The sequence below is a fragment of the Staphylococcus sp. SA22 genome, from assembly GCF_054165785.1.
Genome location: NZ_JBSZQY010000003.1, coordinates 173014 through 230684 on the forward strand (window position 1 = coordinate 173014; position 57671 = coordinate 230684).

The 57671-nt window shown below is 33.8% G+C and carries 45 protein-coding genes (2 of these 45 only partly in view); 13 read left to right on the plus strand and 32 right to left on the minus strand.

All coding sequences use genetic code 11. The annotated features are described in order from the left end of the window. Both ACXQH5_RS04660 and ACXQH5_RS04665 read right to left on the minus strand, forming a co-directional pair. Positions 1-1078: the 5' portion of an ABC transporter permease gene (locus tag ACXQH5_RS04660; RefSeq protein WP_000240095.1), read on the minus strand. It extends 86 nt beyond the left edge of the window; only the first 1078 of its 1164 coding nucleotides appear in the window; it begins with the start codon at positions 1076-1078; the stop codon falls past the left edge of the window. A gap of 5 nt (positions 1079-1083) precedes the next feature. Next, positions 1084-2562, minus strand: coding sequence for an ABC transporter permease (locus ACXQH5_RS04665; protein ID WP_001824085.1), 1479 nt, complete (start codon positions 2560-2562; stop codon positions 1084-1086). Between ACXQH5_RS04665 and ACXQH5_RS04670 the strand changes: the two genes are divergently transcribed. Next, the gene (locus tag ACXQH5_RS04670) at positions 2519-4111 is read left to right on the plus strand and encodes an ABC transporter ATP-binding protein (RefSeq protein ID WP_000067354.1); all 1593 of its coding nucleotides are present in this window, start codon (positions 2519-2521) and stop codon (positions 4109-4111) included. The two genes, ACXQH5_RS04665 and ACXQH5_RS04670, sit on opposite strands and share 44 nt — an antisense overlap. Positions 4112-4316: 205 nt before the next feature. Here the strand turns inward: ACXQH5_RS04670 and ACXQH5_RS04675 are convergent, their stop codons facing one another. From ACXQH5_RS04675 to mupG, 7 genes are all read right to left on the minus strand, one after another. Next, the gene (locus tag ACXQH5_RS04675; RefSeq protein WP_000370342.1) at positions 4317-5180 is read right to left on the minus strand and encodes a sce7726 family protein; all 864 of its coding nucleotides are present in this window, start codon (positions 5178-5180) and stop codon (positions 4317-4319) included. Positions 5181-5384: 204 nt separating this feature from the next. Then, a complete protein-coding gene (locus ACXQH5_RS04680) occupies positions 5385-8174 on the minus strand; it encodes a type I restriction endonuclease subunit R (protein WP_000331354.1) in 2790 nt (929 codons plus the stop codon). Between the two features lie 178 nt (positions 8175-8352). Next, positions 8353-9207, minus strand: a complete 855-nt coding sequence (locus ACXQH5_RS04685; RefSeq protein WP_000422381.1) for a hypothetical protein — start codon at positions 9205-9207, stop codon at positions 8353-8355. 223 nt (positions 9208-9430) lie between these two features. Then, complete coding sequence (gene rpiRb / locus ACXQH5_RS04690; RefSeq protein WP_000181832.1) at positions 9431-10306, minus strand: pentose phosphate pathway transcriptional regulator RpiRB; 876 nt, start codon at positions 10304-10306, stop codon at positions 9431-9433. Positions 10307-10308: 2 nt separating this feature from the next. Then, the gene (locus ACXQH5_RS04695) at positions 10309-11763 is read right to left on the minus strand and encodes a PTS transporter subunit EIIC (RefSeq protein ID WP_000159765.1); all 1455 of its coding nucleotides are present in this window, start codon (positions 11761-11763) and stop codon (positions 10309-10311) included. A gap of 11 nt (positions 11764-11774) precedes the next feature. After that, complete coding sequence (murQ, locus tag ACXQH5_RS04700) at positions 11775-12671, minus strand: N-acetylmuramic acid 6-phosphate etherase (protein ID WP_000432007.1); 897 nt, start codon at positions 12669-12671, stop codon at positions 11775-11777. Then, a complete protein-coding gene (gene mupG, locus ACXQH5_RS04705) occupies positions 12671-13726 on the minus strand; it encodes a 6-phospho-N-acetylmuramidase (RefSeq protein ID WP_000145574.1) in 1056 nt (351 codons plus the stop codon). The genes murQ and mupG overlap by 1 nt, the downstream gene beginning before the upstream one ends. A gap of 584 nt (positions 13727-14310) precedes the next feature. On the opposite strand from mupG, the gene ptsG reads away from it, so the two are divergent. After that, complete coding sequence (ptsG, locus tag ACXQH5_RS04710) at positions 14311-16356, plus strand: glucose-specific PTS transporter subunit IIBC (RefSeq protein ID WP_001227713.1); 2046 nt, start codon at positions 14311-14313, stop codon at positions 16354-16356. Here the strand turns inward: ptsG and ACXQH5_RS04715 are convergent. Next, the gene (locus tag ACXQH5_RS04715; protein ID WP_000979526.1) at positions 16335-16436 is read right to left on the minus strand and encodes a hypothetical protein; all 102 of its coding nucleotides are present in this window, start codon (positions 16434-16436) and stop codon (positions 16335-16337) included. The genes ptsG and ACXQH5_RS04715 overlap by 22 nt on opposite strands. A 191-nt stretch (positions 16437-16627) precedes the next feature. On the opposite strand from ACXQH5_RS04715, the gene ACXQH5_RS04720 reads away from it, so the two are divergent. The 8 genes from ACXQH5_RS04720 (at position 16628) to ACXQH5_RS04755 (ending at position 25829) form a co-directional block, all read left to right on the plus strand. Further along, positions 16628-18268, plus strand: coding sequence for an alpha-keto acid decarboxylase family protein (locus ACXQH5_RS04720; protein ID WP_000813534.1), 1641 nt, complete (start codon positions 16628-16630; stop codon positions 18266-18268). Between the two features lie 65 nt (positions 18269-18333). Beyond that, complete coding sequence (locus ACXQH5_RS04725) at positions 18334-18891, plus strand: isochorismatase family protein (protein ID WP_000606891.1); 558 nt, start codon at positions 18334-18336, stop codon at positions 18889-18891. Between the two features lie 276 nt (positions 18892-19167). Beyond that, a complete protein-coding gene (brnQ1, locus tag ACXQH5_RS04730; RefSeq protein WP_000728178.1) occupies positions 19168-20523 on the plus strand; it encodes a branched-chain amino acid transport system II carrier protein BrnQ1 in 1356 nt (451 codons plus the stop codon). Between the two features lie 248 nt (positions 20524-20771). Further along, complete coding sequence (rocD, locus tag ACXQH5_RS04735; RefSeq protein WP_001084449.1) at positions 20772-21956, plus strand: ornithine--oxo-acid transaminase; 1185 nt, start codon at positions 20772-20774, stop codon at positions 21954-21956. 38 nt (positions 21957-21994) lie between these two features. Then, positions 21995-23026 carry an N-acetyl-gamma-glutamyl-phosphate reductase gene (gene argC, locus ACXQH5_RS04740; RefSeq protein ID WP_000598492.1) on the plus strand — a complete coding sequence of 344 codons (1032 nt, stop codon included), beginning with the start codon at positions 21995-21997 and terminating at the stop codon, positions 23024-23026. Between the two features lie 11 nt (positions 23027-23037). Continuing rightward, positions 23038-24279 (plus strand): bifunctional glutamate N-acetyltransferase/amino-acid acetyltransferase ArgJ, encoded by a 1242-nt coding sequence (argJ, locus tag ACXQH5_RS04745; protein ID WP_000682598.1) that lies wholly within the window; start codon positions 23038-23040, stop codon positions 24277-24279. A 15-nt stretch (positions 24280-24294) separates the two neighbouring features. Continuing rightward, positions 24295-25065: an acetylglutamate kinase gene (argB, locus tag ACXQH5_RS04750; RefSeq protein ID WP_000668889.1), complete on the plus strand. Its 771-nt coding sequence runs from the start codon at positions 24295-24297 to the stop codon at positions 25063-25065. A gap of 284 nt (positions 25066-25349) precedes the next feature. Then, the gene (locus ACXQH5_RS04755; RefSeq protein ID WP_077446551.1) at positions 25350-25829 is read left to right on the plus strand and encodes a YagU family protein; all 480 of its coding nucleotides are present in this window, start codon (positions 25350-25352) and stop codon (positions 25827-25829) included. 327 nt (positions 25830-26156) lie between these two features. On the opposite strand, the gene ausB is transcribed toward ACXQH5_RS04755, so the two are convergent. From ausB to ACXQH5_RS04795, 8 genes are all read right to left on the minus strand, one after another. Beyond that, positions 26157-26801: an aureusimine biosynthesis 4'-phosphopantetheinyl transferase AusB gene (gene ausB / locus ACXQH5_RS04760; protein ID WP_000215727.1), complete on the minus strand. Its 645-nt coding sequence runs from the start codon at positions 26799-26801 to the stop codon at positions 26157-26159. A 12-nt stretch (positions 26802-26813) separates the two neighbouring features. Next, on the minus strand, positions 26814-33989 hold the full coding sequence (ausA, locus tag ACXQH5_RS04765) for an aureusimine non-ribosomal peptide synthetase AusA (protein WP_000605285.1): 7176 nt from the start codon (positions 33987-33989) through the stop codon (positions 26814-26816). A gap of 446 nt (positions 33990-34435) precedes the next feature. Further along, the gene (locus ACXQH5_RS04770) at positions 34436-35686 is read right to left on the minus strand and encodes an MDR family MFS transporter (protein ID WP_000826848.1); all 1251 of its coding nucleotides are present in this window, start codon (positions 35684-35686) and stop codon (positions 34436-34438) included. A 685-nt stretch (positions 35687-36371) separates the two neighbouring features. Next, entirely contained in the window at positions 36372-37403 is a 1032-nt protein-coding gene (locus ACXQH5_RS04775; RefSeq protein WP_000171652.1) for an acyl-CoA/acyl-ACP dehydrogenase, read from the minus strand. 12 nt (positions 37404-37415) lie between these two features. Continuing rightward, positions 37416-38177: an ABC transporter permease gene (locus ACXQH5_RS04780; protein WP_000197556.1), complete on the minus strand. Its 762-nt coding sequence runs from the start codon at positions 38175-38177 to the stop codon at positions 37416-37418. Continuing rightward, positions 38174-39148: an ABC transporter substrate-binding protein gene (locus ACXQH5_RS04785; RefSeq protein WP_000826679.1), complete on the minus strand. Its 975-nt coding sequence runs from the start codon at positions 39146-39148 to the stop codon at positions 38174-38176. Before ACXQH5_RS04785 ends, ACXQH5_RS04780 begins: the two co-directional genes overlap by 4 nt. Positions 39149-39161: 13 nt before the next feature. Next, the gene (locus ACXQH5_RS04790; RefSeq protein ID WP_000590858.1) at positions 39162-39902 is read right to left on the minus strand and encodes an ABC transporter ATP-binding protein; all 741 of its coding nucleotides are present in this window, start codon (positions 39900-39902) and stop codon (positions 39162-39164) included. A 341-nt stretch (positions 39903-40243) separates the two neighbouring features. Then, positions 40244-40756: a DUF4242 domain-containing protein gene (locus ACXQH5_RS04795; RefSeq protein ID WP_000171922.1), complete on the minus strand. Its 513-nt coding sequence runs from the start codon at positions 40754-40756 to the stop codon at positions 40244-40246. A 178-nt stretch (positions 40757-40934) separates the two neighbouring features. Between ACXQH5_RS04795 and ACXQH5_RS04800 the strand changes: the two genes are divergently transcribed. Then, positions 40935-41138, plus strand: a complete 204-nt coding sequence (locus ACXQH5_RS04800) for a hypothetical protein (RefSeq protein ID WP_000356963.1) — start codon at positions 40935-40937, stop codon at positions 41136-41138. A gap of 60 nt (positions 41139-41198) precedes the next feature. Here the strand turns inward: ACXQH5_RS04800 and ACXQH5_RS04805 are convergent, their stop codons facing one another. Further along, entirely contained in the window at positions 41199-42158 is a 960-nt protein-coding gene (locus ACXQH5_RS04805) for a cation diffusion facilitator family transporter (RefSeq protein WP_001013483.1), read from the minus strand. A 644-nt stretch (positions 42159-42802) separates the two neighbouring features. Further along, positions 42803-44290: an aldehyde dehydrogenase family protein gene (locus ACXQH5_RS04810; protein WP_000290392.1), complete on the minus strand. Its 1488-nt coding sequence runs from the start codon at positions 44288-44290 to the stop codon at positions 42803-42805. Positions 44291-44716: 426 nt separating this feature from the next. Here ACXQH5_RS04810 and ACXQH5_RS04815 point away from each other — a divergent pair, with 426 nt between their 5' ends. Further along, on the plus strand, positions 44717-45100 hold the full coding sequence (locus tag ACXQH5_RS04815; RefSeq protein WP_001237005.1) for a YbaN family protein: 384 nt from the start codon (positions 44717-44719) through the stop codon (positions 45098-45100). A 6-nt stretch (positions 45101-45106) separates the two neighbouring features. Continuing rightward, positions 45107-45433, plus strand: a complete 327-nt coding sequence (gene isdI / locus ACXQH5_RS04820; RefSeq protein ID WP_000480603.1) for a staphylobilin-forming heme oxygenase IsdI — start codon at positions 45107-45109, stop codon at positions 45431-45433. A 64-nt stretch (positions 45434-45497) separates the two neighbouring features. On the opposite strand, the gene cap8P is transcribed toward isdI, so the two are convergent. From cap8P to cap8E, 12 genes are all read right to left on the minus strand, one after another. Next, positions 45498-46643, minus strand: coding sequence for a type 8 capsular polysaccharide synthesis protein Cap8P (gene cap8P / locus ACXQH5_RS04825; protein ID WP_000723443.1), 1146 nt, complete (start codon positions 46641-46643; stop codon positions 45498-45500). A 76-nt stretch (positions 46644-46719) separates the two neighbouring features. Beyond that, on the minus strand, positions 46720-47982 hold the full coding sequence (gene cap8O, locus ACXQH5_RS04830; RefSeq protein WP_000779512.1) for a type 8 capsular polysaccharide synthesis protein Cap8O: 1263 nt from the start codon (positions 47980-47982) through the stop codon (positions 46720-46722). 53 nt (positions 47983-48035) lie between these two features. Beyond that, on the minus strand, positions 48036-48923 hold the full coding sequence (gene capN, locus ACXQH5_RS04835; RefSeq protein WP_001230666.1) for a capsular polysaccharide type 5/8 biosynthesis epimerase CapN: 888 nt from the start codon (positions 48921-48923) through the stop codon (positions 48036-48038). Further along, on the minus strand, positions 48923-49480 hold the full coding sequence (gene cap8M / locus ACXQH5_RS04840) for a type 8 capsular polysaccharide synthesis protein Cap8M (RefSeq protein ID WP_000825102.1): 558 nt from the start codon (positions 49478-49480) through the stop codon (positions 48923-48925). The genes capN and cap8M overlap by 1 nt, the downstream gene beginning before the upstream one ends. Positions 49481-49490: 10 nt before the next feature. After that, positions 49491-50696: a type 8 capsular polysaccharide synthesis protein Cap8L gene (gene cap8L / locus ACXQH5_RS04845; protein WP_001291009.1), complete on the minus strand. Its 1206-nt coding sequence runs from the start codon at positions 50694-50696 to the stop codon at positions 49491-49493. Positions 50697-50729: 33 nt separating this feature from the next. Continuing rightward, positions 50730-51968: a type 8 capsular polysaccharide synthesis protein Cap8K gene (gene cap8K, locus ACXQH5_RS04850; protein WP_001238811.1), complete on the minus strand. Its 1239-nt coding sequence runs from the start codon at positions 51966-51968 to the stop codon at positions 50730-50732. A gap of 8 nt (positions 51969-51976) precedes the next feature. Continuing rightward, positions 51977-52534, minus strand: a complete 558-nt coding sequence (gene cap8J / locus ACXQH5_RS04855; protein WP_000636151.1) for a type 8 capsular polysaccharide synthesis protein Cap8J — start codon at positions 52532-52534, stop codon at positions 51977-51979. Beyond that, positions 52531-53925, minus strand: a complete 1395-nt coding sequence (gene cap8I, locus ACXQH5_RS04860; protein WP_001034054.1) for a type 8 capsular polysaccharide synthesis protein Cap8I — start codon at positions 53923-53925, stop codon at positions 52531-52533. Before cap8I ends, cap8J begins: the two co-directional genes overlap by 4 nt. After that, positions 53918-54997, minus strand: coding sequence for a type 8 capsular polysaccharide synthesis protein Cap8H (gene cap8H / locus ACXQH5_RS04865; RefSeq protein ID WP_001216931.1), 1080 nt, complete (start codon positions 54995-54997; stop codon positions 53918-53920). The genes cap8I and cap8H overlap by 8 nt, the downstream gene beginning before the upstream one ends. Positions 54998-54999: 2 nt before the next feature. Next, positions 55000-56124 carry a type 8 capsular polysaccharide synthesis protein Cap8G gene (gene cap8G / locus ACXQH5_RS04870; RefSeq protein WP_000413171.1) on the minus strand — a complete coding sequence of 375 codons (1125 nt, stop codon included), beginning with the start codon at positions 56122-56124 and terminating at the stop codon, positions 55000-55002. Between the two features lie 3 nt (positions 56125-56127). Further along, positions 56128-57237 (minus strand): type 8 capsular polysaccharide synthesis protein Cap8F, encoded by a 1110-nt coding sequence (cap8F, locus tag ACXQH5_RS04875; protein WP_001028285.1) that lies wholly within the window; start codon positions 57235-57237, stop codon positions 56128-56130. Between the two features lie 12 nt (positions 57238-57249). Then, positions 57250-57671, minus strand: the final stretch of a protein-coding gene (gene cap8E / locus ACXQH5_RS04880) for a type 8 capsular polysaccharide synthesis protein Cap8E (RefSeq protein WP_000459065.1). It continues 607 nt past the right edge of the window; only the last 422 of its 1029 coding nucleotides appear in the window; the start codon falls outside the window, past its right edge; it ends in the stop codon at positions 57250-57252.

Below are 57671 nucleotides of genomic sequence, written 5' to 3' on the forward strand. Positions count from 1 at the left end.
GTACAATAGCTAAATTACTGTGCGTTTCCAAGTAGTTACTACCGGTACGTAAAATGTTGCCCCATTCAGCTACATCAGGTGCAACACCAAGTCCTAGGAAACTTAAACTACTTGTTGTTAATACAACCACACCTATATTTAATGAAAAACGTACAATCATAGGCGCAATCGCATTCGGTAAAATATAACGCCATATGATATTCCAAGTGTTTTCACCAGTGATACGTGCTGCATCTACATATTCCATGCGTTTAATTTCTAAAACACTGGCACGCATTGTCCGTGCAAATGATGGTATATTACCGATACTTAAAGCAATAATTAAATTTGGAATACTTGCTCCAAATGATGCAATAATTGCCACCGCTAACAATAATGATGGAATTGCAAACACTACATCTAAAATTCGCATTATTAAATTATCAATATGATTAAAATAACCTGCGATAGTGCCTAGTAACACACCAAAAATAACTGCAATAACTACTGAAATAATTGAAATTGAAAATGTCAGTTTCGTTCCGACAACTACGCGTGTAAATAAGTCTCTACCGAAATCATCAGTACCAAACGGATAGGCTAGACTCGGTCCATGTAACAGTGCATTGAACTGATTTTTAGTAGCTAATGTCGTATCAAATGTAAATTGTGACACAATTGATAATGTCAGCATGTAGACTAAAATAAGTAAACCGATAATCGCAATACGATGTCTAGTAGTTTTTCGTATAAACGATTCCCACCCGTTATAACTATGTATTTGCGATGTACGTTGGTAACGTCTAATACTTACAAACATTAATAATGTAAATACGTTGCCTGTTAATGCCATCAACAATAACAACACTTCGACGATACGTCGCCATAGGTCATGATGCTTCCATGTTTGTTCCGTTGTTAAAATGATAATTAAAATGATGGTTAAAACGATTAGCAATGTTTCAGCAATATAGAACGTATCGGCCACATAACCTTTAAAAAGATTTAATGCACTCGTTAATATAACTAAAATATAAGTTGCAATAGCATAACTTGCGAATAGTTTTAAGGAAGCTATCTTTGTTGTAAGTTTTACCATATGCCTCACTTCCTTTCGTTAATTTCACTACGTAATTTTGGATCGATTAAAGCATAAAATATATCAATAATTAAGTTTGCTAAAGATATTACAATTGATATATATACGACCCCACCCATGACTGCTGGAATATCAGGTATTAGTTGTTTTTGGACGATATAACGACCGATACCATTAATGTTAAATACTTGTTCCGTCACTGCTGAACCGCCTAGTAACTCTGCCACTAGAAGACCAACTAGCGTTACAATTGGAATAATGGCATTTTTCATAATATGTTTAATAACTACTTGTGTCGTCGATAATCCTTTTGCATAAGCAGTTAAAACATAATCACTGCGCATTACTTCAAGTACAGAAGACCTTGTCATACGCGTAATAGAAGCAGCAATACTTGTTCCAATGACAAGTACAGGTAAAATCAACGATATTGGATGTTCTGGCATATAAGATGGTGGCAAAATATCCAATTTCAATGAGAACGCTAAAATGAATAATAACCCTTGCCAGAAACTTGGAATAGATAAACCAATTAATGCAATTATCATTAACGTGATATCAAGCCAACTATTTCGCTTCATCGCACTGATAATTCCAATTGGTATTGCAATAATTAATGCCACAATTAGCGCTAATACTGCGACAATTATTGTAATTGGAATTCTTTCGCCAACTGCTTTAGTCACAACCTCATTCCCTTTGTAAGTCGTACCTAAGTCAAAAGTAAAAACACCCTTGATGGTATCCCACAATTGAATAAAATAAGGTTCGTTAAGATGATGTAATACATTGAATTGATGTATCTGTGCCTTTGTTGCATTTTGTCCCAGTATGCTATAAGCCGCATCAAGCGGTGAAAAATACAGAATGGTAAACACACTGACAATAACACCAATGATGACAATCACAGCCATGACAATTCGCTCAAAAATATATCTAACTAATGGCTGTAAATAAATAGTCAATAAGATGAACATCGGCAAGGCCAATATCACTTTGATCATGATGAACTTAAGAAATAATACATTTTCAAAGTATGTTGAAAAATGTGCTTGTTCAATATTCTTTGAATTCGTATTAGAACTTTGTGCCTTGAATATTTTTAATGCTTCTTTATGTATTTGTGTGGATGACTTTTGTTGCGATAAATATTTATATTTTTGATGTAACGCCTGTTCAATTTCTGAAATTTCAGAATTATTAGCGTAAAAATTTTTTCTCTTAGCAGAAAAGAAAAACTTTATCACTGCATATAAAAATATTGGCAAGCTTAATACCGATAATACAAACTTGTAAAATGCCTTGTGATACAACGACTTAAAAGATTCTAAATAAGTAATTATGATAATCACTCCTTGTAAAATAATCTTGAGTAGATTACTATGATATACAAAAGTATAGAATAAATTTACACATTTGTGAATAGGGAGGCACAACATCATGTCAAATTTATTAGAAGTCAACAGTCTGAATGTACAATTCAATTATGATGAAACTACAGTTCAAGCGGTAAAAAACGTCTCTTTCGAATTACGAAAAAAACATATCCTAGGTATTGTTGGTGAATCAGGATCAGGAAAAAGTATTACCGCTAAATCTATTTTAGGGCTACTACCAGATTATCCGGATCACACGTTAACAGGAGAAATTATTTTTAATGGGCAATCGTTAACTAATTTATCAACTTCAGCGTTACAACAAATTCGAGGTAAGGATATTTCAATGATTTTTCAAGATCCACTCTCTTCGTTGAATCCAAGATTAACGATTGGCAAACAAATTACAGAAGTACTATTTCAACATAAACGTGTATCTAAATCTGAAGCAAAGTCTATGACAATAGACATTTTAGAAAAAGTAGGTATAAAACATGCAACTCAACAATTTGATGCTTATCCACATGAACTTTCTGGTGGTATGCGTCAACGTGTCATGATAGCAATGGCATTGATTTTAAAGCCACAAATTTTAATTGCAGATGAACCAACAACGGCATTAGATGCGAGTACACAAAATCAATTACTGCAGTTAATGAAGTCCCTTTATGAGTACACAGAAACGTCTATTATTTTTATCACTCACGATTTAGGTGCTGTGTATCAATTTTGCAACGATGTGATTGTAATGAAAGATGGAAGTGTCGTTGAAAGTGGCACGGTTGAAAGTATTTTTAAATCGCCACAACATACCTATACGAAACGCTTAATAGATGCGATTCCTGATATTCATCAAACGCGCCCGCCAAGACCGTTAAACAATGATATTTTATTAAAATTCGATCACGTGAGCGTGGATTACACTTCACCGAGTGGCAGCCTATACCGAGCAGTTAGTGATATTAACTTGGCTATTAGAAAAGGCGAAACATTAGGCATTGTCGGTGAATCAGGGTCAGGGAAATCGACATTAGCTAAGACGGTCGTCGGTCTAAAGGAAGTGTCAGAAGGTTTTATTTGGTATAACGAATTACCATTAAGTTTGTTTAAAGATGATGAATTGAAATCTTTACGACAAGAGATACAAATGATTTTCCAAGATCCATTCGCATCTATTAATCCAAGATTTAAAGTCATTGATGTGATTAAACGACCACTTATCATTCATGGGAAAGTCAAAGATAATGATGACATTATTAAAACTGTCGTATCGTTGTTAGAAAAAGTTGGCCTAGATCAAAGTTTCTTATATCGCTATCCACACGAATTATCTGGTGGGCAACGCCAGCGTGTAAGTATCGCGAGAGCACTTGCTGTAGAACCTAAAGTGATTGTTTGCGACGAGGCAGTGTCAGCTTTAGACGTTTCAATTCAAAAAGATATCATCGAGTTATTAAAACAATTACAGTTAGACTTCGGCATCACTTATTTATTCATCACACATGACATGGGTGTTATCAATGAAATATGTGATCGAATTGCAGTTATGAAAAATGGCGAAATCGTTGAACTGAATAACACAGAAGATATTATCAAACATCCGCAATCAGACTATGCAAAGCAACTTATTTCAGAAGTACCAGTTATTGCTAAATAAAAGTCATGCGTTGTGCAACTTTATCTCTGTATGGTCTGGAATAAATCGGGCAACTTCTGATGTGTTATGTTAGATGACTTTGTCATACTAACTATATTGTGCTATGTTAGGGCTCGGCACCATATCAAGTGTTAGATGCTTTGCCATGATTTAAGGGTCACACCCATACTCTGGGCATTTTGACGCCAGTATAAATCCCCCGCCACTATGTGAAGTGCGGGGGATTATTTGCATCCTTAAGAAAATGATATAGTTTATTTTTATCTTTCTTTGTCATTTTTGCGAAATATAACAAGAACTTAATTTCAGTCGGAGCTGCTAAAAATTCATCTTTGTATTCTTTCATGTTGCCTCTTTTTTTCAACTCAGAAATCATATTGTTATGCAGTTTCGTCATTGGTATTTCTTTAAACACGTCAAATAACACATCATACTCTGTGAAATCATTATAAGTTGGCACATCCATATGATTTTGTGCAATAACTCTTTTTCTTTCTTCTTTTCGTAAAAAGTTGTACATCGCTTTTGTGTTTAAGAGACTATTGTTTTCTTTAGGTTTTTGAACTTCACTCAGTGTATTTCTAGAAGTTAACACTAAAATTCCAACTGTTGTATCTTTGTATCTAGCCATAACTTTATTCAGATGTTTGTCATTTGTAATGACTACGACATAATTAAACACTTCATAATAATCATTAATTTGATTATCTAATCTATCCAACTTATCTAATTCTGTTTTAATCTCATAGACAACACCTTTGCCGTTTAACAATATAAAATCAGCAATACTTTCCCCTATGGGCATCTCAGAAAGTGCAGTAGTTGTATTAACAGAATGTCGTCCTAGAAGGAGTTTATTAAGCATTGTGTTTTTGTAAAAATATTCGTTACGATAAGACTTTTTAAGATAATTATATAAAGATTTCATCTTCTGTATTACATTGATATTTTTAGGTCCCTGTATATAAAAATCATATGCCTCATCAACAACATCACTTTTATTTTTGATTGCAATTTGATGTAATATCTTTTGACTAAAAACACGATTAATCATATTTCTATTATCCATAGCTACGCACCTCCTTCAACATACATTTAATACTTATCCTGTTAATATTATAAACTATTTTAAATGCCTATAGACATTATTTCTATACACATACGATGATAAAATTGTATTGAAACCAAATGACGATTGCCAAACACATGGTAACTTACAAAAGATAGAAAATAATAATGCCCCCTACACTAATCTAGCGAGGGGGCTGAATCATTACACACCGTATTTTTCAGTTGTTTCTGCCACGAAAGATTCAATGGCTTTTCTTGCTTTACGTTTTTCTTTCAATGGCAAATCACCAATCATTTTTTTAAGGTGATGTGGGTTTACAACACCACTATACTGGTAGTCATTTGAAATTGTTTTTAGGGCTTGTTCATCGATAGATCTCTCTCCAGCAAATCCTTTGAACTCCGCTTCTTTCTTAATACTTTCGAAATTAACATATTCTTGATCGATATCATCATCCTTATTTAAAGAAGGTACAACATTATCGATGAATTCTCTAATTAGATCTCGTTTTAACCTCAATGTCGGATCATCTGCATGATCTAAAATGCGTCTAATTTGTTCTTGGTTACGACGTTGTTCCGCTTTGTCTTCAAGATCAATTTGTCTCAATATATTCATAATATAATTCACATTAATCGTATCATTACGCATCATTTCTATTTCGAAATCAATATCATTTAAAATGGATACTTTATTTTTCTCAGCCGTCGCTCTTTTTACTTGATCGTACACAGCTAAATATTTACTTTTATAGTCTTCATTCTCTTGTTCATCCATTCCAATTTCATCAATTGTAAACTCAAACTCGTCAAATGCTTTTAAACGTAATATTATTTTAGCTAATAAACGATAAGCTTCAACAAAGCGCTTTAGCTCTTCTTCATCTTGAATGTCATCAACCATGTGTGGTGTCGGCACAATCATTTTAAGCTCACGATAAGCGTCCATAAATTCTTTTTTATACTCTTCATAACTACGCATTAAAATTGTATCCGTATCATTTGTTTGTGAGAATACTCTCAGTGCATCGTCTGTCTCTTTTTTCAAGTCACGATAGTTTACAATTTTACCAAATGGCTTTGATTCTTTTTCAACCCTATTTGTACGTGAATACGCTTGAATTAAATCATGATACATTAAATTCTTATCAACATATAAAGTGTTCAGTACTTTACTATCAAAACCAGTTAAGAACATATTAACAACGATTAAGATATCAATTTTACTATCTTTAACGCCCTTTTTAACATTTTTTGAAATATGATTAAAATACTCATTAGTTGTGTCTGTTGAAAAATTCGTCTCGAACTTTTTATTATAATCGCTAATCATTATCTCTAATTTTTCACGTGAATGATATGGCACTTCACCATCACGATCATCTTCATTAGGTTTAAACGTAAATATACCAGCTACCGTTAATGGTTGTTCCAACTTTTTGTTAAGTCGCTTAAATGTCTCATAATATTTAATAAGCGCGTGAATACTTTGAACTGTAAATATACTTGAATATTGACGATTACGTGTATATTTATCATGATTATTGATGATATGTCGTGTTACTAATTCCACACGTTTATCCGCTAACCAGACTTCTTCCGTATCAATTGCTTCAACCATGCTGTTATCTTCTGCTTTTAAAGCTTTATTTTTAAAAGTATTAATATAGTCAACTGAGAAACCAAGTACATTACCATCATGAATGGCATCTCTAATTAAATACGTATGTAAACATCTACCGAAAATATCTGCAGTTGTTCTACCATCTTGACTACTATTTTCTGGGAAACGTGGCGTACCAGTGAACCCAAAATATTGGGCATTTTTGAAATGTTGTTTAACTAGGCGATGCATGTCACCAAATTGACTGCGATGACACTCATCAATAATAAATACAACTTTATTCGTTTTATACTGTTCTAATAAATGGGCATTACCTTGAATCGCTTTAGCCATTTTTTGAATCGTCGTTACAATAAGTGGCAAACTTTTATCATTTAGTTGGCGTACCAGTTGCGAGGTATTAAAAGTTTTGTCTACAGCACCCTTAGCAAATTTATTAAATTCCTCTTCTGTTTGACTATCCAAGTCTTTACGGTCAACCAAAAAGATAACTTTCTTAATGTCATCTTGCTGTGATAAAATCTGACTCGCTTTAAAAGAAGTCAACGTCTTACCACTTCCAGTTGTATGCCATACATATCCATTATTCCCTGTCTCAGTCGCTTGTTGAATAAGTGATTCTACCGCATACACTTGATACGGACGCATTGCCATCAGTATTCTATCTGTTTCATTAATAATCATATAGCGCGATATCATCTTAGCTAATTGACAAGGTCTCATAAATGACTCAGCAAACGATTGCAATGTATTGATTCGGTTATTCTGTTTATCACTCCAATAAAACATGTGACTCTTCAATAGTTCGCTATCATTATTAGAAAAGTATCGCGTTTCAACACCATTACTAATGATAAACATTTGTATGTAGCGGAATAAGCCTGTGTAATTTTGTTTACGGTAACGTTTTACTTGGTTAAACGCCTCATTAATATCAATGCCTCGACGTTTTAATTCAACTTGGACAAGGGGTAGTCCATTGATTAATATCGTTACATCATAACGTGCTTTATATGTATCCTCGACAGATACTTGATTCGTCACTTGAAACTTATTTTTACACCAACTTTTCGTATCTAAAAACGACAAATAAACCTCAGACTCATCATCACGTCTAAGTGGTAATTTATCACGTAAAATACGGGCACTCTCGAAAATACTTTTCCCATCAATCATCGTTAACAGACGTTGAAATTCTTTATCTGTTAAGGGATTGCCTTCTAATTTGTCCGCATGACGCTCATTTAAAATCGTTCTAAAATTATCAAGCAATTGCTTATTATCACGTATCGTTACTCTTTCGTAACCCAATTGTTCAAGTTGATTCATCATTTCATTTTCTAATGCGTATTCACTTTGGTATGCCATTCATATCCCCTTCCGTACACTTTCTATTGCTCTAAATATATCATAAACTTTAATGAAAAATGTTTGTTTTTTATCTTCAAACGTAAATTTATTCTAATTTTATTGTCTTATATTTTAATATTTGTGTTTGAGGTAAGTGGCATCCTAAAAACACCAACACACACTATTCTTTATATTTTTATACTTCTATGCCAGAGTTCAACTTTTGAATATATTGTGTCCTCAATTGTTTGTTCTCTGTATATATTTTATTGAATATAATTGATTGAAAAACAAAAGTGAAAATGTATATCACAATTGGAATAAAAGCATTATAAATGCCATTATCAAAATAGGATAAAGAAAAAATAAATAAAGTGAACACTATCGGCATTGTAAAACGACATAAAATAATAGACCAATTATTTATAAAAAGCCAACTTCTTATTAAGTTTTTTCTATTTAGCGTAATGATATGGAATATTTTGTCGTTTTTATTTTGATAAAAACTTTCAACTTTTTCATAGTGTCCATATATGGTTTGATTTAGGTTAATTATTTTGTAGTTTGATCCAGGTTCGTAAAGGTCATTATTGCCAACTTTAAAACAATCTTTAATTAATGTACTTTCTTTATTTACAACAAACCTATAGGGATGTATGTAATCACAATTTCCACACATTTTATATAATTGAAATCTATTAACAATCGCTAAATAATTTCGGTAAGTTGAAATAGCTATAAATAAGATTAATCCATAACTTATGCCTATTAATGAAAACCATATTGTATTAATAAATTCACTATGAGGTCTTTCTAGCAGTTTAATATATATTTTATAATTCAAAAATCCTAAAAGAAAATACATTGGTAACACTGTGCCAATCATAATAATTGCCCTATCGAATATTCTATATTTGTTTTCAGTATTAATGATTTTTGAATACCAACTTTTTAACTCAGGAAATATTACAGACGTGAAAATTGTTAGCGATAAAGTAACAATTATCTTATTGTTTTCTTTTACAAAATTAATCATCTCGTTAAGTTCCAAATTAATTCCCCCTTAATAACAGCATTTAATTTCTATACTATGAAAAAAGCAAAGCTCAAATCTGAACTTTGCTTTAATTTGTCACGCCTTTATCATTTTCAAAATAGCCTCTATGCCAGTTTTACAAACTTGTATCAACAATTTTTCATCAAGCAACTGAATCACATCAAAAACTTCAATTGTTTACGCTGCAACTAACTTTATATTAGAACGCACACAATATCTAATGTTTAAAATCTATCGTCGCAAGATGCTTCCTGTAATTATCAAGTGCCATTTTCGATTGGGTTATACAATCTAGAATCGCATGATAATTTAATGCTACAAATCGATAGTACAATATATCTACCGTGAATAACTGTGCAAATAGTGACGTTGTAGCCGCCATACGCATTTCATTTTCATCAGTTCTGCCATAAATCAATGCATAGTCTGCAATTTGAGCCACTGGATTATTAGCTGTACTAGATATAGTTATGATGGGAATACTGTAATGTGTGGCCACCTGTGCAATTGACTGCAATTCACTATGACTACCTTGATTCGTCACAAAAATCATGCAATCTCTATCATCATGCGTCGCAAACGTTGACACAAGTAAATGCGTTTCATGTAATAACCTGACATTTAAGCCAATACGAGATAACTTTTGAAAAAGATCACCAATAGTCAAACTCGATGCGCCAAACCCAAATAAAAATATTGTCCTGGCATTTTTCAACACATCACAAATTGCATCAATTTGCGCATCCATAATATTAGTAGCTACAAATCGCATCGTATTCGTTGCTCTAGCAATCATTTTATTTTTCAAAGTTTCTACAGATTCATTTTCAATCAATTCTAAATGTGGATTGGTTGCAATATCTTCGGGTAAGTATCGAGATATCGCAATCTTTAGCTCTTGAAAACCTTGATGTGTCATTTTCCGACTAAATCTAACAATTGATGCTGTACTAACATTCGTAACATCTGCCAAATCATTCACAGTCATATCAATGATTTTATGTGGATTCTTTAAAATGTAATCAGCGATTATCTTTTCTGTCTTCGTAAAATCACTCAACTGCTTATCAATGCGATATAAAATATTTGTCATCATTAATCACCCAACAAATCTGTCTGTCGCATCGCCTTTGTCGTTCCAAATAAATATGTACAAACGAATCCACCAGCATACGCAGCAAGTAACCCTACAATATAACCTAAATACATATTATCTGCGATTAATGGTAATAGTGACACACCACTTGGGCCTATTGCTTTGGCACCAATATGTCCAATTCCACCTATTACAGCGCCACCAATACCACCGCCAATACAAGCAGTTAAGAAAGGTCGACCTAATGGCAAAGTCACACCATAGATTAATGGTTCTCCAATACCTAGGAAACCAACTGGCAATGCACCTTTTAAAGTATTACGTAATGTTGTGTTGCGTTTACATCTTACCCAAAGTGCTAATGCGGCACCTACTTGTCCAGCACCAGCCATCGCTGCTATTGGCAATAAGTAAGTAGCACCAGATTGGTTAATCATTTCTATATGAATTGGCGTAAAAATATGATGAAGTCCTAACGTAACTAACGGTAGGAAGCTTGCACCAATGATAAATCCACTAAATACGCCACCAATACTAATAATTCCGTTAACTACTGAAACTAAACTGTCTGAAACAAAACCTGCTAATGGCATAAAGATAAAGATAGTTAATAGTCCTACAATCAACAATGCAATAGTCGGCGTTACAATAATATCAATCGCATTTGGCACAATTTTATGCAATCTCTTTTCGACAATACTTAAAATCCAAACGGCAAAAATAACGCCAATAATTCCACCTTGTCCAGGTTGCAATGGTTCTCCAGTGAAGACATTCATTAAAATATTTTTACCAGCAATACCCGTTAATAACGTTGTACCACCAATCACGCCACCAAGTCCTGGTGTCGCACCAAATTCTTTAGCCGCATTAATACCAGTGAAAATAGCTAAGTATGCTAACATACCGTCTTTAATGACATTAAATACTGTTATAAGTTGCGTAATCCAAGCACCTGAAATATAGCCTGCCACCATTAAGTTACTCAGTACTGCTGCAATACCACCAATTAATCCAGCTCCAATAAATGCAGGAATCAACGGTATAAAGATATTGGCAATTGATTTCAATACTTTATTCAACTTACCATTCTTTTGTTTTGCTTTATGTGCTTCTTTATTCGCCTTTGCTTTATCAGCTGCATATGATTTATAGTCCATTTTTTCACTATCATTGTGATTGTGTGGTATTGGGTCACCTAGTTTAACACCACTTAATTCCGCCATATGATTAGCCACTTTATTGACTGTACCAGGTCCAACCACAACTTGAATGCGTTCATCGTGTATAACACCCATGACACCATCAATCTGCCTTAGTTCTTGGTCATCTACTTTATTTTCATCTAATACTTTAATACGCACACGTGTCATACAGTTCATGACACTATCTATATTATCCATACCACCTACTGCAGCAATAATTCTTTCTGCAAGTTGTTGTTCTTTGGTCATTTAAATCCCTCCTAAGGTTGTCTATCTCTGATTGCTCGTTTAACAATGTCACCATTGTTTAATAACCGTCTTGTTGCTTCTTCCTTAGAAATGCCACACATACCCATAACTGTCGCAACTTTCACATCATGCTCAGATACCTGATATAACGCCATTGCTTCATCATATGTGATAGCACATATTTCTTGAATAATACGCACTGAACGGTCGATCAGTTTTTGATTGGTTGCTTTAACATCAATCATGAGGTTATCGTAAACTTTTCCGACACCAACCATTGTGATGGTTGAAATCATATTTAAAATTAATTTTTGTGCTGTACCAGACTTTAAACGCGTTGAACCAGTTAATACTTCTGGACCAACTTTAACTTCTACTGGATACTGCGCAATTTCACTTATAACTGCATGTTCATTGCATGAAATAGATACTGTTGTAGCACCGATTGTGTTAGCAAATGTTAAACCGCCTATAACATATGGCGTTTTGCCACTCGCGGCAATTCCTATAACGACATCTTTTGATGTTAAATCTATATTTTTCAAATCTTCTTCCGCTAATTTTTTGTGATCTTCCGCACCTTCTACAGCCATCGTCATAGCATGTTGTCCACCAGCAATAATACCTATAATTTCATGAGGGTCAGTATTGAATGTAGGTACACACTCCGCTGCATCTAAGACACCCAATCTTCCACTTGTACCTGCACCGATATAGATCAATCGTCCACCCTTTTTATACTGTGCAATTGTTTTTTTAATTACTTTTGTCAATTGTGGTATTGCCTTTTGAACTGCTAACGGGACTTGCTGATCTTCTTTATTCATCGTAATTAAAGCCTCTTCCACAGTCATTTCATCAAGATGCATCGTCGCTTCATTACGCGCTTCGGTCGTACTATTTTCCATCACTTCTTACACTCCCTAGTTTTTTGAAAATCAAATGTATCATTCGGCTCGATACAACTTAACAGTGGTAAGTCTTCTTTAATAATTTGTGCAACAACATTCACATTGTCATGTGCACTAAGCGTTTGTCTCACAATTTGCATTTCACCTTGATAACGACCGTTATTCAAATTATCAACGGTTACTGAACCAATGCGTCGTTGCGTCGTAAACTGTGGTTGAATCGAATGTGGACATATTTGTCTTGACGTTTCCGAACGAATGACATTTTCCGGATTATCCGGACGTACTTTATGACACATATCGAAAAGGTAAGTCACTGTCGTATCAAACACTTCTTCAATACATAACGTGAAATGCCTATGCTTGCAAAAATCTATAAGTTGTTTTGCCTGCCTCATTTCAATCAATGAGTCTCCAACTAACACTTCAGATACACCAGTTTCTTGTAATAATTTAGCTGCAACGACAGGATGACTATGTCTCGTTGCTTCAATTGTTGGCAAGCCTTTATGCAAAGGACCTCGCAAACCACTCCCTACAATAAAACCATATATTTGTGCCTTTGGATTAAATTGATAAATGAGTTCATTTTTCTTATTGACCAAGTCAACAGATAATCCCGTATCTGGTCTTGGATAATAGTTATGACAAAATGAAAGTAATGTAAAATCATTCAATTGTTGATGTAAGCTTGTTAACAATTCCCGGGAAATAATACTTGCATTCAAACAGCACTTTAAACCCTGTGCCATTATCGCTTCGATTGCCTCAATTGATGTACTATGATCGATACGAATCATAAATTGCGCATCATATTGTCGAAGATGCTTATAAAAAGATGGTGTTAATATAGATGGATTAGCATCTATGAGGTAAGTCACTTGTTCATGTTTTAATAAATTGAGTAGTTTTGTGAAATAATGATATTTTGTCTCGTCATCTTCTTCTGGTATTTGTACAGATGTAAAAATCATTTGGTAACCTTGTTTAATCATTCGCTTAATATACGCTTCATCTAAAGGTTGTCCTAAATACACTGAAAAGCCTGTCAAAGTAGCCCTCCTTAACAATATAATTATTAGGAAAATATAGTTGAGTTGTGTAATCGCTTACATTTTACTATAAGAGAAATCACATTACAATATTAATCAGTTAAAGCCTGTTCATTGTAATAATCTTACATATTTTTGTCACAAGTTAATTATTACACCATTAAAGATTATCCTTTCTTTTAAGTGCTGATAATAGCTGCTACTACTGGATTATTACAACAACTTTTATACATTTTATTCAGGATTATCTTATATTATGTTTTAATAATAATCTGTGAACAATTAAGATATTTGAAATTGAATTTAATAATTGTATTGAAAACGCATACTTCACCATGCTAAAATAGGAGTCGCAAACAAATAAGATTCAATAAGATGTGATGGTAAGCTAGATAAACTAACGTATCAGTTTTATATACTACTTAGTCAATTGCTTCTTTTACATTAATTACATACACCAACGTGTTACTAAGTAAGATTAGGCATGAGTTAAATTAAGCTGTGATGGTTACCAACACAGTCTATTTGCTCGTGTCTTTTTTATTGAATCTTAAATAATAAATACAACTTTGGAGGTTGGACAAGTGAGGAAAAAACTTTTCGGTCAATTGCAACGTATTGGTAAGGCACTAATGTTACCTGTTGCAATTTTACCAGCAGCGGGTCTGTTATTAGCTATCGGTACAGCTATACAAGGCGAAGCATTACAACACTACTTGCCTTTTATACAAAATGGTGGCGTTCAAAATGTCGCTAAATTAATGACAGCTGCCGGTAGTATTATTTTTGAAAACTTACCTATGATTTTCGCATTAGGTGTCGCAATCGGATTAGCTGGCGGTGATGGCGTAGCAGCTATCGCAGCATTTGTCGGTTACATAATCATGAACAAAACAATGGGTGACTTTTTACAAGTTACACCTAAAAATGTTACTGATCCAGCGAGTGGTTACGCTAGCATTTTAGGTATTCCAACATTACAAACAGGTGTGTTCGGCGGTATTATTATCGGGGCCCTGGCAGCTTGGTGTTATAACAAGTTCTATAACATTAACTTACCATCTTATTTAGGTTTCTTCGCTGGTAAGCGTTTCGTACCTATTATGATGGCTACAACATCATTTATTTTAGCATTCCCAATGGCATTAATCTGGCCAACAATCCAAACAGGATTAAATGCATTCAGTACAGGATTATTAGACTCAAATACTGGTGTTGCCGTATTCTTATTTGGTTTTATTAAGCGTTTATTAATTCCATTCGGTCTACATCACATTTTCCACGCACCGTTCTGGTTCGAGTTTGGTTCATGGAAAAATGCAGCTGGTGAAATTATTCACGGTGACCAACGTATCTTTATCGAACAAATTCGTGAAGGCGCACATTTGACAGCTGGTAAATTCATGCAAGGTGAATTCCCTGTTATGATGTTCGGTTTACCTGCAGCAGCTTTAGCAATTTATCACTCAGCTAAACCTGAAAACAAGAAAGTAGTAGCAGGTTTAATGGGTTCTGCTGCTTTAACATCATTCTTAACTGGTATTACAGAACCTTTAGAATTCTCATTCTTATTCGTAGCACCATTATTATTCTTTATTCACGCAGTACTTGATGGTTTATCATTCTTAACATTGTACTTATTGGATGTTCACTTAGGTTATACATTCTCAGGTGGTTTCATCGACTACGTTTTACTTGGCGTACTACCTAATAAGACACAATGGTGGTTAGTTATTCCTGTAGGTCTTGTATACGCAGTCATTTACTACTTCGTATTCCGATTCTTAATTGTAAAATTAAAATACAAAACACCAGGTCGTGAAGATAAGCAATCACAAGCTGTTACTGCTTCAGCAACTGAATTACCATATGCAGTATTAGAAGCTATGGGTGGCAAAGCAAACATTAAACATTTAGACGCTTGTATCACACGTCTACGTGTTGAAGTCAACGATAAATCTAAAGTTGATGTTCCTGGTTTGAAAGATTTAGGTGCATCTGGTGTATTAGAAGTCGGCAACAATATGCAAGCAATTTTTGGGCCAAAATCTGACCAAATCAAGCATGAAATGCAGCAGATTATGAATGGTCAAGTAGTAGAAAACCCTACTACTATGGAAGACGATAAAGACGAAACTGTTGTTGTTGCAGAAGATAAATCTGCAACAAGCGAATTGAGCCATATCGTTCATGCACCATTAACTGGTGAAGTAACACCATTATCAGAAGTGCCTGATCAAGTGTTCAGCGAAAAAATGATGGGTGACGGTATCGCTATCAAACCTTCACAAGGTGAAGTTCGTGCACCATTCAACGGTAAAGTACAAATGATTTTCCCAACAAAACATGCAATTGGTCTTGTATCAGATAGTGGTTTAGAACTATTAATCCACATCGGTTTAGACACTGTTAAATTAAACGGAGAAGGCTTTACTTTACATGTTGAGGAAGGTCAAGAAGTTAAACAAGGTGATTTATTAATCAACTTTGATTTAGACTACATCCGCAATCATGCAAAGAGTGATATTACGCCTATTATCGTTACACAAGGAAACATTACAAACCTTGATTTTAAACAAGGTGAACATGGCAACATTTCATTTGGCGATCAATTATTTGAAGCTAAATAATGCTTACTATAAACAGGTGCGTATACCTTCATAAGGTGACGCGCCTGTTTTTTCTTTGCTATTGTGTTTTGCAGCATCATTGATAGTTCGCTCTCCCTTTAAATTTTGAATTTTAAGATCATCAATTAAAGCCCCCTTCATACTCATTTCCTAAAAAATATTAATTGCTCACTATTGTTAGCGTTTTCACAACAAAGTCAACTTCCTTGACCTTACACTATATTCGAGGCTATCATTTTAAGTGTAAATATAGAGAAAAGGTGGTTTTTTTATGAAACAACGCATTGGAGCTTACTTAATTGACGCTATTCATCGAGCAGGCGTCGATAAAATTTTTGGTGTTCCTGGTGATTTTAATCTCGCTTTTCTAGACGATATTATCAGTAATCCCAATGTAGATTGGGTAGGAAATACAAATGAATTAAACGCAAGTTACGCAGCGGACGGTTATGCCCGTCTTAATGGACTCGCTGCATTAGTTACTACATTTGGTGTTGGCGAATTAAGTGCCGTCAACGGTATCGCAGGTTCATATGCTGAACGCATACCTGTCATTGCGATTACAGGTGCGCCGACACGTGCTGTTGAACAAGCCGGTAAATATGTACATCACTCACTTGGTGAAGGTACATTTGACGACTACCGAAAAATGTTTGCACATATAATCGTTGCACAAGGTTATATCACACCTGAAAATGCAACAACCGAAATACCACGTTTAATTAATACAGCAATCGCCGAAAGACGCCCAGTTCATTTACATTTACCAATCGATGTCGCAATCTCTGAAATTGAGATACCGACACCATTCGAAGTAACGGCAGCCAAAGATACTGATGCATCAACATATATAGAGTTATTAGCATCTAAATTGCATCAATCGAAGCAGCCTATCATTATTACTGGACATGAAATTAACAGTTTTCACCTCCATCAAGAATTAGAAGATTTTGTAAATCAAACACAGATACCAGTAGCACAACTTTCATTAGGAAAAGGTGCTTTTAATGAGGAAAATCCATATTATATGGGTATTTACGATGGGAAAATTGCCGAAGATAAAATACGAGATTATGTGGACAACAGCGATTTAATTTTAAATATTGGAGCCAAATTAACAGATTCAGCAACAGCAGGATTTTCATACCAATTCAATATCGATGATGTCGTTATGTTAAATCATCACAATATCAAAATTGATGATGTTACAAATGATGAAATATCTCTACCATCATTACTACAACAATTGACCGATATATCATATACGAATAACGCATCGTTCCCTGCTTATCATCGTCCAACATCACCTGATTATACTGTTGGCACAGAGCCATTAACACAACAAACTTATTTTAAAATGATGCAAAATTTCTTAAAACCAAATGATGTCATTATTGCTGAACAAGGTACATCATTCTTTGGTGCTTATGATTTAGCATTATACAAAAACAATACTTTTATAGGGCAACCGTTATGGGGTTCTATCGGCTATACATTACCTGCAACATTAGGTTCACAATTAGCAGACAAAGATCGTCGTAACTTATTGTTAATTGGTGATGGCTCATTGCAACTAACTGTTCAAGCTATTTCAACTATGATTAGACAGCATATTAAACCGGTATTATTTGTGATTAATAATGACGGCTATACGGTAGAACGACTTATTCACGGCATGTATGAACCTTATAATGAAATTCACATGTGGGATTATAAAGCTTTACCAGCTGTATTTGGTGGTAAAAATGTTGAAATTCATGACGTTGAATCATCAAAAGATTTACAAGAGGTGTTTAATGTAATTAATGACCATCCCGATGTGATGCATTTTGTCGAAGTCAAAATGTCTGTCGAAGATGCACCAAAGAAACTGATCGATATCGCTAAAGCTTTTTCGCAACAAAATAAATAATTTCATCACGTTAGGGTATAAGTTTAAGCGAATACTTTATTAAACGAAAAGGACTCTGATATAAGATGATTAATTTTAATAAAACCGCTTTAGTGTTAATCGACCTGCAAGAAGGTATTCTTAAAATGGATTATGCCCCATATACAGCTGAAAATGTCGTTCAAAACGCTAATAAATTAATAGATGTTTTCAGAAAAAACAATAGTTTTATCGTATTCGTTCGTGTTAAATTCTATGATGGTAAAGATGCATTGAAACCAAATTCGATGGTATCATTACCACCAAAAGAAGGCGACGACTACAGTCGTTTCCATCATTTATTAGACAAGAGAGATGGCGATTTTGTCATAGACAAGCGACAATTTAGTGCATTTGTAGGAACGGATTTAGACTTACAGTTGAGACGTCGAGGAATTGATACGATTGTTCTTGGCGGTGTAGCAACACATGTTGGTGTAGATACGACCGCACGAGACGCCTATCAATTAAACTACGATCAGTATTTTGTTACTGACATGATGAGCGCTCAAAACGAAACGCTACATCAATTCCCAATAGATAATTTATTCCCTATAATGGGGCAAACAGTAACCACAAGCGAATTACTAAATATATTGAACTAAGCATACACTTTCCCCCCTTCGATTATGTTGAAGGGGGGCTTTATTTTACAAAGTATTAATACGTCGGGTTGTCTAACCTTCTATATTTAACATATTCTATATCTGTTAAACCGTTCTTAACCTAATCCCTTACTACATAAAAAACAGTATTTATTCCGGAATTTTCAAAAAATTTAGTATTTATTACAAAATTATGTATCACTTTAGGTTTAATTTTTGATATTATCTTAATTAAGTAGATTTTTATAAGTTCTAAAAAGGAGAACAAATACATATATGAAGAAGAAACTAACATTTAAAGAAAACATGTTTATAGGTTCTATGTTATTTGGTTTATTCTTTGGTGCCGGCAATCTTATCTTCCCAATACACTTGGGTCAAGCTGCTGGTTCTAACGTTTTTATCGCTAACTTAGGATTTTTAATTACAGCAATTGGCTTACCATTTCTAGGTATCATTGCTATTGGCATTTCAAAGACATCTGGTTTATTTGAAATTGCATCGCGTGTTAATAAAACATATGCTTATATTTTCACGATTGCCCTATATCTAGTTATCGGACCATTTTTCGCCTTACCTAGACTGGCAACTACATCATTTGAAATTGCATTTTCGCCATTTTTATCACCAAAGCAAATCACTTTATATTTATTTATTTTTAGCTTCGTCTTCTTTGTGATTGCATGGTTTTTTGCGAGAAAGCCATCAAGAATTTTAGAATATATCGGTAAATTTTTAAATCCGGTATTCTTAGTATTATTAGCAATTATTTTATTATTTGCTTTTATCCATCCATTAGGTGGCATATCTGATGCACCTATTAGTAAACAATATCAATCAAACGCCTTATTTAACGGCTTTTTAGATGGATACAATACCTTAGATGCGCTAGCGTCATTGGCATTTGGTATCATCATTGTTGCAACGATTAAAAAGTTAGGTATCGAAAATCCAACTGATATCGCTAAAGAAACAATTAAGTCTGGTACTATCAGTATCATTATGATGGGGATCATTTATACCCTACTAGCAATCATGGGTACATTAAGTATTGGTCATTTCAAACTTAGTGAAAATGGTGGTATTGCCTTAGCGCAAATTACGCAATACTACTTAGGTAACTACGGTATCGTCTTGTTATCACTCATAGTTATGGTTGCTTGTTTAAAAACAGCTATCGGTTTAATTACGGCATTTTCAGAAACATTTGAACACCTTTTCCCTAAAATGAATTACCTAGCGATTGCAACAGTTGTGAGCTTTATCTCATTCTTATTCGCGAATGTTGGCTTAACTAAAATTATTATGTACTCAGTCCCAGTGTTAATGTTCTTATATCCATTAGCAATTGCCTTGATTGTACTAACATTATTTAGTAGCAAATTCCATCATTCAAAAATTATTTATCAATGTACCATTTTCTTTACAATGATTGCTGCATTAGTAGATGGATTAAAAGCTAGTCCAGAGTTCATTTCAAGCACATCATTCTCACAAACTTTGATTAATTTCAGCCAAAAATATTTACCATTATCAGATATTGGTATGGGCTGGGTTGTTCTCAGTTTGATTGGTTTCATTATCGGCTTCATTATTTATAAAATTAAGCATCGTAAAATTCCACAAGCATAATACTATGCCACAGTCATATGTTAAACATATGCTTGTGGCATTTTTTATTCATACTACATTAAACTGCACTCGTATACATATCAATGATTATCCATGAAAAATATTAGTACTTTCATTTTACGAATCACATTAATACATACACAACTTTATCTTTATATTATTAAATTTACATTTGACACTTATATTGAACAACTGTAATATATTAATATTAATTTTTTAAATTGTATAAATATAAAGGAGGGAGACCGATGAATTCAATCATTGAATTAACTGATTATTATAGCTCTAATAATTATGCACCACTTAAGCTTGTAATTACTAAAGGTAAAGGTGTCAAAGTTTGGGATACTGATGGCAAACAATATATAGATTGCATCTCGGGTTTTTCAGTTGCAAACCAAGGCCATTGCCATCCAACAATTGTTAAAGCGATGACAGAACAAGCTTCAAAGTTGTCTATCATTTCACGTGTCCTTTATAGTGACAATCTCGGGAAATGGGAAGAAAAAATTTGTCATCTTGCTAAGAAAGACAAAGTACTCCCCCTTAACTCTGGTACTGAAGCTGTTGAAGCAGCCATTAAAATTGCTAGAAAATGGGGCTCTGAAGTTAAAGGCATTACTGACGGACAAGTTGAAATCATCGCTATGAATAACAATTTTCACGGTCGTACACTTGGCTCATTATCACTATCTAACCACGACGCATATAAAGCAGGATTTCACCCCCTACTTCAAGGCACTACAACAGTAGATTTTGGAGACATTGAACAATTAACACAAGCTATTTCACCGAATACAGCAGCAATTATTTTGGAACCAATTCAAGGTGAAGGTGGCGTTAATATACCACCGAAAGGATATATTCAAGCTGTGCGTCAACTATGTGATAAACATCAAATATTATTGATTGCAGATGAAATTCAAGTTGGTCTTGGTAGAACTGGGAAATGGTTTGCTATGGAATGGGAGCAAGTTGTTCCAGACATTTATATTTTAGGTAAGGCATTGGGTGGCGGCTTATACCCTGTATCTGCTGTACTTGCAAATAATGATGTCATGCGTGTTCTAACACCAGGTACACATGGTTCAACATTTGGTGGTAACCCTTTAGCCATTGCAATATCGACGGCAGCGCTTGATGTACTTAAAGATGAACAACTGGTTGAACGATCAGAACGCTTAGGTTCATTTTTATTAAAAGCGTTGCTACAACTTAAACATCCTAGTATTAAAGAAATTAGAGGTCGTGGTTTATTTATAGGCATAGAGCTTAACACAGATGCTGCACCTTTTGTGGATCAACTGATTCAACATGGAATCTTATGCAAAGACACGCATCGTACTATCATTCGATTGTCACCACCTCTAGTCATTGATAAAGAGGAAATCAATCAAATTGTTGCAGCTTTTCAAGACGTTTTTAAAAATTAACAATTAATCATTTATATATGATATAGGAGGGATTCATGATGATTAAAGTAGGTATCGTTGGCGGTAGCGGTTATGGCGCAATTGAATTAATTCGATTATTACAAACACATCCTCATGTAACGATTGCACACATCTACTCACATTCAAAAGTAGATGAACCGTTGAAATTAACATTTCCACATTTACAACATATTATGCAACATTTCGAAGCACTTACAGTGGACAATAATGACTGTGATGTAATTTTCTTTGCGACACCAGCACCCGTAAGTAAAACATGTATCCCTCCCTTAGTAGAAAAAGGTATTCATGTTATCGATTTATCTGGCGCATTTAGAATTAAGAATCGTGAAATATATGAAGCATATTACAAAGAAACTGCTGCAGCACAAGTTGATTTGGATCATGCTATTTACAGCATTTCAGAATGGCAATCTTTAGATAACAATGGAACGAAACTCATTTCTAACCCTGGCTGTTTCCCTACAGCAACGTTATTAGCATTACATCCACTTATTAGCGAAAAAATTGTAGATTTGTCATCTATTATTATTGATGCTAAGACCGGCGTGTCAGGTGCTGGTCGTTCATTATCACAACGTGTTCATTTTTCAGAAATGAATGAAAATCTAAGTGCTTATGCAATCGGAAACCATAAACACAAACCGGAAATCGAGCAATATTTATCTATCATTGCAGGTCAAGATGTATCAGTCATATTTACACCACATCTCGTACCAATGACACGAGGTATTTTATCAACAATATATGTCAAATTATCATCTGAATATACGACTGAATCATTACATAAATTAATGACCTCTTATTATGCTAATCAGCCATTTGTCAGAATTAGAGATATTGGGACTTTTCCAACCACAAAAGAAGTACTCGGTAGTAACTACTGCGATATCGGCATCTATGTAGATGAAACAACGCAAACAGCAATTTTAGTATCAGTGATTGATAACCTTGTCAAAGGGGCAAGTGGTCAAGCCATTCAAAACTTAAATATATTATATGATTTTGAAGTTACGACTGGCCTAAAACAATCACCAGTTTATCCATAAGGGGTGTTAGAATGAAACATCAAGAAACGACATCACAGCAACATAACTTTTCAATTATTAAACATGGCGATATCAGTACACCTCAAGGCTTCACGGCCGGTGGTATGCACATCGGTTTACGCGCTAACAAAAAAGACTTTGGCTGGATTTACTCATCGTCTTTAGCAAGTTCAGCTGCCGTATATACTTTAAACCAATTTAAAGCTGCACCACTTATTGTCACTGAAGACACTTTACAAAAGTCTAAAGGGAAATTACAAGCACTTGTTGTTAATTCAGCTAATGCAAATTCTTGCACAGGTCAGCAAGGTATCGATGATGCCCAACAAACTCAAACATGGGTAGCTCAACAACTTCAAATACCATCTGAGCATGTTGCTGTTGCTTCAACTGGGGTCATTGGAGAATATTTACCAATGGATAAAATTAAAACTGGTACAGAACATATTAATGATGCTAATTTTGCAACGCCAGGTGCGTTTAACGAGTCAATTTTAACAACTGATACATGTACAAAGCATATCGCTGTATCACTAAATATTGATGGTAAAACCATTACAATTGGTGGCAGTGCTAAAGGATCAGGTATGATTCACCCAAATATGGCTACCATGCTTGCTTTTATAACAACCGATGCATCAATTGAATCGAATACACTTCATCAATTATTAAAATCTTCGACTGACCATACATTTAATATGATTACTGTTGATGGCGATACAAGTACAAATGACATGGTATTAGTCATGGCAAATCAGCAAGTTGAACACCAAATACTTAATCAAGACCATCCACAATGGGAAACATTTGTTGATGCATTCAATTTTGTCTGTACATTTTTAGCTAAAGCTATAGCCAGAGATGGCGAAGGCGCAACAAAGTTAATCAGTGTCAATGTTTCAGGCGCTAAATCAATATCAGACGCAAGAAAAATCGGTAAAACTATCGTAAGTTCAAATCTAGTAAAATCAGCTATTTTTGGCGAAGATGCCAATTTTGGTCGAATCATTACAGCTATTGGCTACAGCGGATGTGAAATTGATCCTAACTGCACATATGTTCAACTGAACCAAATACCTGTCGTGGATAAAGGCATGGCTGTACTATTTGATGAGCAAGCTATGTCGAATACATTAACTCATGAAAATGTCACAATTGACGTTCAGCTTGGTTTAGGTAACGCTGCAGCGACTGCATACGGTTGTGATTTATCCTATGATTATGTGCGTATTAACGCATCATATCGAACATAAGGTGGTGTTGGTTAGATGAAATTTATTGTCATTAAAATTGGTGGCAGTACACTAAGTGACATGCATCCATCAATTATTAACAACATTAAGCATTTACGATCAAACAACATCTACCCCATTATCGTTCATGGCGGTGGCCCATTTATTAATGAAGCATTATCAAACCAGCAAATCGAGCCACACTTTGTTAATGGCCTAAGAGTGACTGATAAAGCAACTATGACTATTACTAAACACACGCTCATTGCAGACGTTAACACTGCATTAGTAGCTCAATTTAACCAGCACCAATGTTCTGCAATAGGCTTATGTGGTTTGGATGCTCAATTATTTGAAATTAAACGTTTTGATCAACAATATGGATATGTCGGGGTTCCAACCACTTTAAATATAGACTCATTGTCTTATTTATGTACTAAATTTGTACCTATCATCAATTCGATTGGTTTCAATAACCATGATGGAGAATTTTACAACATAAATGCAGACACACTCGCCTATTTTATTGCAGCATCATTAGAAGCACCCATTTATGTACTCAGTAATATTGCTGGCGTGCTAATCAACGATGTTGTTATACCTCAACTACCATTAGCTGATATTAATCAGTATATTGAGCATGGTGATATTTATGGAGGTATGATTCCTAAAGTGCTTGATGCTAAAAATGCTATTGAAAACGGCTGTCCTAAAGTTATTATTGCACCAGGAAACAAGCCAAATATTATCGAAGCTATTTACAATAATGATTTTGTTGGGACAACGATACTAAAATCATCAGTATGACTTTGAATATGACCACTCAATCTTGTATTATTCGGCTTCGAAGCATAATTGTACCTAATTTGTTTAATGATTATGCAGTGTCACCTTTTCACCTGTCTCATTTCACAAAAGGAATCTTAGAATATAGTATGATACAATATGAGATGAAAAACACTATTAGTGATTTTCAAATTTGTAACTTGAAATATTTTATATTTTAAAAGTTTTTCATTGTGATTATTTTCACAAAATACTATAATGAGGATAGAAAAAAGAGAGGGGTCCTTAAGTTGACGAAACGACAAATGGTAATATTCATTTATGCCGGAATCATTGGTGGCTTGTTGTCTGGAATTGTAAAATTAGGTTGGGAGGTCATGTTTCCACCTCGTACACCAGAACGAAATGCAACAAACCCACCTCAAGAGTTATTGCAACAATTAGGATTTAGTAGTGAATTTACACATCAGACGTATACATTTTCAAATATGGAATTACCTTGGGTAAGCTTCATTGTTCACTTTAGTTTTTCTATCGTCATTGCAATTATTTATTGCATATTAGTTAAAAAATACGCTTACTTAGCAATGGGACAAGGTGCTGTATTTGGTATTGTAATATGGGTGTTATTCCACCTTATCATTATGCCGATTATGCATACTGTACCTGCTGTGTGGGATCAACCATTCCAAGAGCACATATCAGAATTATTTGGACATGTCGTCTGGATGATGACTATTGAATTAGTACGACAACATTTTGTCTATCGCTATAAATTAAATTAATTCATATAAACATCGTAACGTGAGTTTTAAATCATCGTTTGAGTATGATGATTGATGCTCACGTTATTTTATTAACTGACATGATATGATTCCAGCCAACTTACGTGAGCATTAAAATCTCAAATGCGTCGTAACAAGCCATTATTTTTGGCAATTTCAATATTGCTCAGTATATTTTCACCTTATCACTTACTTTAATCTCGTCATGATTTTGAATGATGCCATCGTGTATTCACCTTTCATTTTTCCAATAAAAAACATCTAACAGTAAACATTTAGGCAGTATAGTTTAAAATCACTGCGCAATGATACTGTTAGACGCCATGTTTAACTACTCAATAATTGAAATACAGACACTTTTTTATAACCCCAGGGTGCCTGTCCTAAGAAACATACCTGTACCATAAACTGATCAAAAATAAATTGTTTGAACTTCACTTCACGTGATTGATAAAAGTGTGATTGCGTCATATCATAAATGTCCAACCCTTTGATTAAACCTTCACCAATCAATTTTGTAAAACTTTCTTTTTGTGTCCATATTTGATAAAAATCATTTAAACTACATATTTGCTGTGCTTCGTTTGTAGAGAAACACGTCACTAATGTACGCCAGTCTAAACGTTGTGATATCTTTTCGATATCAATACCAACTGGTTCTTTATCGACAACACACACGATATAAGGATAACTATATGATAAGCTCACATAGATGGGCTGTCCATCACGATTGTGTTGAACTATATCTGCCTTACCTCGTGGCGAAATGTGATAATGCCATTCATGTGGTAATAACCCTGTGTCATGTTGAATTCCATATTGCACTAAAATATCTCCCAATCTGTGCATGAGTTTATCTTGATTGTATCTATAGTTGACTGTACGCGGTTTTTTATATGACCAACGACTTTGTGATATTAATTCTTCAATACTTTTCAAGTTACTCTGTAATTGCATTACAAATACTGTCATAACTTTCCCTACTTACTTATTGAATATTGTTTTGATATATTGCGCCCAATGATACAGCCAATTGTTAGTTATCGTTGGCCATTTTTCACTGATGTGATTCATTATTTTTAATGTTAATTTTGTATCTATCATTGCTAGTTGTTGTTCACGGTCAACACTAGTTAATCCAATCGTTTCGTACATGTCTTGTTTCTGTAAAATTTCATTAAATGATTCATCACTGACGAGTTCAATTTCTTTGCGCTTAACGCATTCTAACAAAGATTTCACCGGCATTTTATTAGGTGATAGCACATGGTAAATGATTTGTGGTGTGTTGACCTGTGCTAATGCGACAATTTGTCTTGCAGTCGTATCCACAAAAGAAAAATCTACAGGCATTTCAGCGAGGCTAACCCCGATACAATTCAGTTGTAACAAATCATTCATTACCATTGAAAAACGGTTAGTCTTTATATTTCTCATATGCCATCTTCCATTGTAAGGACTCGTCAAATTACCAACACGTACAATCCGTCCATCTAAGCCATTATTTACAGCTTCTAATACTTTTAATTCGCTATAAAATTTACTCCGTGTATATGGTGATGTTAGTAGTTGTCCTTTATAGACATCCGCTTCTGAAAATGTCACATCTTCTGTGTCTATATCAAAATAAGTTCCCACACTTATCGTAGACACATATATTAACCTTGCATGATGTTGTTGTGCCAAACGTATAACATCAACAGTACCTTGAAGATTTACTTTTTCAAATTCATCATCATCACCAAAATGATCTGTACGAGCACCTGCATGAATAATCGTATCCATGTTTTCTGGTAAAACAACATCATCCATACACTCAAAATCACCAACAATGACTTCAATGTTTGATAACATCATTTCAACCGTCTCTTCTGAAAAATAATCATTTAAATTCGTCATCAACTTATACCATGCTATTTCCTCATTATCAGCACGTATGAAACAATAAATGCGATGACTGCATCCTTGTAGTGCTTCAATCAGATAAGCACCTAAAAACCCTGTAGCACCAGTCAATAGTGTATTTCCTAGAGGTCGATGACTTAGACTATCCTCTAAAATACCCAAATTATAACGAGTCATAACTATGTTTTGTAATTCCGAAAGATTATCCGGTAATGCAACTAATGATTGTTGATTTTGGTGCATATAATTAACAATCTGTCGCACGGTTTTATATTGATATAATGTCTGCATTGAAATATGATGGCCAAATCGTTTTAAATGCGAGACAACTAACATCGCCTCTAATGAGTTACCACCAAGTTCAAAGAAATCATCGTCAACACCGACATCATTTTGTTTCAATACCTCTCCGAATACATCAACAAATGTCTGCTCAATTTCATTAGATGGTTCGCTATACACTTTATTAGACTGTTGTATAGGTGATGGATTTGGCAAACGCGTAGTATCCACCTTGTCATTCGTGGTTAATGGCATACAATCGATATGCGTTATAGTCTTAGGAATCATATACTTAGGCAGATGATCATTTAAATATTGCTTCAAATCCTGCTCCACTTGTTGCTCTCCGACATAATAAGCATTCAATATATCATGCGTATCAAAGTGACTTACTGTGACAACACAATCAGATATACCACGAATAGCTAATATTGCATTTTCAATTTCATCAAGTTCAATACGGTACCCGTTAACTTTTACTTGTTTATCTATTCTTCCTAAAAATTCAATTTGACCATCAGAAGTATAACGTGCTAAATCACCACTATGATACAACTTTCCTTTACCAAATGGATTATTTTGCCATTTTTCAGCCATTAATTCTGGACGGTTAATATATCCTATCGCTAAACTATCACCTGCAATACACAACTCGCCTGGCATACCAATACCGCATAACAAACCATCTGACATAATATACACTTGGATGTTAGATAAGGGTTTGCCAATTGGAATCGTCTCAGGTATCAAATCACCACATTGATGTGACCAATACGATGTGATGACTGTTGACTCAGATGGTCCATAGGCATTGAAATACGTGCCACAATGCTTCTCAATATATTTAACAAAGGATGCCGTACTAGTTGCCCCGCCTGTAATCAATTTTTCAATATAAAAGTTTTCCATAACACTACACATCTGTAATGGAATCGACGCAACCGTCACACGATGCTTATTAATGAGTTGTTGTAACTGTGCTGGATTAACACGTTCCTCTCTATCTGGAATCACAAGCGTATGACCATTTAACAAACAACAATAAATCTCCATAACTGATGCATCAAAAACAATATTTGCATGTTGCAAAAATACTTCATTGTCGCCTAATTGCAATTCAGTTGACCATGCATGCACTAAATTCAACAAATTTCGTTGTCGTATGGCAACCCCTTTAGGCATCCCGGTCGTACCAGATGTGTAAATAGCATACATCTCATTATCTAACATCGCTGTGTTTTCAAGTTGATCGCCATGTAAATCATCATATTGTTCATTTTCCTTTGATTCAACAAAACCTTTAGCATTTTCCAATTGAATGACTGGTAATGTCGTTTCAATTTCAATGCCGTAAGACATGACTGCAGTTACTTTAGCATCCTCCAAAATTGCGCCTTGTCGCTTTTTCGGAAAATCAATATCGATAGGTATATAAGATGCACCTACTTTAACTGTCGCCAACATCGCCGCAATCATTTCAAAACTACGTTCTGTAAACAAGGCAACCCGTTGACCATTGCCCACACCATTTGATAGGAGCATGTGCGCAATGGCATCCACATAGTTACGTAATGTTTCATATGTCATTGTCAAATCATTCATGACTAGCGCAACATGATTACCTTGTCGTGAAACAACTTCATTAAAGTAACTTATGATAGATTTATTTCCCGGGACATTAAGCATTCGATTGTTAACATGCGTATTGACCCAATTTAGAAGTTCCTCCGTGCCGTTTGGTATATCACAAATTTGTAGTGTATCTTGATGCTTCAAAATATAATCAATCATAATCATACATTGATTCCCCATGTGACGAACTGTTTCTGAGTGATATAAATCGGTATTATACTCGATATTGATTGTATAGTCATCGCGATCTTCTTCAATGATGAAAGATAAATCAAATTTCGCCGTCACCGATTTGTGTTGAATGTGTGTTAATTTACTATGCCCAAAATGAGCATGATTCGTTTCATTGTTTTGTAGTACTAACATGACATCAAATAATGGATTCCGTGAGGCATCATGTGATTGATCTAAGTCATTTACTAAGCATTCGAATGGGTATTCTTGATGCTCGTATGCCTCCAAACTCATTTCCTTAACCTCTTGTAAAAACTGTGTCCATATTTTATCAGGTGACGGTTGCCCTCTATATACCAACGTATTAGCAAACATGCCTAGCATTTGTTCCGTGCCTTTATGCATACGCGCACTCATTACACTACCGACAACAACATCATCTTTTCGAGCATATCTGCTTAACAACGTCATGACCACACTCATAAAGAACATAAAATCAGTAATTTGATGCTTTTCTACATACTTTTGAAGTAGCTGTCTCGTTTGTTGATTCATTGTAAATGACATCATTGCTCCATTTGTCGTTTTAATATTTGGTCTAACATAGTCTGTCGGTAAACTTAAAATAGGTACTTCATCTTTGAATTTAGATAACCAATATTGTCTATGTTTCGTCATATCACGATGCGACATCCACTCACTATAGTCTTTATATTGCAATTTAAGTGGTAACAATAATTTATGTTGATAAAGTGCGTTAAGATCATTCATTAATTGTATATTACTCATACCGTCATTAATGATATGATGTGTATCTATAAACAGGTATGCATGTAATGGACTTCTAATGTATCTCACTCTAATTTGACTTGGCTTTTCCAAATTAAAAGGTGCCACAAATTGGCGCATGATTTCTTGTTCATCCGTAAAATGCGTGTTAACTTCTTCAAAGTCAGCTACAACATCTGCCACAATACGTTGTCGAACCTCATCATCTACAACAATATATTGTGTTCGTAGAATCTCATGTCGCGCTATCAAATGCTGAACTGCTTGTCGCAATTGAGCTACATTAAGTTCTGATGATAACCGCCATAAAAAAGGTATGTTATACACCGTATCTTTATGGTTTGATTTCCATAATAAATACATTCGCTTTTGTGCAGAGCTCAACACATAATCATCTTTAACTATAGCTTCAGGAATCACTTCATAGTTTTGTTCTTGAACCTTAGCAATCGCTTGCGCTAGTTCAAATACAGTTGGCTTTTGTAATAAATCACCAATTTGTAATCGTTTCCCAGTAGATGCCTCTATCCGATTCACCACTAACGTTGCTTTTAATGAATGGCCACCTAATTCAAAGAAATTATCATGAATACCTACTTGATTCACATGTAAAATATCTGCAAAAATTTGGCATAGCAAGTGTTCGGTATCTGTACTCGGTGCTACATAGGCATACGTATCAACATAGTCCATGATAGGCAATGCCTTCTTATCTAATTTCCCATTAATAGTAATAGGAATTTGCTCAATATGCATAAAATTAACTGGTATCATGTACTCCGGTAAGGTCATACGTAATTGTGATTTAATCTTATTATGTGATAATGTATGCATCGCTTCATAATAAGCAACGATATACTGATCTTGATCATGATTTTGAACAATAACAACAGCTTTATTAATACCTTGTATGCGCTCGAGCGCATGCTCAATCTCTGACAACTCAATCCTAAAACCTCGAATCTTAACTTGTTTGTCCTTTCGATATAAATAATCTATGTTGCCATCGGGTAACAAACGAACGATATCACCACTTCTATACATCAGCTGATTTATATTTGAATCTTTGATAAATTTATCTGCTGTCAATTCTGGCTGATTTAAATAACCTGCAGCTAACCCAAAGCCACTTGTACATAATTCTCCAGGAATACCAACGCCACATCGACGCTCGCCTTGCATGATATAAACATGAGTACCAAGAATCGGTTTACCAATAGGAATACGATTTGGAACTTTGTTAGGTATATTATACGTCGTTGTAAATGTTGTATTTTCAGTTGGTCCATAACCATTAATAATTTGAGGATGCTTCGGTCTTTGATTAAGCAAATCCACCCACTTAGCATTCAATACTTCTCCACCAATTAATAAATACTTTAACGGTACCAATACTTCTATTCGTTCACTAGCAATCTGATTAAATAATGAGGAGGTTAACCACATAGTATTAACGTCATTTTCATTGATTAATTGTTCTAACGCTATTGGATTTAATAATTGTTCTTTTTTAGCAACAATCAGTTTTCCACCATTGAGCAATGCACCATATATTTCAAATGTTGCAGCATCAAAGGCTATAGTTCCTGATAACAAAATCGTCGTCTCTTCATTTAATGGTACATAATGATTTTGATGGACCAAGCGAACAATACCTCGGTGCGGAATTAGTGTCCCTTTAGGTTTACCAGTTGTCCCCGACGTGTAAATAACATACGCATGATCTTCTAACGTGTTACATTTAGAAAGATTGTCAATATTTTTCCACGCTATCTTGTTCAAATCAATGTGATTAATATTTTGTTTACTATTTTCATATAAAGCTTGGTACGTTATTACAACTTTAGGCGTTGCATCTTTTAAAATGTACTCCTGACGATCACTTGGATAGTTCGGATCAATTGGCACGTAAGCCCCACCAGCTTTCAACACACCTATCATCGCTATTATCATCTCAATACTTTTTTCAGCTATGACAGCGACACGATCCTTAGGTTCAACACCGTACTGGTTTCTCAAACGGTGTGCTAAATCATTCGCGCGTGCATTCAATGTTTGATATGTTATAAACACTCCGTCAAATTGCACAGCCACATGATTCGGCGTTGCTTCAACTTGTTGCTCAAATAAGGTAACAACTGTTTGCGCATCATCTATCTCAGGCAAATTTAAATTGATATCGTCATATAATTGAATATCACGTTCTGTCATCAAATTAAGTTCATCTACAGTTGTTCGTTCATTTCCATTTTCTTCAGTAATTTGCAAATAAATATTACGAACTAAGTCACTCAGCGTCTCGATTGAGAGCAAATCATATGCTGCACTGTTATATATAATTTTGAACCCGTGTTGATGTGGAAAAATTTCAATATCCGCTAAAGATGTATGTGCATCATGTATTTGATGTACATCCTCAATAACATCATTACAACAAGGCATCATTTGATGATAACAATGAAAAATAGTCTCTAATGAAAGCGAAGACTTCGCGCACTGTAATTGCGACATATTTTGCAACACACTTTTATTAAAATCTGATGTAAAACGTTGACATACATCTTTTGCATCGATTGTTAACGTTAATGGCACAATATTTCCGTGCAAATCATTTGGTAAATGTGATGGTACATGTATACCTAATGTGACATCATGTTGTTGACTCATTATATGATTAGCTAAATACACACTAACAGCCAACGATGCCATATCTATTGATGTCATATCATCAATCAAATACGTTTGATATAAAGCTTGCTCAAATGGATGCTTAATTGGTAAATAACTATCAATATGGATGTCAGAGTTATTCTCTAACCGAAAGTAGTTTGAGTCTAATGCTATATGCGATGCATCTTGATTGTCTTTATCATCATTTCTATTTAAATGTGCATGCTGTCGAGTATTGTTAATAACAGTATTGCCACGATATGCATTGCATAAATCATCAAGAAAAATATCAATTTGACTATCATCGAAAATGGACACATGAAAATCTAATAGTATATATGCAGCATCAGCGAACTGAAACAATTTAAATTTGAATAAAGGTGAATCATTAAAATGGTAAGTACTTAATTCTTGCTTAAAAAAAGCTTCTAAATCATAGTTTGCGGAAGAAGATGGAACTTGTTTTATCTCAATAAAAGGCAGAAATTCATGAAGTTTCATTGTTAGATTGTCATCGGTAGTAACATCAAAAAAATGTCTTATAGATGCATGTTGTTGCACAATTGTCGATAATGCATACATCATTTTAGTAGCTTCAACATTTTTAGCGAGTTTAACCCAATACGCATTACGGTGTGTCGTTGATTCTGTATTATTTTTGTATATACGAAAATATTCCTGTTGAAATCTCAAATTACCCATAATCATAAAAAGTCCTTCTTTCATATCATAATACTCATTACTTATTGAAATTGCATGATGATATGATAACTGACGAAATGTTAATTAACTCGTTATGTAATGATTAATATAAAACACCATTCGCAACATATGAGCGATATATTCTACCCTAAAATACATCTTGTATCATCGTTACAATTGGTATATTTTTCAATGTAAATTACATACATCTTCGATAAATAGCACACTACAACTCGTTAATCACTTTCTCTTGTTCACATCTCATTGCAAATTCAATATTGTTGTTACAAAATATCCATGAAGCAAGTTTATATTAAACAAACAACTCGCATAAAACAATTGTTATCCTTAAATTTTAACAAATTCTTAATAAATTTATCTCTATTTTAATCACGACCAAATTAATAGGTTTTCAATATAAAGAGACTTATTAAATAAATGTTTCAGCAAATTCAATCTATGCTTACTTTCTTTCGTCCTCTAAATACACCTGTAACAAGTAACAAAGCACCCATTACTAACAAGATAAACATACACAGCCCCATTTGTAAGGAGGTTAAGAACACACCCAAGACAATCCCTAACCTCGCTAATGTTTCCGACATATGAATACCTAATGCATGAAAAGCACTATATGTCCCTCTTTTATCTTCTGGAATAATTTTAAAGCGTTGCTCTTCAAATATAGGCGAATAAACGATTTCGCCTATAGTAGCAATCATCATGAATAAGATGAGCAAGCTAAATTGATTGAGATACGTGATTCCACTATAACCGACAATATAAAATAGTAAACCGAACACTAAAGCTATTTTAAAATCTATTTTTAATACAACTTTTGAAATAAAATACGTGAGTACAATGACACCAATAGTATTGGTCATGAGTAAAATTGCTAACATCTTTGCCCCTGTAATATCATAAGGACCTATGCTGATGGTCTCAAATTGATCTTTTAATCTAATTGCAATATACGAAGATGTTGAGAATTCACCCATCATTAAAATACTGAATCCTGAAATCATTAACATATAGTTTCGATCTTTTAAAACTGATTTATAACTACGCAACACTTTCAAAATATGAAATTGTTGATAAAAAGGCGTTTGCGCATTAGCAACAGTTCGTACTGATTGATTTTGGTCTTCTGGCAACCAAATATATAAAATCACCAGTACAATTAAAAAAATACATGCCGCGACTAAGAAAAGTATCAACATACTATGACCATAGATTAATCCACCTAACAAAGCTCCGATAGCAACCGATAAGTTCGTAATCCAATAACTCATTTTGTAAATGTAATGTTCAACATCTTCCGTTATTGCATCCATAATTAATGTATCCATAACTGGAAATTGCAAGCCCCAAACGATAGTGAATATAGCGTATGCAATGCAAAAGCAGATGATTTGCCATAGCTGGTTAGAGCTAAATATGCCCATTAACACTAACATAACAACCATCGTCAACTGATAAATCAGCACGAGAGACTTTTTTGGAAATATTTCGATAATATAGCCAGAAATAATAGATAACGGAAACTTCAAAATCACTAAGACAACAAGATATATGCCAACGATAGATTGATTTAACATATCAGTTAAATATAATGCTATAAATGGGATAAACGCTGTCGTAATAATCAATTGTAAAAAATTACTAATTAATCGTACTTTCAATGTTGTACTTAATCGCTTCATTGATAACTACACCTCACTCGACATGTATAACCAACTCAATATTTATGGACTCCTGATTTTTCACGTATTTTCACAAAAATTGTACATTTCACTCAAGACATACTCGTTCAACTTCTTAATACTTATTTAATTTATGACTATATAGCAGTAGTTGATGCGGGGGCCCCAACATAGAGAAATTGGAACACCAATTTCTACAGACAATGCAAGTTGGGGTGGGGGCCCCAACATAGAGAAATTGGAACACCAATTTCTACAGACAATGCAAGTTGGGGTGGGGGCCCCAACACAGAAGCTGGCGGAAAGTCAGCTTACAATAATGTGCAAGTTGGGGTGGGCCCCAATATAAAGAAATACTTTTTCTTTAGAAATTAGTATTTCTTATGCATGAGTTTTACTCATGTATTCCTTTTTAAGTACACATTAGCTGTGGCTAATGTGTAAGAACCACTACATAATAGATCATTTGTGATTCTTTATCATTTCTATCCCACTCTCTAATTATATATTATTCCAGATGATTGAAATTTATCAATAATTGCGTAAGTGAACACATATGTGCCCGAACGTTGTATTATAATTTAGGCGCTTAATTTTAAATGCGTAATCGCACTAAAAAAACTACTACCATCTATAAAACGGTAGTAGTTTTCGACGAATAAAATTATGCACCATCTTAATTCAGTTAGCTATTCAACTCTGCTTCAAGTTTACCTAAATGTCTTAATGTTGGTGTCAATGCTGCGAAGAAGAATCCTTCTTTTAACTTGCGAACTTGTGGTGAATATGGTGTGTATGCTCTTGAGCCACCATTGACAACAGAAGCTTGATTCACATCTAACAATAAATAGCCGATGTCCTTCTTCAATGATATTAATTCATTTAAATGTGAAGTTAAGTTACCGTCATCTAATATTGCATAATATTCCTCTCTAAGTTGACGATAACGTTTTTTAAAAGCTTCAACATCATACTCTAAATATTGATTTATTCCGTTTTGCGCATTTGAAAATGCATCAATTAACTCTAAAGAACTTTTAATTGAGCCTAATCCTATTGGAATTTGGTAAGCAATAAATTGCGGGCGAATAGTTGCCGCAAATTGCTTCGCATCATGCGTGATAATTTGTGATTGTGGCACTACGACTTGATTCAAAGTAATTTGATACGTTGCTGAGCCGTTTACCCCTAAAAAATTTATTTTTTCAACAAGAGTGATACCATCTTGATTGGCACGTAGAATGAACATTACAAAGTCATCTGATGATTCATGCTTCGAAATCGCACCAAAATAATGGTCTTTTTGAATATTACTTACAGCTGGCATACGTCCACTGACAACCAATTGTCCATCAACATAAGTGTGTTCAAGGTTCAACTTTTCTAAATCATTAAATGACTTCATCGGATTAGACAATCCGGTAGCACCTAATATTTCTCCAGATAACAATTGCTGTTGTAAGTCATTATTTAAATGTGGCTGCGTGGCATTTTCTAAATACGTTGAAAAAGCCAATTGGCACCATAAACAAAAACCTGTTGTCAAACAAGATTGCGATACAGCTTCGATTACTTCAGCATTTTTTCTCAATGCCGCCTCACCGAAATAACCATCTACAAATAATTGCTGAATAAATGTTCTCGGATAATACGTCCCTTCATCAACTTCTACTAAATGAGGATCTAATTGTTCTTTGATAAGCGTTTCTAAAGTCATCATCATCTCTCCTTATTCACCAAATCTTCTAAGTATAAACTGCTCAATATAACTAATGAATCGATCAATAATAAAACCAAATAATCCGATAAAGAATATCGCTGCTAAAACATCTTCTAAGTTCAACATATTTCGTGCATCAACGATCAAAAAACCTAATCCCGATTGCGCACCAATCATTTCACCAGAAACTAAAAATATCCAACTTGTTCCTACCGCCATATGTATCCCAGCCATGATTTGTTTAAATGCCCCGGGAAATAATATATTGCGATACAATGACCACCCAGTTAAATTTAAATTTGCTGCAATTTTTAAATATTGGGGTTCAATGTCTCTAACTCCTTTAATGGTATTGAACACTATTGGGAAAAAAGCAGCGATAAAAATAATAGCAATCGCTGGCAAACTACCAATACCAAACCATAGAACAACAAATGGTGCCCAAGCTATCGGAGATATCGGCCTAATCAATTGAAATAGCGGTTCGATAGCGTTGTATAGCCAACGATTCCTTCCAAGCAAGAAGCCCAATGGAATAGCAACCAACAATGCGACAACAAAGCCCGCTACAAATCTCCATAAACTAATTGCCAAATGTTGGAAAATTTCTCCAGTAACAATGAAAGTCCAAATACTTTTTCCTACAAGAGCAGGACCAGGTAACAATACAGGTTGGTAATGCCCAATAATAATGACCATTTCCCAAATGCCTAAGAAAATAATAAATGTGATAATAGGTAATATAATTTTATTAATTGTGAGACGTGTCATGAACGTGATGCCTCCTTATACAATGACGGTTCAACAAAGTCATCATATGCAGGTGGATTAAACAAATGATGTTGTTTTACTAATGTCGTAATTTCTTGATAGCCGGATGGCTTAATTGTTAAATCACCATAGGATGTCCATGCCGCTGACTGTGTTAAAACGTCACGACTTTGTTTAAAATGATGCGTCATAATGTCTACACTTTTCTTGCGATCATTCATTTTAAAGCCAGAATTTTTATAATCTTTTACAAATGCTTGCGCTACATCCTTGTGTTGATCAAGCAATTCGCCTCTCAGTACTAGCACACAGCAATACGCATCAGGTATAACGTCATCACCATGTTTCAAAGTCTTACCTTTGCCTAACTTTTCACCCAGTGCACCAAATGGTTCGGCTACAGAATACCCTGTAATTCTGTGTTCACTTAATGCGGCTGGCATCTCCGCTGGCGACATTTCATGATAGCTGAAATGACCCGGTTCAATTTTCAATTGTTTACGTAATTCCTCAAGTAAAAGATAATGTGTTGAATAACGATGCGGTATACCAAAATGGTAATCATCGCCAGTATTATTAAATTCATTTAAGTGCATACCTTTTTGTCCCATAATGACATTACCTTCATGATGACCCAATGCCACAGCCTTTATATTCGAGCCCTTCTGCTTTGATTTCATCGCGAGCTCTATTAAAGTTGATGCACCATCAATACGACCACTGTTTAATGCGTCCATTAAATCTGGCCAATTATTGAATTTAACTAATTCTAGTTTGTATTTCGGATGATTGTGTTGTGATAATAATTTTTTAGTCATCATCAAATTAGCTGAATGTGTAATCGGCAAATATCCAATTTTAATCACTTGCTGCTGTTGGACATTTTTAGACGGTTCTTTAGACGTCCTTTGCCAATCACATCCTGTAATTATAAAGATTCCAATGATGACGATTATGCTTAACCTTTTCATCGTCACTCACTCCTTATAAATAATATTCAGGTTCAACTTGATGATGATTCAATGCAAATGTTTCCATAATATCATTACGAATCTTAAGTAGGTGGCTATCATTACGACTGCGTGGATGTGATGCTGTAATATCATATTGCGAAATAATATTGCATCCTTCTCCTAATAGAACAATGCGGTCGGAAAGATAAATAGCTTCATCAATATCGTGAGTGACTAAGATAATAGTTGATTCCGTTTTGTGTTTTAGTTGCACTAGTTGATCTTGAAGTTTATAGCGTGTAAACGCATCTAATGCACCTAATGGCTCATCCATCAATATAACGTTAGGCTTATGCACATGCGCTCGACATAATGCTACACGTTGTTTCATACCTCCGGACAGTTGCTCGGGAAAATGCTTTCCTCTGCCTTCTAAATCAACTAATTTAAGCTGTGCGTTAATCTCTTCATCACTAATTTTCTGTTGGAATCCAATCCTAATGTTGTCATTAATCGTTTTCCATGGCAGCAGATTATGATGTTGAAATAGCATTAAACAATCTGGAGACGGCTGTTGTTTAATTTCGTTATCAATAATGACACGACCAGATGATGGATAAATAAATCCACCGATGATATTGAGTAAAGTAGACTTCCCGCAACCACTTTTCCCTATAAAAGTGACTATTTCTCCCTTGCTAATCTCCAAATTAAAGTTATGAATTACTTTATGTGATCCAAAGTGATGTTGTAATTGTTGAATTTTAATCATGACAAGCCCCCTTTTAACCCCTACCGTTTTAATAAGAATTAAATGTATATCTAAAGGGCTATGCCAAACACAGCCCTTGAATCGTGAATTGTTATATCTATAGATGATTATGGTTTGGTGCGAGCGCTCTTATAACATAAGCGTTATTCAATTAACGACGTTATATTAATTTCAGCTCTACAAAATTTCAATAAAATGATTGTTTTAGCCAATAATTGCATATAGTTCATTAGTTTTGCCATATCAACTACTTACATTTATAGCATTGAGCTATTCTAATTAACTGCCATCGTAATCCACGCCAAACCTATATACATATATCTCATCAATTTGTTGTCTTATTAAAGTTTTTCGATGCCATCAATCGGTGTATCAACTGCTTTGCGCGCGCGACGTACCGCTTCTTCATCAGGTGCGTTGTATAAACAAATACATTTAGACATATCTTCACATACATATGTGCGTTTAAATTCAACTTCTGGTACTTCTTCATAATGAACAGAATTTTTCTTTTTACGTGCTAAATATTGATCCATCGTAATGCCTTCTGGAATGTTCCAAGTTACAAGGTAATCAACATGTGCATCACCATTTTTAACTTCATCTAAATCTTTTCCAACTAAGCGAACTTCTTTGACTAATTGAATACTAATACCAGCTTCGGTTAAAAATTGTTTAGCTTCTGCTTCGTCATTTGCTTCTACAATAAAATAACCATGAGTTAAATTTTCAGTAGCTTGTACTTCAATTAATGTTGGAATTGTCTTCGTAGATAGTGATGCTGCCTTTGCTTCTAGTTCTTCTTTCGTTGATGCAAAATCAAGATTGTTAGCTTCTAATAAAAATAATGTCATTAATAAGACCTCCTATAACAATGGTTGAAAAAATATTACTATAATTCTTATCAGATTACAAGGATATTGAGCGATTTTTTTAAATATTTAGATAAAATTCTGTAAAATATATTTTCAAAGAGTATAAAAATCATGTTAGGGTATAAGTAAATAAACATATATATAGGGGGCTATCATTATGGATAAAGAATCCGTCGTAGCAAGTTTAGCAAGAAACAAAAAGATTGCTGTAGAAACAATGGCCGGTCAAAGATACATCATAGAACGCATTTTACATACAAATGATGAAAAACATATTCATATTTTGAAACCTAAAGATGTCGTGTTAGATGTAGATAGCATCAAAGAAATTGACGAAAATCATTTAAATGATGCAACATAATCCAAAACGAAACGTGCGCCTGAGACATCAATCAATGTCTTAGGCGCTACAATGTTTTATTTATGTTAATTTGTCGAAGTATGGCTCATCTAATGGATTCAATTGCAAGTTTTCAATTTGCAACGTTGAATGTGCAATGCCATATTTTTCTTTCAACAATGATGATACTTGATCAATCGCTTGATAATCATCGCCATCATATTTTTTATCTAACACAACATGGGCGCTTAATGAATAATGCTCTGTTGTAATACTCCACAAATGAAATTCATGTACATCTAATATGCCATCTATGTTTTTAATATCTGCCATAATTTGATCCGTATCCAAATGTTGAGGCACACTTTCCATTAAAATTAACCACGCATTGCGCGTAATTTTATAACCACCACGTAAAATGATGAGTGAAATTACAATACTAATGATTGGGTCGATGATGCGCCATCCTGTAAAGTAAATCAATACAACTGCAACGATGACACCAATAGAGTTCAATAAGTCTCCCATGAAATGCCATAATGCACTTTGAATATTGATATTGTCTTCTTGTTTTAAAGACCTTACAAGGATAACAGTCAAAATAATATTGACGAGTAAACCAATACTAGCAATCATAAACATAATGCCACTTTCAATGGGTTGCGGATAAATAATACGTACAATAGCTTCATATAAAATCCAGATTGAAATTACAATTAATGCTAAACCATTTAAAAATGCAGCTAATATCTCAAATCTTAAATATCCAAATGTGTATCGTGCAGTCGGCTTCTTACTTGCAAAATAAATGGCCAACATGGATAAACCAAGTGCTAATACATCACTAAGCATATGAAATGAATCTGACAGTAATGCCAATGAATTAGATACTAAACCTCCGACAAATTCAATCACTGTAAATAACAATGTGATGATAAGTGATGCCCACAGCGTCTTTTTAGAACTTTGTTGAATTTTTTGATGATTGACATGATGAAAATATTTGTATCTGTTTATCGTATTCGCCTTTTTCCCATTCATACGTTTGCCACTCCTATTAATGCGTCGTATTTAATATTGTCGCTTTTAAAAATAATTCTTTATAGCTTCTCAGATTAATATTAATGCTTACGTAATTAACCATGATTTATACACCATCGTTCTTCACATGACAACTCATTAATCCTTACCCTTTATACCTTTATGTAATATCACCTTGGAAAAACTTTTACAGCACACTCGCTCTTTGCTTTATCCCTATCATATAGAAATTTTTAATAATGTACGTGATTATTGTGTTAGTTACATAAAAATGACAAAAAAGTATCTCAAATTTATTGTTTAGTTTCATTAAGTTCAAAAAATCGCAATAACTTTAATGATTGTTCCGCATATTAAAACAAACGATGACTTTGCATATAGAACTTCACATTTCTAAATCACCATAATTAATAAACAACTCTGTCCTAATTATAGCCGCATCGCAAATTAGCGTAATTAAAAACAGCAGTAAGATGGTTTGCAATTAAAAACCATCCTACTGCTATTATTTTAGTCATTATATCCTAATATCATTATGCATGTACCTAAATATTTGGTTTCGCTTAAAATCTAAACAACTCCGTAAACATGCTAAGACTTACCGCTAGACTGCCTACAAACACGCTTCAGAAACGCTATTTATTCTAGTACAAACCTTTTAAAGCATTGCTTGTATCAATATAAATATTTTTAACTTGTTGATAGTTACTTAACGCACCTTTATAAGTTTCTCGACCGATACCTGATTTTTTATAACCACCAAATGGTGCGCCTTCTGGTACTTGGTTGTAAGTGTTAATCCAAATACGTCCTGTACGAACAGCTTTAGCAATATTTAATGCACGTGTGATATTTTGAGAAAATACGCCGCCAGCTAAACCATACTCTGAATCATTAGCTATATCAATTGCTTCTTGATCGTCCTTCACTTTAATCACTGTTAAAACTGGTCCAAATATTTCTTCTTGCGCTAATTTATGATGATTATCTGGCACAGCAATTAATGTCGGTTCAAAGAAGAATCCTTTATCTAACCCATTTTCAGTTAAACGATGACCACCTGCTAAAATTTGTGCATCTGATTCTTTTGCTGCATCAATATATGATTGAATTTTATCTAATTGATCCTTACCAGTTTGACTACCCATTTGTGTAGCTTCATCTTGTGGGTCTCCAACTTTAATATTTGAAAATGCCTCTTGTAAACGTGGCACCAATTGATCATAAATTTTTTCATGAACTAATAATCGAGAACCTGCACTACATACTTCACCTTGGTTGAATAAAATACCTAACTGAATACCTTCAACTGCAAGGTCTAAATTAGCATCATCTAATATGATATTGGCGCTTTTACCACCAAGCTCTAATGTAGCGGGTACTAGATGCTTTGCTGCAGCTTCGGCAACTTGATAACCTACATCAGTTGAGCCCGTAAATGATAATTTATCTACACCATCATGATTGAAAATTGCATTACCTGATTCTGAACCTTTACCCGTTAGTATATTGACAACACCTTTAGGTAATACCTCTTGGAAAATTTTAGCAACTTCCAATAAACTTAATGGTGTTGAAGACGAAGGTTGAATCACAATTGTATTACCTGCAGCAATGGCTGGCGCAATCTTCCATGCAGCTAATAGCATTGGGAAGTTCCAAGCAACAACAGCACCTACGACGCCAATCGGCTCATGTCGTACGATACTCATTGTGTCTTTATCGATATCATTCACTGTACCTTCTTCTGTTTCAATAACACTTGCGAAATAATGGAAATGTCTTGCAGCAAATGGAATATCAATTGCTGTTGTCTCACGAATCGGTTTACCATTATTTAATGTTTCAATCATTGCAATTTTATCTTTTTGTGCCATTAATTTATCACCAATATCACGCAACATTTGTGCACGTTCTGATTTAGAAGTTAATGACCATGTTTCAAATGCCTCTTGCGCCACTTCGACGGCATGATCGACATCTTTATCTTTTGCTCTTGTAATATGTGATAGTGTTTCTCCAGTTGCTGGATTAGTCACTTCGATTGTTTCGTCACTGCTACCTTTAACAAATTCCCCATTGATAAATAAACCATAATTCTCTGCAATATAATCTCGAACGTTTACTGCCATATTATCTCTCCTTTGTTTATTGGCTATAATATAAATCTCTTAGCATCATATTTAATAATGCTTTTAAACGATATGATTCACATTATATAGTAAGCGTTTACATTTTATAAAATAATCAGCTCACAGAAGTCTCATTTTTAAAACTTTTGCGTCGTTTTTGCACATAAAAATAATCTTATTTTCGAAAACATATTGCACTTTTCAAAAATAAAACACATAATATAACTATAATACTTGAGAACAATTCTCATTAAATAGTTTATTTGTTATGAAAGTCGCACTTAAAATGCGTTAATGGGACAAGGATAATTCAACAACGTTTCATTTTACTGAGTCATTGCACTTATCATACACATTATATTTAGCATGATTTATATTACTAAAACAATATTACATGCGCATTAGTACTAGAATGGAGTTTTTACAATGCGACTTATTTTAATCGTCATTGGCTTAATATTTACAGCGCTTGGTATTGCAGGTGCCGTATTACCTTTACTGCCAACGACCCCTTTTTTACTCGTAGCAGTTTTTTGTTTTGCTCGAAGTTCAGATCGCTTTTACAATTGGCTTATTAATCAAAAAATTTATAAAGAATATGTAGAAAACTTTTATTTACATCGAGGCTACACGCTACAACAGAAAATTAAAATTTTAATTAGCTTATACATTGTAATAGGTTTTTCAATTTATATGGTGGATGTTCTTGCAGTCCGTGTAGGATTAATCATAATGGTTATCATACAAACCGCTGTACTCTTTACATTTGTAAAAACATTACCCAAATCAAATAATAAAATAGAGGAGTGATTGCCCATGTTTATGGCAGAAAATAGATTACAATTACAAAAAGGCAGTGCAGAAGAAACGATTGAACGTTTTTACAATAGACAAGGTATTGAAACTATTGAAGGCTTCCAACAAATGTTTGTCACTAAAACATTAAATACCGAGGATACAGACGAAGTTAAAATCTTAACTATTTGGGAATCTGAAGATAGCTTTAATAATTGGTTGAATTCCGATGTATTTAAAGAAGCTCATAAAAATGTACGTTTAAAAAGTGATGACGATGGACAGCAAAGTCCAATATTATCAAATAAAGTATTCAAATATGATATTGGCTACCACTATCAAAAATAAACATATTAAAAACCCCTAGTCACCGCTGGTTGTCTAAACCTACTTCATGATTAGGGATTTTTTATTATTTGTGACGTAAAGGTACGAATTCATCCGGCTTGTCTGAACGCAATCCAAAATAATATTCTATTGCTTCACAAATACGTCGTGATGCTTGTCCATCACCATATGGATTATTCGCTTGACTCATACGTTGATACGCTTCATCATCCTCAATCAATTGTTTCACATTTCGAACAATATTGTCATAATCTGTGCCAATTACTCTCGATGTTCCCGCCTCAACGCCTTCTGGACGCTCTGTATGATTCCTTAATACCAACACAGGTTTTCCAAATGTAGGAGCCTCCTCTTGAATACCACCAGAATCTGTCAGCACAAGGTACGATTGATTTGTAAAATTATGAAACTCAATCGCATCTAATGGCTCAATTAATTCAATCCGATTTCTCCCAGATAAATATTTTTCGGCAATCGCTCTTACCTTTGGATTACGATGCATTGGATAAATGAAGACAACATCTTTATATTCATCTGCCAAATCTCTTACTGCTTTAAAAATCTGATGCATCGGTTCCCCAATATTTTCACGACGATGCGCTGTTAGTAAAATAACTTTCTTGCCTTTATGTTTATTAATAATCGTTGAAACAAAATCATTTTGAACTGTTGTTGACAATGCGTCAATAACTGTATTTCCAGTAATAAAGATACTCTCTTTGTCTTTGTTTTCAAAAAGTAAATTTTTAGCTGCAATTACTGTTGGCGCAAAATTCAATTCAGCAATATTACTCACCATGACTCGATTTAACTCTTCAGGAAATGGTGAGTATTTCTGATGTGTTCGAAGTCCAGCTTCTACATGTCCGACCGGAATTTGATGATAAAATGCTGCCAAACTTCCTACAAAAGTCGTTGTAGTATCACCATGTACTAAAATCATATCCGGCTGTTCCTCATTAATGATGCTATCAAGTTTAGCAAGCGCATTCGCCGTAATGCCCGCTAACGTTTGTTGATCTTGCATAATATTTAAATCATGATCAGCTTGAATATCAAATATACTTAACACACTATCTAACATATCTCTATGTTGTGCTGTAATCACAATATTCGCTTCAAAGTTCCCATTATGATCAATTTCTTTTACTAATGGTGCCATTTTTATTGCTTCGGGTCTCGTACCGAAAATAACCATAATTTTTTTCATAACATTATCCTCTCTGAAGTTCAAACACATGACAGCTTATCTTTCCTTAATCATGTATGCCCTAGTTTGACACATTTTATTTGTCGATAAAATTAAATATATTGCCATAATTATAATACGATACATCTTCAAATGATGATTTCACAACATTTTTTGTATCAAAAATCACTTTATGCTTCATTTTATCAAAATGACTGTCCGATAAATTTTTAAATTCTGAGTGGTCACTTAAAATCAATACTAGCGATGCGTCTTTGACAGCATGTGACATATCATGTTCCACAAAATCTAATTCAACATGTGGATCATAAGCACATACCTCTATGTCTGGTTCTTGATTTAATAGCTCATAAATATCAAATGCTGGTGATTCTCTTATATCATCAACATCACCTTTATAAGTTAAACCAAAGACTGTGACTTTATTCCCACTCAACGCTTTGATGATTTGCTTCGTTGTATCAACAACATAGGCCGGCATTGAATTATTAATTTCACGTCCAGTTTGAATTAACTTTGCATTTTCAGGGTCTTTAGCAATAATAAAGTACGGATCAACAGCTAAACAATGACCGCCTACACCTGGACCAGGTTGATGGATATTAACACGCGGATGTTTGTTTGCCATTTCAATCACATCTAATACATTAATATTTAAGTTATTGCAAATTTTTGTTAATTCATTAGCTAAAGAAATGTTCACGTCTCTATATGTGTTTTCCATTAGCTTACTCATTTCAGCAGTACGTGCATCTGTTTCAATCATTTCTCCCTGAACGAATGTGCGATAGACACGTTTACCCGCTTCAATACAAGCTTTAGTCACACCGCCAATGATACGATTGTTATGAACTAATTCTTCTAAAATTTTTCCTGGCAGTACACGTTCTGGACAATGCACTAAATAAATATCTACACCTATTGTAAACCCTAAATTTTCAATGACTGGTTTTACAAAATCATCCATCGTTTTAGGCGCAATTGTCGACTCCACAATAATGGTATTTCCTTTTTCTAAAAATGGTAAAATACTATCTAATGCACGCATAACTAGCGAAATGTCACATGACCGGTACTGATCATCATTATTCGGCGTCGGAACGGCAATGATAAAAACATCAGATGCTTCTGGCGTTGTAGATACCTTTAATTTTCCCGATGACAGTACCTCTTCATAAACCTCTTGTAATCCAGGTTCTTCAATACTAATTTGACCACTTTGTAACTTATCAATCGTTTGCTGATTAATATCAACACCAAGCACATCGACGCCATGCTTTGCAAACATAATTGATGTTGGTAAACCAATATAACCTAAGCCAACTACTGTTAACTTCATACTATAACCTCCAAATAAAACGATTTGTATGTTGATTTTATTTAATAGATGACTTATGCCTTATCTTTGGTTGTCGTTTCATCCATGATGTCCGCAATAACAAGTGACATTTTTCCAGGAATAACTTCAAGTGCATTATTATTTTCATATAACGTATTGCTGTATGTTAAATTGCCGAATAATTTTCTAAATACCGACAACTTATTAAAATACTTATTTAGCATTGAAGGCATGTTGATCAATACCGTTTTACGATGTGATTGGCGACGTATTTCATACATTACTGACGATGTATCAAAGTAAAAACTATCTTGAGGATGATACACTCCTGTCACTTCTAATGATATTAATTGATCAATAAATGCTGTCAGATGTTTAATATATAATGCACTGCGCTGATTGTTAATATTTGGAATGATTGGCAATCGCTTTGACAATTGCATTAACCGTTGGAAATTTCCTGGGCAATGTGCACCATAAATCATTGGTGGTCTCACAATTGCAACTTTAAACGAATCACTAATCAACGCTTGTAATGCTTGTTCAGCGAACTTTTTGGAAATACCATAATTGGTCGTAGGATTCATTGGTGTTTGTGTATCAATTTGATCTGATTTACCAACCTGACCTTCTTTTCCATAAACTGCCATAGTACTCATAAAAATAAATTGTTTAATGTCTTCAGCTTTAGCCTTTTGTGCCAATTGTTTCGTAAGCAACATATTCACTTGCATATAATCAGATAGCCTTGCTTGAGGTGAATTGTTGTGAACCAAAGCTGCTGTATGAATTAAAACATCATAATCTTTGAACGAGGTCGACTTCCATAATTGATTCCTAACATTAATTTGATCCACTTGATGTCCTTGTTCAATAAGCTTATCTTTTAAAGCATTACCGATATATCCATGTATGCCTGTAATTAAAATATTTTTTCTCATTAGTGATGCACACCTTCTGAAGTAACGATATTTTTAATTGTTTTATATATGATATACATATCAAGCATCATAGATTGATGTGTTAAGTAATAATGATCATACGCTACTTTTTGATCATCAGTAATATCATCTCTCCCCATCACTTGAGCTAGCCCTGTTACACCTGGTCTAATTGTATGCACGTTCGCTTTTGTACGTTTTTCAATTAATTCGTATTGATTATAAAGAGCTGGTCTAGGACCTACAATTGACATTTCTCCTTTTAAAACATTCAATAATTGTGGCAATTCATCAATAGAGGTCTTACGAATGACCTTCCCTGTCTTTGTTATATACGATGTTGAATCCATTAAATCAGTTGCAACATTAGGTGTGTCTATTTTCATTGATCTAAACTTATAAATATTAAACAATTCATTATTAATCGTCGGTCTTTTTTGTTTGAAAATGGCTGGTCCAGATGATTCCATTTTAATTAGTAATGCTGTAATTAACAGAATCGGACTTAAAACTACTAAACCATATATTGAACTCACTACATCGAATAATCGCTTCATAATTATCTCCTCACTTCAACAGATTGTAATACTTCATAGTATTAATTTCTCTCGTATATTTATCTTTAAACAGTTGATGTGCGCGCTCACCCATCTCGTGCAATTCCTTACTCGAGTGAGTGTTGATGAAGTTATAAATGGCATGTGCATCGCCATTATCAATTTGGATACCCGCATCATATTGTTCAACATGTTGAACGATATCAGATTGCTTATCCATGATGAGTACCAACGGTTTCTTAGCTGCAAGGTAGCCATAATTCTTGCTCGGAACGCCTAAACCGACGCCTTCTTTAATCAGCGATGCAATACATACATCCGCAATTTTTAATACGTCAGCATAGTCTGTACCTGTTAAAAACTCAAACATTTTAACATTTTCAATACGATGGTCTTCTATTGCCGTTTTGACATCTGCAAATTTCTTACCATGACCACAAAGTATTGTTAACGTTTGAGGCTGATCCTTATTTAATTTTAAAAATGAGATAAGTGTCTCCATATCCTGTAACTGCCCCATATTACCGCTATACAATAAAATTTTGTCGTATTGCTCACGGTAAGCTTTAAATGTGTCATTATAGATACGATTGTCTTGTAACTGACGCATGTCATACCAATTAGGAATCACATGAATATTATCAGGATTTTTAGAAATTTGATGATTTACTAAGTAGTTTTTCATTTCCGTACCAAGGACAATGACATTTTCAGCATTCTTGTAGACATGTTTATTAATGTAACGCATCAGTTTATCAATCATGCTACCTGGACGTGTTGCACCTGTCTTAATCGCATTATCAGGTGCTATATCATACACCACAAAAGAATATTTTTTCTTAAGCAGTCTGTGTAGAACGTCTGGTATTAATGGCAAGATTGGTGGATTAGAGTAAACAAGAATCTGATCATATTTCAACATTTTAGGTATATTAATCACGAATTTTGAAAATAAACTAAAGAAATTGATGATCCTTCCAACCTTACTTTTGTTATTAAACCTCGAATACTTGAGACGTCGAATGCGAATACCACGATGCATCTCGGTTTTAGCAACCTGTTTATGATTACTATATTCATATGGCCATCCACACATGACATCGACATTAATGTGATTCGCAATTAAATCTTCCGCCAATTGAGTTGGTAACGTCGCAGAAGATACATATTCCGGATAAAAATACTGACATAAAATCAAAATCTTTTTTTCACTCATCTAATCGACGTCCTTTTTATTAATGAATTTAGACTAAGAATTTTTGAACTGTTTATTTTTAGCAAAATAATAGAGTGCTATGAAAAATATCATGTACGATACGATTAAAACAACTGTATTAATAGATACAAAATTTAAAAAAGTTAAATTAAGCATTTTTGATATAACAAATGTTACAGTAGTACCTATTAAAAATAACGCTTGTAGTATTAATTCTAACTGTTGTTTTTGTAATACAATCACAGAAAGTGATACCGTTGATACAATCAGTCTTATAACAAATAATGGGATAACAATTTTTATAACTGTAATTGCGTCAACCCAGCTGTGTCCTAATAATATATTGACTAATTCTTCACTGAACAAATAAAGTGGCACATAAAGAATTATAGAAACTATAACCAGTATGGAACTAAATTTAAGTAATAAATTTCGGAAGTTACCATGCTCAATATAATAGTCATTAGCTTGTTGCATAAATATTTTTGATAACCCTAAAGAAATAATTGTCACTGGTATGCCTAGTACTCTTATGGCCATACCATAAATACCTACTTCTGTATTGGTATACAAAATACCTATAAAGAACACAACAACCGAGAAAGACAAACTATTTAATAATATTGATGGTGTTGAATAAACTAACTGATTTTTATTTTCTAAAAATAATGCTTTAGTTTCTTCTTTATCTCTCACAATATTAAAGTGCTTTTTAAACGTTTTATATCCTAGTGTAATGCCTGCGATATAGGATAATGAAAAACCAATAATTAATCCTAGACTTCCTAATGCTAAAAGTCCGAAAATGATTTGAAGTAAAGCCATTGATCCAGCTCTAAACACATTAATCAAACTTAACACTTTATATTTTCTTTCCTTATTTAGATAATTTGTAAAAATGTTTGTTAAACTTACCAAAAACAACATAATAATAATGAAAATAAAATCTAATATAAAGTTTGGGTATAACCATGCACTAATCGCAAATATTGGTATCAGTATTAATAAAATAAGCAATGATATCAAAAAACTGATTTGTGAAAGTATATTAGCACTACGGTCATTTTTGGTATTCACAATCAACAAATCGTATCTTGCATTTATTATTGGTATTAAAATCATTGCGATATTTGAAAAAATTGTAAACTCACCAAATTCTGTAGGTGAATATAGTCTTGTAATAATTGGGGTAGTGATGATTAATATGACTTGAGCGATGCCACTGCTTAAAATCATTAAGAACGAATCGCCAATAAATTTATTTAATCTCATAATTAACCTCAGATTTTCTTGATGACTTTCGCTGGATTTCCACCTATAACAACGTTACCTTCTGGAAAACTTTTTGTTACAACCGACCCAGCCCCTACAATTGTATGTTCCCCCAATTCTACTCCTGGTAATATAACTGAGTTCATTCCAATCCAACTATAATTCCCTATTTTGACATCTTCACCTGGTGCATGTGACTTCAAATTTTTAATATTATGATTAGCTGTAATAATACCTACGTTAGGCGCTATATAAACACCTCTACCTATATATATAACTGCTGAAAAATTATTAAAATACGTCCCGGGCGATTGGAAAATATGAATATCATTTTTATCAAAAACAATGTTATTAGGGTTATGCATTCTAACAGTTATATCTGCAGGAAATGGCAAGCTCGTATTTATTCCTAACAACTTGAACGGAACAGCTTTCCATGCCCATAACCATCCAGCCACTTTATTTTCAAAATAATATCCAGTTAAATATTCTTTCTTATAAAATAATAATAGTGGTGTATTCATTAATCTAAATATTTTCGATTTCATAAATGTTTTTACAATCATTCTATCCCTACTTTTTTAGTAAATTTTTTTATTATAATGCCTGGGATAATAGCTATAACATATACAACTAAAATCATAGAAATCAATGTGATTAATGGTGTCGGGTGACTAAAAATACTCGTAATAAGTCTCATATAAATATATGTACCGATAAATATCACTTCTAACGAATGACTCTTCCGAATAATATACTCACTCAGAAATGCAAAAAAGATATTTGCAATTAAATTCAAATAGAAGAATAAGGGTCCAAAATAAATAATTCCATATCCAGCACTCGAAATTAGATGCCCAGTCAATTGTTTACTACCATATATCAATTGGTTAAAAAGTTGGCTAGTAATCAACTGCTTTTTATCTACAAAGAAATTAAACCCAAAAACAGCTCTAGTATTATCAAATAAATATTGTTTGAACGAACCATTATAGTAATTCAAATAGTCTATAGAAGCTGCAATATTGCTAGGTCCATAAAAATATGACTGCAACGTGTCAACTATCTTAAGATTACTTACACTTGTACTATTTAACGCCTCGCTATATGAACTATAATTAAACACATACAATTCTTTATATAGTGTCATCAATGCTAATACGAAAATACCAACAGATATAATAATGATATTGATACGTCTTTTGTGTTTAGAAAACAAGAGTGACACCACTGTTAAAACAGCAACCATCGTATAAAGTTGATAACTTCTTCTTTCACCAACAATTAAACTAATATTTAAAATTCCTATAGCTAGCGGCAATACAACATAAATAATTTTAGGATTCTCTTTATACTTTTTATATGAAGCATATGCGATTATTAAGAATAATAACGCTAAGGCAAGTTGAAATAGCATTACAAAAAGGACATTTAAACCACTTGTTGCTTCGGTTCCTCTTCCCATTGCATCTGTTTTAATAATTAAAAATGATATGTTTTTGCGCACTTCGGGAAAAGCTACAAAAATCCCACAAATAACAAGACCAAACACAATGTAATAAATTGATGATCCAGAAAGTGTAAAGCTATTTCTTGATACCACTTCATGTTTGAATAATTTAGATAGTATCAATATAAATAGCGATCCTATGATAAACTCCACACTCATATAAATAACCGCTTGATTAAAATAAGCTTGTCCTAATGGTAAATTATCTATAGTTGAATCCTGGAAAAACACTATCATAGCAGGTATAAATACTAATCTAAGAAAACCTAAAACATCGTATACAATTTTCGAAAATTTAAAATTCGGATTATTCGAGAAGCTTATAAAGAGCTTTCCTACTCCATAACTTATAGGTGCTAAAAATAATAAAGGTTTATCACCTAACATAAGGCAAGGAAACATTAAAATGGCAATAACATATGAAGTGACATTATATATCTTATTCATTAAATATCCTGCCTATCTCTTGATAGAACTGTTTATTATTTTCAATTACATCGTTTCTATAAGCTTCTCTTTTATGATTAATGTCCATTACATCCAAATTGTTATACCAATCCATCAATTCATCACCAATACCTTTTAAATTTTCTGGATTAACACTAAAACCCAGTCCGAATTTATTAGCTTCTGTAGCGGTGAATGTATCGTCTGTTGTAATAATAGGTTTGTTTAAAAACAACGCATAATACATTCTTATGGATAAAGCAGTATCTAAAGCAATATTTTGATTACCAAACAAATTATTAAGTATATCAATTTTATTTAAATATTTTGGGGTTTCTTTCAAGTCAAAACCGCCAGAAAATGTAATATTATTAATAAAATTTTCTCGAGCAAAGACTTCTAATTTTTCCGACCCTGTTCCAAAATATTGCATATGGAACCTTGAATCATTTGCCAGTTCCTTTATCAATTTTTGATTTATCTCATTAAATCTAACATTACCAATAAAACCTATATTAATTGGCCATCTTTTTTTGAATCCATCGGTCACATTACTTTCTCTAATAATACTCATGTTATAACTATAAATAATTCTATATTTTTCAGATTTAGGTAAAAATTTAAGAAAACCTTCTGAAGATAATGTTGTCAGCCTGCTAGCATCAACGATTTTTTTCATTCTATACTTAATAAGTTTATTATTTTCAAAAAAGTAGTCCCTTATATTTAAAATGAATTTATTTTTATAGTGTTTTTCTAAAAAACTTTTAAATAAGTGTCCTGTATAACTTCCCCATACTATGACAAAATCATAATGATTTTCTTTAAGAATTTTCATAGCGTACGGCCTAAATCGATAGTAAGCAATAGCTTTTTTGATAAATGTCCAATCTTCTTTAATATCTACTTTATATTTATAGTAATTATTGATGCCTTGGATATGTTCTTCGATATCATATTTGTCAGTGTATATAATGTCCACCTCATTGATATTCAAATCAATGTGGTTTAAATAATGTGATAATAATGACATATGCTTAATGTTAGTAGCGCCAAGAATCGCTATCCTCATCGTCATTTCCTCCAAGTATTTCGATTGATAATATCTTTATAACTTTGAATAATTTTAACTACTTTTGTCGAAACGTTAGTGTCTTTATAATCAATAGCATCAATCATCGGTTCGTTATTGTTTTGCATCTCTCTTGCTAGTTCAACGGATTGGATTAGATTGTTATAGGTAATACCACCTACAATAACCGTACCTTTATCTAGTACTTCCGGTCTTTCTGTGGAAGTTCGAATAAGGACACCAGGGAACTTCAAAATAGACGACTCTTCTGACAATGTTCCACTATCTGATAGCACAACAAATGCATCTTTTTGCAATGCATTATAATCAAAGAAACCAAATGGCTTTAGCTGTTTAACTAATGGATCAAATTCAAATTTACTTTCTTCAATTTTCTTCCAACTTCTTGGATGCGTTGAATAAATCACAGGCATTTTATACTTTTTGGCAATATCATTTATCGCATTCATTAATGATTTAAAATTCTTTTCATTATCGATATTCTCTTCTCTATGCGCAGATACTAAAATGTATTGTTGCGGTTCTAATCCTAGTTTATTTAAAACGTCACTGTGATTAATTTTATCTCGATGCGCTTCTATCACTTCTGTCATCGGTGATCCTGTCACAAAGATATTCGCTTTATTGAAGCCTTCATCTAATAAATACCGTCTGCTATGTTCCGTATAAGGTAGATTCACATCACTGACATGGTCAACAATTTTACGATTGATTTCTTCAGGTACATTCTGATCAAAGCATCTATTACCCGCTTCCATATGGAACACAGGAATCTTTAAGCGTTTAGCAGATACTGCTGCTAAACAACTATTTGTATCACCAAGAATTAAAAGTGCATCTGGTTGTTCGCGTAATAAAACATCATATGTCTTCGCAATAATATTCCCCATCGTTTCTCCGAGGTTACTTCCAACTGCCTCTAAGTAGTGGTCCGGTTGTCTTAATTCCAAATCATCAAAGAAAATTTGATTCAATGTATAATCATAATTTTGACCAGTGTGTACTAATATCTGATTAAAATATTGATCACATGCTTTAATCGTTGATGATAAGCGAATGATTTCAGGCCTTGTACCAACTATTGTCATTAATTTTAGTTTTTCCATACGCTATACCTCCAAGAAATACGTATCTGGCTGATTTGGATCAAACATTTCATTCACCCACATAATAGTTACCATATCTGTGTCGCCTAAATTTTCAATATTATGTGTGTATCCTACTGGTATGTCTACAACTTCTAATTTGTCGCCAGAAACGTAATATTCAATGATTTCATCATCATTAACATGTCTAAAACGAATTACCCCTTTACCTGATACGACTAGAAATTTTTCGTTTTTAGTATGATGCCAGTGATTACCTTTAGTAATACCTGGTTTAGAAATATTTACAGAAACTTGACCACGATCCGGTGTTTTTATAAATTCTGTAAAAGAACCCCTATCATCCACATTCATAAGTAAGGGATAACTAAAGTCTGTACTAGGTAGATAGCTTAAATACGTACTATACAAATCTTTTTCAAACAAGTTATCTAATTTCGGCAATGTTCGATCGAGACGTGACTGTTTGAACTTGTATAATAAATCTACAATTTCTCCCAATGTCACTTTAAATACATTTGGTACTGTAGGTACACCATTTTCAATCGTTGGATTTCCTTCAATAGCACGTTTTATTTCAGCAATGATATCATCCACGTAGTTTAGCGTTAGTTCAACGTCCCGATTATTAACTTGAATCTCTTCGTTACGTGCAATTTTGTAACAAAATGTTGCTATAACTGAGTTATAATTTGGCTTACACCACTTGCCGAATAAATTTGGCCAGCGATAAATATAAACCGTATTGCCATACTCTTCGGCATATTGTCTTAATAGCTGTTCACCTTGCAACTTACTCTCACCATAAGGATTATTTTGTGTTGCTTGTATTGAAGACGATAGTAATATCGCCGGCTTTTTCGTATTTCTAGTTAATATATCAAATACATGATCTAAATAACTCACGTTTCCTAAGCTGAATTCTTTGTCATGTTCAGGTCGATTCACTCCCGCTAAATGCACGACAAAGTCTGCTTTCAACAACGCTGACTCTAATTCTTCCTCTTTAGTTTGTCGATGTACTTCGAAAATATGATGATCTGTCGTTGATGTTAAATCTGCTTTCAAGTTTTTTCCTACAAAACCCTTTGCTCCTGTAATTACAATATTCAACGTCAATCTCTCCTATCTCATTGAAGCTTTATAATCATTCAATTCGTTTCTAACATATTCTAGTGTTAAAAGTTTTTCTTTTATCTCTTCCACCGTTAAAATATGTGTATTATCGGAGTTATATTCATAAGATTGCGTAATCTTTTCGTTACCGGTTTCAACATAATTACTATAATTTAAATCTCTGGAGTCTGCCGGCACTCTAAAATAATCACCCATATCTTCACATTGTGCGTATTCTTCTCTCGTCAACAATGTTTCTGCTTTTTTCTCTCCATGTCGCGTACCAATGATTTCAATTGCATTATCAGCTTCAAACAATTCTAATAATGCGGTCGCAAGATCCCCTACCGTTGAGCTTGGTGCTTTTTGAACCATAATATCGCCTGTCTCTGCATGCTTAAATGCATGAACAACTAGTTCTACCGCATCTT

Excerpts from the sequence above, each read along its gene's own strand:
- ACXQH5_RS04670 (WP_000067354.1), top strand. The coding sequence starts at position 2,519 with ATGTCAAATTTATTAGAAGTCAACAGTCTGAATGTACAATTCAATTAT.
- ACXQH5_RS04675 (WP_000370342.1), bottom strand. The coding sequence starts at position 5,180 with ATGGATAATAGAAATATGATTAATCGTGTTTTTAGTCAAAAGATATTA.
- ACXQH5_RS04680 (WP_000331354.1), bottom strand. The coding sequence starts at position 8,174 with ATGGCATACCAAAGTGAATACGCATTAGAAAATGAAATGATGAATCAA.
- rpiRb (WP_000181832.1), bottom strand. The coding sequence starts at position 10,306 with ATGACAAATATTTTATATCGCATTGATAAGCAGTTGAGTGATTTTACG.
- ACXQH5_RS04695 (WP_000159765.1), bottom strand. The coding sequence starts at position 11,763 with ATGACCAAAGAACAACAACTTGCAGAAAGAATTATTGCTGCAGTAGGT.
- murQ (WP_000432007.1), bottom strand. The coding sequence starts at position 12,671 with ATGGAAAATAGTACGACCGAAGCGCGTAATGAAGCGACGATGCATCTT.
- ACXQH5_RS04715 (WP_000979526.1), bottom strand. The coding sequence starts at position 16,436 with ATGATGCTGCAAAACACAATAGCAAAGAAAAAACAGGCGCGTCACCTT.
- ACXQH5_RS04720 (WP_000813534.1), top strand. The coding sequence starts at position 16,628 with ATGAAACAACGCATTGGAGCTTACTTAATTGACGCTATTCATCGAGCA.
- ACXQH5_RS04725 (WP_000606891.1), top strand. The coding sequence starts at position 18,334 with ATGATTAATTTTAATAAAACCGCTTTAGTGTTAATCGACCTGCAAGAA.
- brnQ1 (WP_000728178.1), top strand. The coding sequence starts at position 19,168 with ATGAAGAAGAAACTAACATTTAAAGAAAACATGTTTATAGGTTCTATG.
- rocD (WP_001084449.1), top strand. The coding sequence starts at position 20,772 with ATGAATTCAATCATTGAATTAACTGATTATTATAGCTCTAATAATTAT.
- argC (WP_000598492.1), top strand. The coding sequence starts at position 21,995 with ATGATTAAAGTAGGTATCGTTGGCGGTAGCGGTTATGGCGCAATTGAA.
- argJ (WP_000682598.1), top strand. The coding sequence starts at position 23,038 with ATGAAACATCAAGAAACGACATCACAGCAACATAACTTTTCAATTATT.
- argB (WP_000668889.1), top strand. The coding sequence starts at position 24,295 with ATGAAATTTATTGTCATTAAAATTGGTGGCAGTACACTAAGTGACATG.
- ACXQH5_RS04755 (WP_077446551.1), top strand. The coding sequence starts at position 25,350 with ATGGTAATATTCATTTATGCCGGAATCATTGGTGGCTTGTTGTCTGGA.
- ausB (WP_000215727.1), bottom strand. The coding sequence starts at position 26,801 with ATGACAGTATTTGTAATGCAATTACAGAGTAACTTGAAAAGTATTGAA.
- ausA (WP_000605285.1), bottom strand. The coding sequence starts at position 33,989 with ATGATTATGGGTAATTTGAGATTTCAACAGGAATATTTTCGTATATAC.
- ACXQH5_RS04770 (WP_000826848.1), bottom strand. The coding sequence starts at position 35,686 with ATGAAGCGATTAAGTACAACATTGAAAGTACGATTAATTAGTAATTTT.
- ACXQH5_RS04775 (WP_000171652.1), bottom strand. The coding sequence starts at position 37,403 with ATGACTTTAGAAACGCTTATCAAAGAACAATTAGATCCTCATTTAGTA.
- ACXQH5_RS04780 (WP_000197556.1), bottom strand. The coding sequence starts at position 38,177 with ATGACACGTCTCACAATTAATAAAATTATATTACCTATTATCACATTT.
- ACXQH5_RS04785 (WP_000826679.1), bottom strand. The coding sequence starts at position 39,148 with ATGAAAAGGTTAAGCATAATCGTCATCATTGGAATCTTTATAATTACA.
- ACXQH5_RS04790 (WP_000590858.1), bottom strand. The coding sequence starts at position 39,902 with ATGATTAAAATTCAACAATTACAACATCACTTTGGATCACATAAAGTA.
- ACXQH5_RS04795 (WP_000171922.1), bottom strand. The coding sequence starts at position 40,756 with ATGACATTATTTTTATTAGAAGCTAACAATCTTGATTTTGCATCAACG.
- ACXQH5_RS04800 (WP_000356963.1), top strand. The coding sequence starts at position 40,935 with ATGGATAAAGAATCCGTCGTAGCAAGTTTAGCAAGAAACAAAAAGATT.
- ACXQH5_RS04805 (WP_001013483.1), bottom strand. The coding sequence starts at position 42,158 with ATGAATGGGAAAAAGGCGAATACGATAAACAGATACAAATATTTTCAT.
- ACXQH5_RS04810 (WP_000290392.1), bottom strand. The coding sequence starts at position 44,290 with ATGGCAGTAAACGTTCGAGATTATATTGCAGAGAATTATGGTTTATTT.
- ACXQH5_RS04815 (WP_001237005.1), top strand. The coding sequence starts at position 44,717 with ATGCGACTTATTTTAATCGTCATTGGCTTAATATTTACAGCGCTTGGT.
- isdI (WP_000480603.1), top strand. The coding sequence starts at position 45,107 with ATGTTTATGGCAGAAAATAGATTACAATTACAAAAAGGCAGTGCAGAA.
- cap8P (WP_000723443.1), bottom strand. The coding sequence starts at position 46,643 with ATGAAAAAAATTATGGTTATTTTCGGTACGAGACCCGAAGCAATAAAA.
- cap8O (WP_000779512.1), bottom strand. The coding sequence starts at position 47,982 with ATGAAGTTAACAGTAGTTGGCTTAGGTTATATTGGTTTACCAACATCA.
- capN (WP_001230666.1), bottom strand. The coding sequence starts at position 48,923 with ATGAGAAAAAATATTTTAATTACAGGCATACATGGATATATCGGTAAT.
- cap8M (WP_000825102.1), bottom strand. The coding sequence starts at position 49,480 with ATGAAGCGATTATTCGATGTAGTGAGTTCAATATATGGTTTAGTAGTT.
- cap8L (WP_001291009.1), bottom strand. The coding sequence starts at position 50,696 with ATGAGTGAAAAAAAGATTTTGATTTTATGTCAGTATTTTTATCCGGAA.
- cap8K (WP_001238811.1), bottom strand. The coding sequence starts at position 51,968 with ATGAGATTAAATAAATTTATTGGCGATTCGTTCTTAATGATTTTAAGC.
- cap8J (WP_000636151.1), bottom strand. The coding sequence starts at position 52,534 with ATGATTGTAAAAACATTTATGAAATCGAAAATATTTAGATTAATGAAT.
- cap8I (WP_001034054.1), bottom strand. The coding sequence starts at position 53,925 with ATGAATAAGATATATAATGTCACTTCATATGTTATTGCCATTTTAATG.
- cap8H (WP_001216931.1), bottom strand. The coding sequence starts at position 54,997 with ATGAGGATAGCGATTCTTGGCGCTACTAACATTAAGCATATGTCATTA.
- cap8G (WP_000413171.1), bottom strand. The coding sequence starts at position 56,124 with ATGGAAAAACTAAAATTAATGACAATAGTTGGTACAAGGCCTGAAATC.